Below are 40,683 nucleotides of genomic sequence, written 5' to 3'. Positions count from 1 at the left end.
TTCCACGGCGGCGGGGGCCGGCGCGGTGCCTTCGGCGGCCGGAGCCGGAGCGGCGGCCGCGGGGACCGGAGCTTCCTGCACGCCGGCCGGGGTCAGGCCGGGCTCACCCTCGGGCAGCGGGGTGCCCTGGCTGCCGGCCGGCACCGGGGCGGTCTCGGCGGTGCCCTCGGGCAGCGGGGTGCCCTGGCTGCCCGCCGGCACCGTGGTGGGTGCGGGCGTGGTCGCCTCGGCGTCCGCCGGCGCGGCCGGGGTCTGGGTGGTGGAGGTCTCGGTGCTTGACGTCGACGGCGCCGTCGCGGCCGGGGCCTGGTAGGTCCGGGTGCCGCTGGCCGCGGCGCCACCACCGGAACTGGCCGCCGGCGGCGGGGTGACCCAGACGATCAGGTCGGTGGCGTTGGTGGCGTAGACGACGCTGTCCGGCGCGGAACCGGTGACGTCGAAGTAGACCTTGCCGGAGGTCTGCTGGCCCTGCGCGATGGCTGACGGGTTGACACCCTGCGCGGTCGGGACGCCGAACAGCGCGCGGTAGGTCTGGCCGTCCCGGGCGCGGGCGTTGAAGTTGGACACGATGGGTTGGGCGCTGCCCTGGATGGCCTTGTCGGTGGCGGTGGCCTCCCACAGGGTGCCCTGCGGCTGATACGGGATGGTGTCGGTGCTGACCTTCAGGCCGGTGACCGTCCAGCCCTGCACGACATTGCCGTCGGTGAGCTCGGCCTGGCTGCCGAGATGGGTGGTGTTCACGGTGTTGAGGTCGTCGGCAATCGCGATCGGCGCACTGAACGCGGTGATCGCCCCTGCGGCTGCGATGGCCGCAGCCGCAAACGCGGCCGCGATGCTCGTGGTCTTCACGGTGTTTCACTCCTGAGTCGTCCGAATAACGGCGTTCCCCCCGGTGGGGTGCACACAATCAGCGAAGTTAGCAGGTGGCCAGGGCCGACGGAACCGTCGCGCGGCGGCAGGAGGTTACCGGCAGCGACTGAGACCGACCTCCCAGAAATCGCGGTGGCGCTTCCCAGCAACGTTCTGCCCAGTGTTCAAGATCTTTGCTGCGCCGGTCAGCGGCTTCCGCTTTGGCTCAGGTGCTAACTCCGCGGGATTTGCTCCATACAGCTGTATTGCCGAGGCGGCGGATATCGAAAAGCGATGCGGTAAAACGCCGGGTGTCGCGGTTCAGGCGGTGTCGTCGCGCGCGCCCAGGCGCAGATGCTCGATGTGATAAACCGCCTCATCGAGCAGCTGTGCGACGTGGTTGTCGAACAATCGGTAGACGATGTTGCGGCCTGCCCGATCGCCGGCCACCAGGCCCAGCGCGCGCAGTAGTCGCAGCTGATTGGAGACCGCGGATTGCTCCATGCCGACGGCGGCCGACAGGTCGGTCACCGTGCAGGGCGACTGGCGCAACCGGGTGAGGATCAGCAGCCGATTCGGGGAGGCGAGGGCCTGCAGGGTCTCGGCGACCTTGACCGCCGAGGCGGGGTCCAGTGACGTCACCGCAGGGGTGAGTCCATCGACGCCGTGTCCCATTCGTCAATTGAACCACGACACCGGTTTATCTTTAGACATGTAGAACTCTACATGTTTTGATGTCAACGTGATGACGGACGTTCGGGATGCAGAAGCGCGAACACGCCGGTCGACGCGAAGAGTGGCGTGGTCGCTGCCCTCGGTGCGCTGGGCGGCCCTGGCCCTGGTGTTCTTCGCGCTCGGACTGGCTGCTCAGTTGCTCGGCGCACCCGAGATCGTCTGGTGGGCCCTGTATCTCGCGTGCTACGCCGCCGGAGGTTGGCAGCCCGGGCTGGACGGACTGCGCGAGCTCGGGCAACGGCGCCTCGACGTCGACCTGCTGATGGTGCTCGCCGCGGTGGGCGCGGCCTCGATCGGCCAGGTCTTCGACGGCGCTCTGCTGATCGTCATCTTCGCGACCTCGGGCGCGCTCGAGGACCTTGCCACCACGYGGACCGCCGATTCCGTGCGCGCACTGCTGGATCTGGCGCCCGAGCGCGCCACCCTGATCGACGACGGTGTCGAGCGCGTGGTGGCGGCCACCGAGCTGCGGGTGGGCGACCGCATCCAGGTGCGGCCCGGGGAGCGCATTCCCGCCGATGCCTCGGTGCGCAGCGGCGCGTCGGATGTCGACCAGTCGTCGATTACCGGCGAGTCGCTACCGGTCGCGGTGGGTGTCGGCGACGAGATCTTCGCAGGCACCTTGAACGGCGCGGGCGCCTTGCAGGCCGCGGTGATCCGCGACCCGGCCGACAGTGTGGTGGCGCGCATCGTCACCCTGGTGGCCGAGGCGTCGGCCACCAAGGCCCGCACCCAGTTGTTCATCGAGAAGGTCGAGCAGCGTTACTCGGTGGTCATGGTGGCCGCGACGCTGGCCCTGTTCGTCGTGCCGCAGCTGTTCGGGGAGGACCTGCGTTCGGCGCTGCTGCGGGCGATGACGTTCATGATCGTGGCCTCCCCGTGCGCGCTCGTGCTGGCCACCATGCCCCCGCTACTGTCGGCGATCGCCACCGCGGGACGGCATGGCGTGCTGGTCAAATCGGCTGTCGCAATGGAACAACTGGCCACCGTGGACACCGTCGCCTTCGACAAGACGGGCACCCTCACCACGGGGACACCCCGGGTGGTGGCCGCCACGTCGAGCGAGGTGTTGCGGTCGGCCGCGGCGGCCGAGCAGTACAGCGAACATCCCCTCGGGCGTGCGATCGTGGCGCACGCCCGCGACCGTGGGCTCGACATCCCGCGGGCGCTGGACTTCCAGGCCGTCCCCGGGCGCGGCGTGCGGGCGACGGTGCAGACCCACCGCGTCGAGGTGGTCAATCCCGCCGGCGCACCGGGTCCGGCGATACCCGAGGCGGCCCAGATGGAGCGGTCCGGCGTCACCGCGGTCGTCGTCGTCATCGACGGGGCGGTGGCCGGGGTGATCGGGCTGCGCGACACCGCGCGCCCCGCCGCGGCGACCGCGGTGCGAGCCCTGTCGGGTCTCACCACGCAGCCACCCGTGCTGCTGACCGGCGACAATGCCGGGGCCGCAGCACATCTGGCGGACGAGGTGGGCATCGCCGCGGTGCGCGCCGAACTGCTGCCCGATCAGAAGGTGGCCACGGTGCGGGAACTGCCCGGCCGGGTGCTGGTGGTCGGAGACGGGGTCAACGACGCTCCGGCGATGGCGGCCGCCCACGCGTCGATCGCGATGGGGCGCTCCGGTGCCGACCTGACCCTGCAGACCGCGGACGCGGTCACCGTCCGCGACGACCTGGCCGCCATACCGGCGGTGCTGGCCTTGGCCCGGCGCGCACGCCGGATGGTGCTGGCGAATCTCGCCATCGCCGGAACCTTCATCGTGGTGCTGGTGATGTGGGACCTGTTCTGGTACCTGCCCCTACCGCTGGGTGTGGCCGGGCACGAGGGCTCGACCATCGTCGTGGCACTCAACGGGTTACGGCTGCTGCGCCGCCGCGCCTGGGCCGCCGACTGACGCGACGCGTACCTTGCGAGGCGATGACTTCGCATCCGGATCGCACCGTGGACTGGCGCCGTCTTCGTCGGCGCGGCGCGGGAACGGCCCTGATCGCGATGGCGATTGCCGCGACCCTGCAGGCCCTGGGCACCGTGATCATCGGGCGGGTGGCAGCGATGCCGGTGTGGACCACCCTCGCGGCACTGGCCGCGTGCCTGCTCGGCTATGCCGTGCTCGACACTCTCGGACGCACCCTCTGGGCGGGCGTCGTGGACCGCGCGGAGGGCGCACTGCGGGCCGACCTGCTCACCGCGGCGCTGAATCAGCCCCTGGACCGTCTTTCGGAGCAGGCGGTCGGGGAGGTGCTGGACCGCGTCGACGACGACACCCACGAGGTCGGGTCGCTGGCGCGCCAACAGCTCTGGGACGCCATGCGCACGCTCGTGTCCACCGTGCCGATGTGGATCGTCGCCGGCCTGACCTGGTGGCCCGCCTGGTTCATCTTTCCGGTGGTCGCGCCGCTGACAGTTCTRGTGATCCGGCCGCTGCTGCGTCAGCTCAGCGACCGCAAGGTGGTCGAGGAAATCGCCTGGACGGAACATGCCGCGATGATGGAAGAGGGCATCGCCGCACGAGATGATCTGCGTACCAGCCTCGGCCAGGCCTTCCTGCTCCGGCGGTGCGCGGAGCTCTCTGGCCACGTGCTGCAGCGTGTCCGCGCCGTGGTGGCGGTCGAATCGCGGATCACCCTGCGCGCCGGCGGGCTGCTGCACGCGCTGCTGGCCGGTGTCGTCGTGGCCGGCGTGGCGCTGGTATCCGGAGGCGGCCTCGAGATCGCCGAGCTGATCACCCTCTTCCTGGTCAGCGCCACCCTGGTCAACGAGATCGCCGAGCTCGCCCGTCAGCTACCCGAGTTGCAGGCGGGGATGGGCGCCGTCATCCGCATCCGCCAGCTCATGGACAGTGAATCGGAACCCGTTGGTGGCGAACCGATTCCCGCGGCCGCGGTCGACATCCGGTTCGCCGACCTGCACTTCTCCTACACCGAAGGCGCATTCGCGCTTGCCGACATCGACCTGTATGTCCCCGCGGGCACGACCTGCGCGCTGGTCGGCCGGACCGGTTCGGGAAAGTCCACGCTGGCATCGTTGGTGTCCCGGGCCGTCGATCCCGAACCCGGGTCGCTGTACATCGCCGGAGTCGACGCGCTGGATCTCGACCTGCAGCAGCTGCGGTCCTCGGTGGGGGTGGTCACCCAGCGCACCGAGATCCTGGCGGGGACGCTGGCCGACAACATCACGTTGTTCGCGGATCTGCCGCGGGAGCGGGTACTCAAGGCGGTTGCCGAACTCGACCTCACCTCGTGGATCGACAGCTTGCCCGACGGTATCGACACTCTGCTGGGTCCGGGTGGAACCACGTTGTCCGCGGGTGAGGAGCAGCTCGTGGCCTTCGTCCGGCTGCTGGTGCGTGACGTCCGGGTCGTCGTGCTCGACGAGGCCACCGCGCGCATGGATCCGCTCACCGAGGACCGGGTGGTCCGTGCCGCGGATCGCTTGCTGTCCGACCGCACCGGCATCCTGATCGCTCATCGGCTGAGCACGGTGCAGCGGGCCGATCACATCGCCGTGCTCGACGGTGGCCGGATCATCGACCAGGGGCCGCGCGCCGAACTGGAGTCACGTCCCGGGCCGTTCCGGCGGCTGCTCGATGCCTCCGGCGCGCGGCACGCGGACACCACGCCGCCCAGCAGCGTTGCGGCACACAGCGACACGATGGTCGGGGGTGTGCGGCGGCAGGGTGACCGGCCCGTAGGCACCGACCTGGGCACCGGGTCCAGCCTGACCCGCGGGATCGCCCGCATGGTCGCCGTCCTGCCGGCATGGGGACTGCTGGGCAGCGCACTGTTCCTGGTCACCGGGCTGGTGGGAGCGACCGGTGCCGTCAGCGGGTATGTGTGGGGCCGGCTGGTCGAGAGCCTGGAGCAGGGCCAGACCTCGGTGGCGCTCACCGCGGCCACGGTGGTCAGCATCGTCGCCGAACCGTTCTTCCTGGCCTGGGCGGTGCGTCGATTCGTCCCGTGGTGGGCCGCCTGTTCCCTGCGGATCCGGATGACCGTCCTGGACGCCCAGACCCGGCAGCACCGTCTGGAGCGGACCCCGCCGGGCGAAGTGGTGTCCCGGGTGCTGGATTCCGACCGCTTCCTGCGCTACGCCGATCGCTGCAACGACGTCGTCAGCGGACTGATCATCGTCGTGTTCGCCTCGTTCCTGAGCGGGACGGCGATCGCGGGCGCGATCCTGCTGGCGGTGATGGTCGCCTCGGCGGTCGCGTCGGTGGCGGGGCGCCCGATGGCAGGACGGTCGGCCGCGGCCGCGTCCACCACCCGCGCGCACTTCGGCCGCACGTTGGTCTCGGTGCTGGAGTGCGTGCGGACCGTGAAGCTCGCGGCGTCCACGGGCGATGTGCGCAAACACCTCGATGGTGTGGACGGGGGCCGTGTCCAGGCCGCGGTGCGTGAGCACCGGATCGAGTCGGTCCTGTTCGGTGTGCCGGTGGTGATGGTGCAGCTGGGTGTGGTCGCCGCGTGGATCGTCTACCTGCTCGACGGATGGAGTCTGGCTGCGGCACTAATGGTTTCCGGTGCGGTCGCCGGATTCGACTATTTCGGCAGCGTTGCCGGAGCCGTGGTCACCGGAGCGCCCGGAACCCGCGCCTGGCAGCTGGAGACCACCCGCTTCGCCGGCGGCGCCGACCTGATGGACATACCGGCCGGAGTCGACCTGCAGGCCGGAACGGCCCCGCTTCCCGGCCGGGCACCGCGTACCGCGTTGCACCGCTTGGAGCTTCGCCGGCTGACCGCGGTGCACGAGGACGGGACCCGCGGCGTCACCGGCGTCGATCTCACCGTCGAGGCAGGCGAACTGGTCCTGCTCCTCGGCCAGGTAGGGTCGGGCAAATCGTCTCTGCTGTCGGCGTTGTGCGGTCTGGTCGGCCACACCGGCACCATCCGGTGGAACGGGGTGGAAGTCGACGATGCCCAGACCTTCCTGCGGCCCGGACAGGCCGCGCACGTGGCGCAGGTGCCACGGGTGCTCTCGGGGACGTTCGCCGACAACATCCGTCTCGACCATGACCGCGACATCGGGCAGGCCGTCGCCGACGCGCAGCTGGGCCGCGACATCGAGGCGGCCGGTGGCGCCGATGCGCTGGTCGGCCACCGCGGAGTCCGGTTGTCCGGGGGTCAGGTGCAACGGCTGGCGCTGGCCAGGGCTTTGGCCGTGCAGCCGGAACTGCTGCTCGCCGATGATGTTTCGAGTGCACTCGACGCGGTGACCGAGGTTGCGCTGTGGGCCGGACTACGGGCCCGCGGCATCACCGTGCTCGGTGCGTCGTCGAAACGCGCGGCGCTGGCACAGGCCGACCGGGTGGTCGTGCTGGTCGACGGGACGATCGCGGCCATCGGTCCGTGGACGGAATTGAGCCCGATGTGGGGACACCTCGCGGCCTGAGTGTTTTGAGTTAGCGTGTATCCACATGAGCTTTTCGCATGCATCCGTCATCGAGGCGAAACTCCTGAACCAGCGGTTGCGCCGGATCACCCTGCGGGTCGAGGAACCCGAGGTCCTCGACGTCAAACAGGCCGGGGACTCGGCCGTCGGCATCTACTTCCCGGACTCGGGTGGCGAGGGCCGTAACTATTCGGTCCGCTACTCCGACGGCGACCGCATCGTGGTCGATGTCGTGCTGCACGCGCGCGGGGTCGCCACCACCTGGGCCGCCGGTGCCGCGCCGGGTGACCGCGTCGGGCTCGACCACGCCCGGTCCTGGTACCGCCCGGAACCGAGCACCGAATGGCAGCTGCTGGTGGCCGACCTCTCCGGGTTGCCGGCCACCGCCCGCATCATCGAGAGCCTGCCGGGCGGCATGCCGGTCATCGCGATCGTGGAGGTGGCCGACGAGGAGGACCTGGCCTACCTGCCCGCGCACCCGGACGTCGCCGTCATTGCGTCGGTGGGTACCGGCAACGGCCATGCGGCCAGCGAGCTCGCCCGGCTGGTCCGCGAGTACGACATGCCCGCCGGCCGCGGGTACTGCTGGTTCGCCGGCGAGGCCGCCGAATCACGTTCGGTGCGTAAGTATTTGCGTGGTGCCGGCTGGACCGTCGACCAGCTCGACGTCACGGGTTACTGGCGGTTCGACTCCGAGACCTGGGACGCCAAGTTCGCGCTGGTCTCCGACGAGGTCGTGGCCGTCTGGGAACGTGCGGTGGCCGCCGGTAAGAGTGAGCGGGTCGCCGATGAGGAGTACGAAGAAGCTCTCGAACGCGCCGGTCTCTAAGCCGGCCTGCCGGGCAGCTCGAACCGGTTCAGGTAGCCGTCGATGAAGGATTTCGCCTCGCGGTGACCGCGGGAGATCCCCAGTCCTTCTTCGAGCACCATGATGCGCGCCAGGCTGGCCACGATCATCGACATCACCACCGGCGGGAACGCCGCGGTGTCCACGCCGTGGGCGCGCAGCGCCGCGCTGAGCGTGGCCTCCTCCAGATCGCGGAATCGCTCGGCGTAGGCCGCGATCTCGCCGGCGATGGCCTTGCGGTGATTGGCCAGCGCCATGAACTCCATCCAGAGCTGGGCTCCGGTGGTGTTGTTCAGCTCCCACAACGCGTGCAGGGGAGCATCGGCGCTCAGGGTCTGGCGCTGCCGGTCCAGGTTGACCTCGGCACCGGCCTGCAGCACGGCCAGGTACAGCTCGTCCATGCTGGGGAAGTAGTAGTGCACCAGCGCCGGTTTCACCCCGGCCTGCGCGGCCACCCGCCGCGAGGTGGCCGCGGCATAGCCTTCGTCCAGCATGATCTGGGCGGTCGCCCGGATCAACGCGCGGCGTGTGGTTGAATCGCCGTCCCTTGACCGCTTTACCGCGGTGCTGCTAGACATGGCCACAGCCTAACTGTTGGGCGACTGCCCAAACTTTTCTTGAGGACGGTGTCATGGCTGGTCGGGTCGAAGGCAAGGTCGCATTCATCACCGGCGCGGCGCGCGGACAGGGCCGCAGCCACGCGGTCCGGTTGGCCGCCGAAGGCGCCGACATCATCGCCATCGACATCTGCCAGACCTTCGAGAACTCGCCGGCCCTCGGGGCCACCACCGAGGATCTCGCCGAAACCGCGGACCTGGTGAAGAACCTCGGACGCCGGATCGTCACCGCCGAGGTGGATGTCCGCGACGCCGCCGCCGTGCAGGCCGCCGTCGACAGCGGCGTGGAACAACTCGGGCGGCTCGACATCATCGCCGCCAACGCCGGGATCGGCACCACCGGAGTCAAACTCGACCGAATGTCCGAAGACCTCTGGCAGGAGATGATCGACGTCAACCTCAGCGGGGTGTGGAAATCGGTCAAAGCCGGCGTGCCGCACATGCTGGAGGGCGGACGCGGTGGATCCATCATCCTGACCGCCTCGGTGGCCGGCACCAAGGCCTATCCGCACACCGGACACTACGTGGCGGCCAAGCACGGGGTGGTCGGCCTCATGCGGTCCTTCGCCGTCGAGTTGGGCCACCACTCGATCCGGGTCAACTCGGTGCACCCCACCCACGTCAACAGCCCGATGCTGATGAACGAGAAGACCTACCGGATGTTCCGCCCGGACCTGGAGAACCCGGGGCAGGCGGACCTGGAGCCGATCTGCCGGACCTTCCACATGCTGCCCATCCCCTGGGTCGAGGTCGAGGACATCAGCAACGCCGTGCTGTTCCTGGCCTCCGATGAGGCGCGCTACATCACCGGGGTGACCCTGCCCGTGGACGCCGGGAGCTGCCTGAAGTGACGGTGTACTACGACCCGTATGACGTCGGGATCGTGCACGACCCGTACCCCACCTATGCCACCCTGCGGGACGAGGCGCCGCTCTACTACAACGAGAAGTACCGGTTCTGGGCGCTGTCCCGGCACAGCGACGTCGAGCAGGCGCTCTCGGACTGGGAGACGTTCTCCAACAGCCGAAGTGACATCCTGGAGCTGGTGCAGTCCGATTTCGACATGCCCGATGGTGTGATGATGTTCGAGGACCCACCGGTGCATTCGATGCTGCGGGCATTGATGTCGCGGGTGTTCACCCCGCGCCGGATGGCCGCGATCGAGGATCAGATCCGCGAGTTCTGCGTGCGCTGCCTGGACCCGCAGGTAGGCTCCGGCGGTTTCGACATCATCGCCGAGCTGGCCGCCATGATGCCGATGCGGGTCATCGGCATGCTGCTGGGCATACCGGAATCCGAGCAGATCGGGGTACGCGACGCCAACGACGCGAACCTGCGCACCAAACCGGGCGCTCCCATGAAGGTACGCGATGCCGACAAGATCGCCGATGGCCGCATCTACGCCGACTACGTCCAGTGGCGCTCGCAGAACCCCTCCGACGATCTGATGACCGCGCTGCTGAACGTCGAGTTCGAAGACGAGTCGGGGGTGACCCGAAAGCTGACCCGCAAGGAGGTGCTGCACTACACCCAGGTCGTCGCCGGCGCGGGCAATGAGACGACCGGCCGGCTCATCGGCTGGCTGGCCAAGGTGCTCGCCGAACACCCCGAGCAGCGCCGCGCGGTGCACCAGGACCGTTCACTGCTGAACAGGGTGGTGGATGAGACGCTGCGCTTCGAACCCACCGGTCCGCACGTCGCCCGCTGGGTGGCAAGGGATTTCGAGGCCTACGGCCAGACCGTGCCCGCGGGCAGCGCGATGCTGCTGCTGTTCGGCGCGGCCAACCGCGATCCGCGCCGCTACCGGCTACCGGACCGGTTCGACATCCGTCGCGACAACATCAGCCACCTGACCTTCGGCAAGGGGCTGCACTACTGCCTGGGGGCGAACCTGGCCCGCCTGGAGGGCCGGGTCGCGCTCGACGAACTGCTCAACCGGTTCCCCGATTGGGAGATCGACTATGACACCGCCCAGTTGGCGCCGACGTCGACGGTGCGCGGCTGGGAGAAGCTGCGCATCACCTTCTAGCCCCGGCGCCGAAACTGTATTCCAGAAGGTGTGCACTCGCACTTTGCCGTCTGGAATACAGTTTCGGCGACTTCAATCAGGACGGGTGCAGGGTCTCCTTGAGCGCCTCCAGCACCGAGGGATCCTCGATGGTGGACGGCACCGGTTCGTCACGGCCGTCGGCGATACCGCGCATGGTCTTGCGCAGGATCTTCCCGGACCGCGTCTTCGGCAGGGCGGCAACCACATCCACCAACTTGAAGCTCGCCACGGCGCCGATGTCGTTGCGCACCGCGTCGATCAGCTCAGCGGCCACCCCGTCGGGGGAGAAGCCGGACTTGAGCACCACCAGCCCGCGCGGCACCTGCCCCTTGAGTTCGTCGGCCACCCCGATGACCGCGCACTCGGCGACCGCCGGGTGGCCGGCCAGTACTGCCTCGATGGATCCGGTGGACATCCGGTGCCCGGCGACGTTGATGACATCGTCGGTGCGCCCGACCACGAAGAGGTAGCCGTCGTCATCGATGTGCCCGCCGTCCCCGGTCAGGTAGTAGCCCTTGAATGCCGTCAGGTATGACGACACGTAGCGATCGTCCTCGCCCCAGAGCGTGGGCAGCGTACCCGGGGGCAGCGGCAGCTTGATGCAGATCGAACCCTCTTCGCCCGGTTCGCATTCCGAGCCGTCGAGGCGCAGCACCCGGACGTCGTAGCCGGGCATCGGCACCGTCGCCGAGCCGGGTTTGACCGGCAGCTTCTCCACGCCCATCGGGTCGGCGGCGATGGCCCAGCCGGTCTCGGTCTGCCACCAGTGATCGATGATCGGGATGCCGAGCTTCTCCGAGGCCCATTCGTAGGTGCCCGGGTCCAGCCGCTCCCCGGCCTGGAACAGGTACTTCAGATTCGAGAGGTCGTAGTCGGCCAGCAGCTTGGCGTCGGGATCCTCTTTCTTGATGGCCCGGATCGCGGTCGGCGCGGTGAACAACGCCTTGACGTTGTGCTCGGCGGCGACCCGCCAGAACGCGCCGGCGTCCGGGGTGCCGACCGGCTTGCCCTCGTAGATGACGGTCGTCGCGCCCAGCAGCAGCGGCGCGTACACGATGTAGGAGTGCCCGACCACCCAGCCGACATCTGAAGCGGCCCAGAACACTTCGCCGGGCTCGATGTCATAGAGGTGGCGCATGGTCCACAGCAGCGCGACCGCATGCCCCCCGTTGTCGCGGACGATGCCCTTGGGTTTGCCGGTGGTGCCCGAGGTGTACAGCACGTAGAGCGGGTCGGTGGCGGCCACCGGCACCGGCTCGACCGGTTGCACGGCGGCCATCGCCTGCGCCCAGTCCACATCGCGGCCCTCGACCAGCTCGCACGGATGCTGCTCGCGCTGCAGGATCACGCACTTGGGCGTGGAGTGCTCGGCCAGCCGCAGCGCCGTATCGAGCATCGGCTTGTATTCGACGGTGCGGGTCGGTTCGATACCGCAGGACGCCGAGACCACCACCGTGGGGCGCGCGTCGTCGATGCGGGTGGCGAGCTCGTGGCCGGCGAACCCGCCGAACACCACCGAGTGCACCGCCCCGAGCCGTGCGCAGGCGAGCATGGCGATGACGGCTTCGGGCACCATCGGCATGTAGATGACGACGCGGTCGCCCTTGGCGACGCCGAGCCCCTGCAGCACGCCGGCGAACCGGGCGGTCTGGTCCAGCAGTTCGCGGTAGGTGTAGACGCGCTTGCTGCCGGTGACGGGGGAGTCGTAGATGAGCGCGGCCTGGTCACCACGCTCGGCAATGTGCCGGTCCAGCGCGTTGGCGCAGGTGTTGAGCTCGCCGTCGGGGAACCAGCGGTAGAACGGCGGGTTGCTGTCGTCGAGCACCCGCGTGGGTTCCTTGGTCCAGGTGACGCCCTTGGCGGCGTCGGCCCAGAACGCCGACGGGTCGGTGATACTGGCGTCGAAAAGTTCGCGATAGCCGGACATAGGGCAAACCGTAATCTGCGTCACGTTGCAACGCGGTTGCAACCACCGAGAAGTTTCAGCCGGTGCGCCCGAGGGCGGCCAGCACCCGGGTCTGCCGGTCGGTGCCGCTGTGGGTTTCGGCGCGTTTACAGATGCCCTCCATGTAGAGCGCCTCACCCCAGCCGGCGATGCTCTGCTCCAGGCTGTCGAGCTCGGGTTCGGTGAAGCGGTAGGGCGTCTCGGTGACCGCGGCGAGGTCCCATCGGTGCGCGATCAGGTCGAACCCGTAGAACTGCAGCAGTGCGTCGCCGATGGTGGTCGGCCCGAAATGACCGTCGAAGCTGCGCGCGGGGACCTCCGGGTCGGCGAGCAGTTCCCGCATGGCGCCGGCATGCGCGGACCAGGCCGCGCACGGATCATGTAGATCGGGCCGCGCCGGCAGCGCCAGGCCGTGCCCGGTCACATAGTCGCGTTCGGTGTCGATCAGGTGGGCGAGCACATCGCGCGCGGTCCAGCCTTCACACGGGCTGGGCTTGTCCCATTGTTCGGCGCGCAGGCTCGCGATCACCGCGGCCATGCCCTGGGCCAGTTCGTCATAGGTCTCTGCGACACTCGAATCGGTCATGAGCCGACGATAGGCAGCGAGACGGTGGGCGAATTGGACAAACCCGACAACTCCGTCGCGGCCGAGCCTGCCCACCTGCTCGACCCTGCGCACCGCGCCGCCATCCACATGTCGCGGCCGACCACGAGCGCCGAATTCGCCGGGCTGGTCCGGCGGTTCTGGATGCCGGTCTGGCAGGTGCCGGCCGGGGAGGTCTACACCCAGCGGGTGCTGCAGTACCCGGTGTGCCTGCTGGTGGTCACCGGCGATTACGCACGCTTCTACGGCCCGGCGTCGGGATTGGCCGGCACCCCGCTGAGCGGTGACGGATGGGCCGCCGGGGTCATGTCCGAGCCTGCCGCCGGGGCCCTGCTCACCGGCGGGCAGGTGTCGCAGTGGACCGACAGTCATATCGAGTTGGCAGATCTGTTCGGGCCGGCGGGCGAGTCCCTGGCCGCGCAGATCCGGGCGATCATGACGGTCGAACCCTCTGCGGCCCAGGCGCAATCCGCCGCGGTCGACCGCTACCACGACTTCCTGCGCGGCTATCTACCGGTCGATGAGCAGGGCCTGCTGATCAATGAGGTGGTGGCCTATGTGGAGGACAACCCGGACGTGACTCGCGTCGCCGATGTCTGCGCGCATTTCGCCATCGGGGAGAGGTCGCTGCAGCGGCTCACCCGGCACCGGGTGGGGCTGACCCCGAAGTGGCTGGTGCGCCGCCGCCGCATCCAGGACGCGACGTGGCGGCTGCGCAGCGGGACGACGACGATCGCGGCGGTGGCCGCCGACCTGGGCTACGCCGACGAGGCCCACCTGAGCCGCGACTTCCGGCGGGTCACCGGGATGACGCCGGGCGCCTTCGCCGCCAACTACGCCGACTGAGTCAATGACGCTGCTTGAGCATGGCCACCGCCTGTTCGGCGACGGCGCTGAGCACGCGGCGGTCCCGGGCCGTCAGCGTCCGGCCCGCCATCAACATCCAGAACTCGTGATCACCGACCTCGATGGCGGTGTCGGCGGCGTCGACGTCCGCGCACGGATCCGGGCCGACGGAGGCCATCAGATTGCCTTCGGCGGCCACAATGCTCACCGCGCGTTGGGTATACGTCTCCCGGAGCCGGTCGAGTAGCAGGATCAGATCGGCGTCACGTAACGCCGAGTCGGCGAACAGGGCCAGCAGTTCGGCTTCCTGCGAGGCGCGCCGTGCCTCGGCCGCGCGGCGGGCCGCCCGGTCCACCAGCGCTGCGACCGCCACCGCAACCAGCAGCAGTACCAGCACCGTGACGACGCTGTCGGAGTCGTAGACGGTGAAACTGTGCACGGGACTCACCAGGAAGTAGGTGAGCAGCAGGCCCGAGAGCATTGCGCACAGGGCGGCCGGGCCCATCCCGCCGAGCAGTGCCACCAGCAGCACGCCGGTGAAGAACAGCGCACTCTGACCGCCGATGCCCAGCGCGCCGGCCGGTAACCACGTCGTCACCGCACAGGTCACCCCCGGAATGACCAGTGCGACAAGCCATGACAGGACGCGCCGCCGCGCCGTCGACTGCCGGGACCACGAGACCCCGGTATGCGCCTCGGGGTGGGTGACCATATGAACGTCGACATTGCCGGACTGTGCGATGACCTGCGCGCCGATGCCTTCGTCGAACATCCGCGCCCACCGTGACCGGCGGGAGGTGCCCAGCACCACCTGGGTGGCGTTGTTGCTGCGCGCRAAATCGAGCAGGGTGGCGGCGACGTCCTCGCCGACGACGGTGTGCATCGTCGCGCCGAGACTGGCGGCGAGTTCGCGCACGACCTTCTTCTGTTGCGGAGAGATGGCGATCAACCCGTCGCCCGCAATGACGTGCACCACCTTCAGGTCCGCGCCGGACCGGGACGCGATCCGTGAGGCGCGCCGCACCAGGGTCTCGGACTCGGGTCCGCCGGACACCGCCACCACCACACGTTCGCGGGCCTCCCAGGTGTCGGTGATGTTCTTGTCGGTGCGGTACTTGGCCAGGGCGGTGTCGACCTGATCGGCCAGCCACAGCAGCGCCAGCTGTCGCAGCGCGGTCAGGTTGCCGGGCCGGAAGTAGTCCTCCATCGCCGCGGCGGCCTGCTCGGGCGGGTACACGTTGCCGTGAGCCATCCTGCGCCGCAACGCTTCCGGGGTGATGTCGACCAATTCGATCTGGTCGGCGGCGCGGACGAACTCGTCGGGCACGCGTTCGGCCTGTGCGGTGCCGGTGATATGGCTGACCACGTCGTTGAGGCTCTCCAGGTGCTGGACGTTGACGGTGGTGATCACCGTGATCCCCGCGTCGAGGAAGAGCTCCACGTCCTGCCAGCGATGGGCGTTGCGGCTGCCCGGCGTGTTGGCATGGGCGAGATCGTCGACGAGCACCACCTGTGGCCGCCGGGCCAGCACCGCGTCGACGTCGAGTTCGGGATACCGGGTGCCCTCGTGCTCGATGTACGTCGGCGGGATGACCTCGATGCCCGCGAGCTGCTGGGCGGTCTTGCGGCGGGCGTGCGTCTGGATCACCGCGGCGACGACATCGGTGCCGCGCTCCATCCTGCGGTGCGCCTCACCGAGCATCGAATAGGTCTTACCCACACCGGGCGCGGCACCCAGGTAGATGCGCAGGTCTGCGCGTTTTCGGCCGAGGATGCTCACCTGACCATCATCCCTCGTGCGGCTACTCCTGGAAGCGGTATCCCATCCCGGCCTCGGTGATCAGATGCTTGGGGTGCGACGGGTCGACCTCGAGCTTGCGCCGCAGCTGGGCCAGGTACACCCGCAGGTAATGGGTCTCCTTGGCGTAGGAGGGCCCCCACACCTCCTTGAGCAGTTCCTCGCGGCCGACAAGCTTGCCGCGGTGGCGCACCAGCATCTCCAGCATGCCCCACTCGGTGGGGGTCAGATGCACCTCGACGCCGCTCTTGGTGACCTTCTTGGCGGCCAGATCGACAGTGAACGAGGAAGTTTCGATGACGGGCAGGTCGTCCTCGGTGGTGCTGCTTGCGCGCCGCACCGCCGCCCGCAACCGGGCCAGGAACTCGTCCATGCCGAACGGTTTGGTGACGTAGTCGTCGGCGCCGGCGTCGAGTGCCTCCACCTTGTCCGAGGAATCCGTGCGCGCCGAGAGCACGATCACCGGCACCGTCAGCCAGCCGCGCAGCCCGGCGAGCACCTCGATGCCGGAGATGTCGGGCAGCCCGAGGTCCAGGATGACCACATCGGGGCGGTGGTCGGCGGCCGCCCGCAGCGCGTCGGCGCCGGTCGCCGCCGTGGTCACCTCATAGCCGCGCACGGACAGGTTGATCCGCAGTGCCCGCAGGATCTGCGGTTCGTCGTCGATCACCAGCACCCGCGTCACTGTGGTGCCGCCAGATCGATGACGACTGTCAGCCCGCCGCCGGGGGTGTCATTGGCCGCGATGGTCCCGCCCATGGCGGCGACGAAGCCTCCTGCCACCGACAGACCGAGCCCGACGCCGGTGGTGTTGTCCTGATCGCCGAGGCGCTGAAACGGCGCGAACAGCTGCTCTTCGGCGCCGCGCGGGATACCCGGGCCCTCGTCGGCGATGTTGATCAGCACCCGGTCGCCCACGCGTCCGGCATTGACCCGCACCAGACTGGCCGGCGCGTAGCGCAGCGCATTGTCGATGATGTTCACCAGCACCCGCTCCAGTAGCCCGGCATCGGCGAGCGCCACCGCGTCACCGACCTCGACCTTCACTCTGTCCACCAACTCGGTTGTCCGCCTGCTGATTCCCAGCAACGCCCGCTGAACCGCCTCCTCCAGATACACCCGGCGCAGCTCCGGGCGGACCACGCCGGCGGCCAACCGCGACGAGTCCAGCAGGTTGCCCACCAGCGCGGTCAACTGGTCGACCGATTCCTCCACGGTGGCCAGCAGTTCGGCGGTGTCCTCTGCCGAGAAGCCGACGTCCTCGCTGCGCAGGCTCGACACCGCGGCCTTGGCCGCGGCCAGCGGGGTACGCAGATCATGGCTGACCGCCGAGAGCAGCGAACGGCGCAGCTCGTCGGCGCGCGCGATCGCCTCGGCCCGGCCGGCCTCTTCGATCAGCTCGCGTTGCCGCACCAGCCCGGCGGCTTGTTTGGCGACGGCACCGAGCACCCGGCGATCGCGGGCGGCCAGCCGGCGCCCGGCCAGCAGCAGCCAGAACTCGTCATCGCCGACCTCGACGGCGGTGTCGGCGGTGTCGACATCGGTACACGGATCGGTGCCTGCACACGCCACGACGGTGGCGGTGCCGGCGCGCTCCCGCAGCAGGCTCACCGAGCGCTGCGAGTACACCTCGCGAACCCGGTCCAGCAGGGCGGCCGGGTCGGCGCCGCGCAGCACCGAACCTGCGAAATGTGCCAGCAGCTCTGCCTCCTGCGAGGCGCGCCTGGCTTCGCGCGCCCGTTTGGCCGCCCCGTCGACAAGGGCGGCGACCGCCACCGCGACCACCAGCAGCACCACGACGGTGATGGCGCTGTCGGGTTCGGAGATGGTGAAGGTGTAGCGGGGTTCGGCCAGGTAGTAGTTGATCAGCAGACCGGACAGCAAGGCCGACAGCGCCGCCGGCGCGACACCGCCCAGCAGTGCCACGGCGAGCACCCCGATGAAGAACAGTGCGGTTTCACCGCTGAGCCCCAGGAAGGGGTCGAGCACCAGGACGGCGACGGCGACCAGCACCGAGGGCACCACCACCGCGGCCAGCCAGGACAGTGCGTGGCGCTGCCACGTCCTTTTTCCGGTGCGCGCAGCGCCGCGGGCCTCGTCGTGGGTGACCATGTGCACGTCGATGGTCCCGGAGTTCTGCACCACCGTCGCGCCGATGCCCTCATCGAAGATGCGCGCCCAGCGCGACCGCCGGGACGTGCCGATGATCAGCTGGGTGGCGTTCATCTCGCGGGCGAAATCCAACAGCGCACTGGGCACATCGTCGCCGACGACGGTGTGCAGGGTGGCGCCGAGGCTGACGGCCACATCCCGCACGGTCCCCATCATCGGGGCGGACACCCCGGCCAGACCGTCGCCGCGCACCACGTGCACGACCATCAGCTCGGCGCTGGATTTCGAGGCGATCCGCGACGCCCGGCGCACCAGGGTCTCGGATTCCTTGTCCCCGGTGACCGCGACCACGACGCGCTCCCGGGCCTCCCAGGTCGCGGTGATCTTGTTGTCGGAGCGGTACTTTGCCAGTGCAGCGTCGACCTGGTCGGCCAGCCAGAGCAGCGCCAGCTCGCGTAGCGCGGTCAGGTTACCGCGCCGGAAGTAGTTCGACAGTGCCGCGTCGATCCGCTCCGGGGAGTACACGTTGCCGTGGGACAACCTGCGCCGCAGTGCTTCCGGGGTGATGTCGACCAGCTCGATCTGGTCGGCGGCGCGCACCACCTCGTCGGGCACCTTTTCCTGCTGCTCGATGCCGGTGATCTGGGTGACGACGTCGTTGAGGCTTTCCAGGTGCTGGACGTTGACGGTGGTGATGACCGTGATGCCGGCGGCGAGCAGCTCTTCGATGTCCTGCCAGCGTTTCGCATTCGCGCTGCCCGGGGTGTTGGTGTGGGCCAGTTCGTCGACCAGCACCACCTGTGGCCGGCGGGCCAGTACCGCCGCGACGTCGAGTTCGGGGAACCGGCTGCCGCGGTACTCGATGAAGCGTGGGGCGATGACCTCGATGCCGTCCAGGAGTTCTGCGGTCTTCGCGCGGCCGTGAGTTTCGACCACCGCGGCCACCACGTCGGTACCGCGTTCCAGCCGGCGGTGTGCCTCACCGAGCATGGCGAAGGTTTTGCCGACGCCGGGAGCTGCGCCCAGGTAGATGCGCAGCTCCCCGCGTTTAGGTCGGTCGGTCACCTGCCCATCATCCACCTAGGCCGTCGAGTGCGAGGTTGAGCTGCAACACGTTGACCCGCGGTTCGCCCATGAAGCCCAGTGCGCGGCCCTCGGTGTGCTCGGCGACCAGTGCACGCACCCGTTCGGGGCTGACCCCGCGGGCCGCCGCGACCCGGTTCACCTGCAGGGCCGCGTACTCGGGCGAGATGTGCGGGTCCAGACCGCTGCCGCTGGCGGTGACAGCATCGGCGGGCACCGCCGGCTCGGTCGTACCACCGTGGATCGGGACGATCTGGCCGATCGCGTAGTCGGCGCCGGGTTCGGCGCATTCCACGGCCACCCCTTCGTAGCCGGCGATGAACGGGGTCGCCGGGCAGAGCTGGTTGACGCTGATGACCCGGGACGGCTCGGCGACGGTGCCGCGGGCATCGCGGGCCCCGATGACCGAGAGCACCGCCCCGACACCGGTGTCGGTGCAGAACGGGCGGGCCCCGCTCACGCCCTCGCGGGCACCGATTTCTGCGCTGCGGGTGCACACCAGGGTGAGCAGGCTGGGCTTGTCGGGGGAGTCGACGATGCTCTCCGGGCCCAGGTTGCTCGCACCGGTGGACATCGGGTCATACCCGTCCCCGGCCGCGGACGGCCGGCCCTGGAAGTACTGCGGCATCGCGTTGCCGTCGGCATCGGTGTAGAGCTGTCCGATCAGGCTGCTGCCCACAGGCTTTCCGCCGGCCTCGATGATCGATCCGTCGGCCTTGTCCTTCAAGCCGGGTAGCTGGGCGAACAGCCAGATCATGACCGGGTAGCCGATGCCGAGGATCACGGTGAGCACCAGCAGCGCGCGCAGCGCCGCGGTGTGCTGGCGGAGGATATTGGCGAAGTTCATGTCACATTCCCGGGAAGAGTTGGACGATCAGGTCGATCAGTTTGATGCCGATGAACGGCGCGATGATCCCGCCAAGCCCGTAGACGTACAGGTTGCGGGACAACAACTTCGATGCACTGCTGGGGGTGTAACGGACACCCTTGAGGGCCAACGGGATCAACACCACGATGACGATCGCGTTGAAGATCACCGCGGACAGGATCGCCGACTGCGGGCTGTGCAGCCGCATGACGTTCAGCAGGTCCAGGCCCGGGAACAGGGCGACGAACAATGCCGGGATGATGGCGAAGTACTTCGCGATGTCGTTGGCGATCGAGAACGTGGTCAGCGCGCCGCGGGTGATCAGCAGTTGCTTGCCGATCTCCACGATCTCGATCAGCTTGGTGGGGTCGGAATCCAGATCCACCATGTTGCCGGCCTCTTTGGCCGCCGACGTCCCGGTGTTCATGGCCACCCCGACATCGGCCTGCGCCAGTGCGGGTGCGTCGTTGGTGCCGTCGCCGGTCATCGCGACGAGCTTGCCGCCGGCCTGCTCCTTCTTGATGAGCGCCATCTTGTCCTCGGGGGTGGCCTCGGCCAGGAAGTCGTCCACACCGGCCTCGTCGGCGATCGCCTTGGCGGTCATCGGGTTGTCGCCGGTGATCATCACGGTGCGAATCCCCATGCGGCGCATCTCGTCGAAGCGTTCCCGCATGCCCTGCTTGACCACGTCCTTGAGGTGGATGACGCCCAGCACGGCGGCGGTGCCGTCGCGCACCTCACCGACGGCCAGCGGGGTGCCGCCCGCCGCGGAAATGGACTCGACGATATCGCCGAGTTCTGCTGGCACGGTGCCGCCCTCGGCGCGGATCCACTCGGCCACCGAGCCGGATGCGCCCTTGCGCAGTTTGTGTCCGGTGATGTCGACACCGGACATCCTTGTGGTGGCGCTGAATTCGACCCAGTAGGCGTGGTCGAGCTCACCGGGGGTGCGGGCGCGCAATCCGAACTCCTGTTTGGCGAACACCACGATGGATCGGCCCTCGGGAGTCTCGTCGGCCAGGCTGGACAGCTGGGCGGCGTCGGCCAGCGCTTCGGGGGTGACGCCGGACAGCGGCACGAACGCCGCTGCCTGCCGGTTGCCCAGGGTGATGGTGCCGGTCTTGTCGAGCAGCAGGGTGTTCACGTCGCCGGCGGCCTCGACCGCGCGCCCGGACATGGCCAGCACGTTGCGCTGTACCAGCCGGTCCATACCCGCGATACCGATCGCGGAGAGCAGCGCGCCGATGGTGGTCGGGATCAGGCAGACCAGCAGGGCGACCATCACGATGCCGGTGATGCCGTCGCCGGTGAGCGACAACGAATCCGGGACGCCGGGGTTGTTGGCCTTGGAGAAAATGGCCAGCGGTTGCAGCGTCGCGACCGCGAAGACGAAGATGATGCTCAGCGAGGCCAGCAGGATGTTCAGCGCGATCTCGTTGGGTGTCTTCTGCCGGTTGGCGCCCTCGACGAGGCCGATCATCCGGTCGATGAAGCTCTCTCCGGGTTTCTGGGTGATCTTCACGACGATGCGGTCGCTGAGCACGGTGGTGCCGCCGGTGACCGCGGACCGGTCTCCGCCGGATTCGCGTACCACGGGGGCGGACTCGCCGGTGATGGCCGATTCGTCCACCGAGGCAATACCTTCCACCACATCGCCGTCGCCGGGGATGGTCTGTCCGGCCTCCACGATCACCCTGTCGCCCTGCTGCAGCAGCGGTGCGGCGACCTGCTCTTCACCGCCGGAGTCGGTGAGTCGCCGCGCCAGGGTGTCGGTCTTCGCCTTGCGCAGGCTGTCGGCCTGGGCCTTGCCGCGGCCCTCGGCGACCGCTTCGGCCAGGTTGGCAAAAACGACGGTCAGCCAGAGCCATCCGACGATCAGCCAGGCGAACCAGCTGGGCTCGGTCAGCGCCAGTACGGTGCTCCAGGCCGCGCCGATCTCGACGATGAACATGACCGGGTTGCGCCACAGCGTGCGTGGGTTGAGCTTGCGCAGCGCGTCGGGCAACGACTTCCACAGCATCTTCGGGTCCAGCAGACCGCCTTGGACGGTGTTTCTGGTGGTCTTGGTGTGCGGGCTTGCCGGTGAATCGACAGTGGCAGTGGACATCAGTGAATTCCTTCAGCGAGGGGCCCGAGCGCGAGCATGGGCAGGAAGGTCAGGGCGACCAGGATCAACGTGACTCCGACGACCAGCCCGACGAACTGTGGGCGGTGGGTGGGCAGCGTCCCGGCCGAATCGGGTGTCCGGGCCTGAGCGGCAAAGGATCCGGCCAAGGCCAGCACCAGGATGATGGGCAGGAATCGCCCGAACACCATGGCCAGGCCGAGAGCGGTGTTGTACCACTCGGTGTTGACGGACAGTCCGGCGAAGGCCGAACCGTTGTTGTTGGATGCCGAGGTGAAGGCGTACAGCACCTCCGAGAGCCCGTGCGGCCCGGTGTTCAGCATGCCCGCCTGTTGGCCCGGTGTGGCCATCGCCAGTGCGGTGCCGGTGAGCACCAGCAGCGGGGTGATCAGGAAATACGTTGCCGCGAACTTGATCTCACGCGGGGTGATCTTCTTGCCCAGGTACTCCGGGGTGCGCCCGACCATCAGGCCGGCGACGAACACCGTGATGATCGCCAGGATCAGCATGCCGTACAGCCCGGATCCAACGCCGCCGGGCGCGACCTCACCGAGCTGCATGTTGAACATCGTGACCAACCCGCCCAGGCTGGTGTACGAGTCGTGGAACGAGTCCACCGCACCGGTGGAGGTCAGCGTCGTCGTCGCGGCGAACACCGCGGAGTTCGCGACGCCGAAGCGCTGTTCGACGCCTTCCATGGCCGAGCCCACCGCGGTCGGCACCGTGCCGTGTGCCTGCAGCTGGAACAGCATCAGCAGGCTGACGCTCAGGGTGGCGATGGTTCCCATGGCCGCGACGATCGCGTAACCCTGCTTCTTACTGCCGACCATCCGCCCGAAGGTGCGCGGGAGCGCGAACGGGATCAGGCAGATCAGCAGGATCTCCAGCCAGTTGGTCCAGGTGGTCGGATTCTCGTACGGGTGCGCGGAGTTGGCGTTGTAGAAGCCGCCGCCGTTGGTGCCGAGTTCCTTGATGGCCTCCTGGCTGGCCACCGGGCCACCCGGGATGGTCTGCTGTGCACCGGCAATGGTGTCGATGACCGTGTCGTGCAGGGCGAAGTTCTGGATGGCGCCGCCGGCGATGAGGGCGAGCGCGCCGATCACCGACAGCGGCAGCAGGATCCGCAGGCTGCCGCGCACCAGATCCACCCAGAAGTTGCCGAGGTCACCGGTGCTGCGCCGGACCAGGCCCCGCACGAAAGCGATGGCCACCGCCATGCCGACGGCCGCGGACACGAAGTTCTGCACCGTCAGTCCGGCCATCTGCACCAGGTGCCCCTGCGTGGATTCGCCGGAGTAGGCCTGCCAGTTGGTGTTGGTCACGAAGCTGACGGCCGTGTTCCAGGCCAGCGCCGGTGTCATCTCGGTGCCGGGGTCGTTCAGGTGCAGCGGCAAGGTGCCCTGCAGGAGTTGGAGAATGAACAGGAACACGATGCTGACGGCGGAGAAGGCGAGCACGCTGCGGGCGTAGGCGCCCCAGGTCTGCTCGGCCGTGGGGTCGGCACCGATCAGGCGGTAGACGCCTCGTTCCACCCGAGAATGTTTGTCGCCGTTGTAGACCCGGTACATGTAGTCGCCGAGTGGTGCGTGCGTCACCGCCAGGGCGAGCACCAGTGCTGCGAGAAAGACGATTCCCGCGGTTGTCGTACTCACTAGAACCTCTCGGGGAAGAGCAGGGCGGCGACCAGGAACAGGGCAATGGCGATCGCCAGCACCAGGCCGATGGCATTGGCGTAGTTCACAGCCGTTCGACCAATCGCTGCACCAGGCCGAGCAGGGCGAAAATCGCCACCGTCAGCACGAGGTAGATGACGGTGGACAGGGCAGTTGTCACGATGGAATCAGCACTCCTGCGCTCGTTGACGCAGCCTCCGGAAGTGGGGGCTGCGGACGCCAACGTATGCCCGCGGATCGGGGTTTGACCTGGGCGTTGACGGTTCCTTTACGCGGGCGGCGGGCATCTTTACGGTGTCCATGCACCGGCGGTGTCTGTGCGGGGTATGCGCAACTGCACAGGGACTGCGCAGCAGGTGCGCGTAGACCGGTTTGATGACAGATATCGACATGCCCGCGACGCCGCAGCGGCACCGCCTGCCCGTGTCGATGCGGGCCATCAGGCGGCTGCTACCCCTGGCCGGATGTGGGTTGCCCGCCGCAGTGCTCAGCGATCCGTCGGTGGCGGCGTGGGTGCGGGCACACGGTGTGACGGTGTACGCCGGCGACGGTGACGAACTCGACCTGACGGGACAGTGCGGAGTGCGCCCCGCGCAGGTGGTGCTGCGCTGCGGCGGGACCGCTGAGCCCATCGTGGGTGCGCTGGATCGGGGTGTGAACCGGTTCGTGGTGTCGTGCGAACAGCACATCGACGTCCTGATGGCATGCGCACATCACGACACCTATGTACACGTCGACGGCGAATGCCCCGCTGTGCCGGGGCAGGGCTGTCTGGCCGTGATCGGATTGCACTGCGATGTCCAGGCTTCCGGGCCGCTGGACTGGGGTGCGGCCGCCGAGCGGCTGCTGGGCCGGATCGCAGAATTGCGCGCCGACGGATCGGCGCTGACCCGGATCAGCCTGACCGGCGGTCCGATGGCGGTCTGGATGGAGGGCGACAAGGCCGAGTTGAAGGCGATCGCGGCCGCGGTCGACGACGCCATCGACGAGGGTTGTGCGCGATGGCGGCTACCCCGGCCGTCGGTGACCTTCGCGCCGTCGGTGCCGGGGCGTTAGAGTTTGCGATAGCAAATACTCTCTGACGCGGAGGTGATCCGGTGCGACTGCACCAGGTGGCTGGGTACCTGGCGGTGGCGGTGGTGCTGTTCACCGGCTGCGCAAGCGAGCGTCAACTCGAAGGGTCGCCGGTCAGTGCCGCGAGCACCGGCGAGCCGGTGGATCCCGAGGTCGATATCGACGCTGTGCGCTCCACCTTCGAAAGCTATCGCGCCGAAGTGGCCGCCGAGAACGGAGCGGTGGTCCCGGCGCTGGTCAGTCCGTCCACCGTCGCGCACTACGACGAGGTGGTGCGGCTGGCGCGCACCGCCGGACCGGCGGAGATCTCGGCACTGGGGATGATGGACCGCCTGATGATCGCCCGGCTGCGGGTGCAGGAGCCGCCCGACTTCGCGGCCATGGACGGCGCCGGTCTGCTGGTGTACGGCGTGGACGAGGGGATGATCGACGCCGCCGCACTGGAAGGCAACACCCTCGGGGAGGTGCGCGTCGAGGGGGACCGTGCCTATGCGCAGATGCTGGTGGACGGTGAACCCACCGGGGTGGACTGGGAGTTCGTCCGTGACGGGTCGGATTGGACAYTCGACCTGGCCGCGGGATTCCCGCTGATCAACGAGGCGCTGACCCAGGTGGCGGACGAGAACGGGATGACCGAGGACGAGTTCATTTTCGCGGCAGTCGAAATGGTGACCGGTACGCCCGTCGACGTCTCGGTGTACGAAGCGCCGTGAGGTAGCGCCCGGTCGTGGTTGGGTCCGCGTCGTCTCGGGTACCTCATGGGGCGTGACCCAATTCGTGCCCTGGCCCTGGTCTGCAGCCTCGACCACCGCGGCCGCCGCGCGTAACGCGGTGCATCTCGCGCGGGCGCTCAAGCAGTCCCCATACCCGGCCTACAAGTAGCACGACAGGAAAGACTGATATGCCCGATCATTCCGGCGACCCCGTCGACCACGCCCGCACCACTCGTCAGCACGCTGGCGAGACGATGAAAGCGGGCAAGAATTCACCCGGATTGATAGCCGTCGGTCTCGGGGTACTGGCGCTCGTCATCGGTCTGTTCTCGTTCGCCAACAGCTCGGTGACCGCAGGCATTATCGGTGTGGTGGTAGCGGCTGTGTTGATGGCTGGAGGTTTGGCCTGGCTGGCCCGAACTCACCGTAAGGTGGCCGAGCAGCAACGAGATTGGGCTCGCGAGCACCCCGAGGTCCATTATGAGCCGCCGACGAGCTGAGCGCATTTCCGTCGCGCTCACGGCGGAACTGTCGCTGGATGGCGCAGCGGACGGCGAACAGGGCGGCGGCCGGTGCACCGAGCAGGATGAGGGCGGCCAGCAGGTCGATCATCTGATGACTCCGTAGCGTCCGACAGACGGCATGACGGTCTCGCGTTCGAGTTGGTCATAAGCCCGCCACCACATGGCTTCGTGATCGCTGGGGGACAGCTCCCCGTCACGGAGCTGGCTGTCGGCGTCGGTCATGGCGGTGCCGATGCTCTCAATCAGGCGTGCACGGACCAGTACGGTGATGTCCGAATTCGGGTACGGCAGCGTCACTTCCGCGGAGTGCACCTGCTTGCGGAGGGTTTTTGCCCGAGCGAACGAGGTAGCTMCGGCGGACAACGCCGCGGCTGTGGCGATCGCGGCGGCAGTGCCCGGGTCGGTGAGCCCGGACAGGGCGGCGGCCGCGGCCAACCACAGCAACGCACCCCATTCCGGAAAGCCGCGCCATATCCGCACCCGGCGGCGCTCCTCGACGCTCACACCGGGTGGGTAGATCACGATCCGGTATGAGGTGGCGCCCCAGCGTTGTGGGCGGACGGACATTGAGCCCCAAGCAGTATCGCCATCGAGGGCTCGGTGCCACAGCCGTCGCAGCACACTGTCGCCTTCAGAGGTGTGGGTCATCGTTCCACGGTGCGCCGCGATCGGGTGGACTGGGCCGCTCCCTACACAATCTTGACGGTTCCGGCCGCTTTTCTGACGTCTTCCGTCGGTCCTGAAGTTGTCGCGACTGTGGCCAGAACTTGTCGGACCTCTCTTCTAGAATCGTGATATGCCGCCTCCCACAACCCCTTACGCCGAACACGTACCTCCGGTGTGGCGTATCGAGGTGTTGTTCGAGGAGATGGGTGAGCTGATCGGGCAGCGCAATGCTCTCGATGGTCGGTTGGTGGAGATCATCGCCGAGATCGACGGCAGGGGCGCCGGCGACGGCAACAGTTTGTGGGGTGCCACGGGGTGTCGTTCCCTGGAAGCGTTGGTGGCCTGGAAAACCGGCGTCTCTCCGCGCAACGCCGAGACTATGGTCGCCATCGCGCATCGCATCGATGAACTTGAACGCTGCGTCGCGGGGTTGCAGGAAGGCCGGGTGTCGCTCGATCAGCTCGGGGTGATCGCCGAACATGGCGGCCAGGGCTGCGATGAGCACTATGCCGAGCTGGTGCAGTACGCCACGGTGAATCAGTTGCGCACCGCGGTCAAACAGGAACCACGCCCCGAACCCGAGGTCAAACCGGAACCCAAACGCTCCTTCAGCCGCATCGAGCAGGACGATTACACCACCTACCGGATCCGGCTCCCCAAGCTCGAGGCCGCGAAGTTCGACGCTGCCCACCAGTCCCATCGGGATGCGTTGGTCGCGGACTGGAAACGCGACCACGACACGGCCGACAGCATCGATCCCGAGGACGGCAGTAAACGCCAGTACGACGCCGAGAGCCGGGTGTCCGAGCAGGCGCCTCCGTTCCCGGACGGGGTCGATGCGTTCATGAGCCTCATCGAGGCCGGCTGGGACACCGCAGTGGAGCGGCGCCCGCACGGCCAGCACACCACCGTGGTCGTGCACGTCGATGTCGAGAAACCCGTCGCCGCCCTGCATTTGGGACCGACATTAACCGCGGATGATCGCCGCTACCTCACCTGTGATGCCACGTGTGAGGTGTGGTTCGAGCGCCACGGCCGGCCCATCGGGGTGGGCCGTGCCACCCGCACCATCAGCCGCCGGCTTCGCCGCGCCCTGGAACACCGCGACCACACCTGCGTCGTCCCCGGTTGCGGAGCCACCCGCGGCCTGCACGCCCATCACCTCGTGCACTGGGAGAACGGCGGGGCCACCGAGCTGTCCAACCTGGTCCTGCTCTGTCCGTTCCACCACCGGATGCATCACCGCGGCGGCATCACCCTCATCGGGCCCGCCGAGACACTACGAGTCACCGACAGCGAGGGTGAACCACTCACCCACGGATCACTGGCCCGACCACCCACCAAGCCGCCACCGGATGTGCCACCGTGCACAGGTCCGACCGGGGAACGCGCGCAGTGGTGGTGGTACACACCATATGAACCACCGCCACCAGCGCCGCCGAACTAGCTTCATGGCGCCGCGCCGTGCCGCGGTATCGGACGGCTGGCGCGGGCGCCTCGATGGCGGGCAACTAGTCTCTGATTCCGGAGCAGCCCCCATAGCCCAATTGGCAGAGGCAGCGGACTTAAAATCCGCACAGTGTCGGTTCGAGTCCGACTGGGGGCACCGGAACCGCTGGCAATAGCGCTGTTTGCGTGCTCTGCGGAGATGGCGAATCGCGAGGCACGCCGCATCAGCACCCCGCGTGAGTACGGGCTATGGGCGCTCTACCAGGTCTTTTCAGATGAGTGCATTTCAGCCAGTGCTCGGAATCTTTCCGGCATTTGCCTACCCGACGATGTCTGCCAGTGGCCGGCGATCACTCGCAGGCCACACCGTCGCTGTCGCGGTCCAAGGCGCTTCGATAACCGGGTTGGCCCGCGTATAGGGGCGCCGCCCCGGCGCTGCGGGCGGCACTGCAGTTCGAGAAGTACAAGGCCGAGGGTGCGGGCGCGTATATCGGCAGGGGAGCCTGAACCACGGGTGGCGGCGCTGCTGCGATGGGTGCCGCCGCCGGTGCGCCACCTGAGCAGTAGCTCGCGACGGCAGCGTCGGCAAAGAACTGGCTCTGCGCGATCGTCCAGTTGGCTGGGCCGCCGATCTCGACCACGACAGATTCGACAGTCCGTCCTGCAGCCAACTGGTCACACACCGTATGGCCGAGCTCGATCGCATTCCCGGTTGTCGAGTACGGGACCGGATAGCCGTCGATGCTGGAGATGAAAGCCTCGTCCACTGTGTTTGCCGATGCAAAGCCAGCTGTTGCTACCGCGACGCTCACGGCGGCGACCGACCATGCCAATTGATTGCCGAACATCAAACCCCCAAGGACTGTCCACCTGACTGAGTAACACTACGACACAAACTGACGGATGCGATAATTTTTCGAAATACTCTCAAGGGTGGTGTTGAGCGGTCAGGTCGCGATCTCCTCAGCGAATTGGTATCCGTGCGTATCGCATTGACTCGCATGGTGTTTGGCGCCGAGAACGGTCTAAGGGCACTGCCTGCAGGCACTTGATCATCTGAACAATCACGCTGGTGGCCCCTTTCTGCCCGCCCCCGCTACCCTCGCGGGCATGGCATCACCACGCGTAGCGGTCATCGGGGCGGGTCTGTCCGGCGCGGCATGTGCGCAGGCGTTGCGAGAGCGCGGCATCTCGGTCGAGATGTTCGAGCGTGGCCGTGCCCCGGGTGGCCGCATGGCATCACCCACCCTGCACGGACGGCGCGTCGACATGGGTGCCGCATACTTCACCGCCAAGGACCCGGACTTCTCCGCCATCGCCGACGGATGGGTCTCCCGCGGACTCGCGCGCCCCTGGACGGACACGTTCGACGTGATCTCCGCGAGTGGGCACGACGTCACCGCAGGACCGATCCGCTTCGCGGCGCCGGCCGGGTTGCGGTCACTGGTGCGCGATCTACTACCCGAAGACGTCGTCCGCTTGGCGTCGACAGTTGATTCCCTGGATGATTTCAGCCACGACGCCGTGGCGCTGGCGATGCCCGACCCGCAGGCCGCGCGCCTGGCGCCCGACGCGTGCGAGTGGGTGGACTACGAACCGGTCATCTCCGTGGCGATCGGCTGGGCCGAGCGCATCTGGTCGTTCGCCGACGCCGTATTCGTCAACGACCACCCGGACCTATCCTTCGTCGCCGACGACGGAGCCCGACGCGGGGACGGCGCGGCAGTGCTCGTCGCGCACACCACGGCGGCGCGGGCGCGGATGCACCTGGACCACCCGGATGACGCTGTGGCGCCCGTGCTTTCGGCACTGCGTCGCGTCACGGGCATGACCGAAGAACCGGCGTGGACACACGCGCACCGCTGGACCTTCGCCAAGCCCGCAGGCATCCATGGGGACGCCGAGTTCGGCTTGGTGACTTCGGGCCGGCCGCTGGGGATCTGCGGGGACGCATGGTGCCCGTCGGGCGCACCGAGGGTGGAATCGGCATGGTTGTCCGGCCGGCGGCTCGGCGCTGCTCTTGCGGCCGCGCTGATCTAGGAAGTCGTCGCGCGCTCGTCGTCGTGAGCGGCCGCCAGCACCCACCGAATGCCGCCGACCATCACCCGCCCGGACATCCTCGCCACGGTGGCGTCGAGCGATGGAAAGTACGGCAACCACAGCGGCTTTCGCGCCCATTGCGGCAGCGTCGCCACGGACGTGGCGGCCAGCGCACCGTAGGGAGCGCGGGCCGGCAGGGGCAACGGCGGCGTCAACAACAAGAAGCGGGCGGCGTCGCGTGCCGCGGCCGTGCTACGCAGCTCCGGTCTGTACGCCTCGATGCGCTCCCGTAGCTCGAGCTCGGTGCGGGGCGGGTGCTGCACACCGAGCGCTTCGGCGACGCGGGCGGTATCGGCCACGTATTCGTCACGGCCGGTCTGGTCCAGAGGTTGCGCGCCGTAGAGCTGATGTGCCGTCAGGAAGCTGTCGATCTCGGCGATGTGCACCCATTCGAGCAGGTGCGGATCCGACGCGTCGTACGGTGTTCCGTCGGACGCCACCCCGTTGACGCGGCGGTGGATGCCTCGCACCTTGTCGACGGCGCGCTGCGCGTCGGCCGCTGGTCCGAACGTCGTCACAGCGAGGAATGTGCTGGTGCGTTGGAGGCGCCCCCACGGATCGCCCCGGTAGTCGGAGTGCTCCGCCACCCCGGCCATCGCCAGCGGATGCAGCGACTGCAGGAGCAGTGCCCGCAACCCGCCGACGAACATCGAGGCGTCGCCATGAACACGGCGGATCGGGCGGTCCTCGGCGAACCACCGCGGTCCCGGCGTCCCGTGGATACGGGCCCGGTTGTCCGGTCCTTCGGGGCCGGCGACCAACCCGAACAGCGCGCGCCCCAGGCCGTTCCTGATCGCACCCAGTTCCCGTGCAAACACCATGACTACGACGGTACGTGCCGGCGGAACGGTTCTGTCAGTGCGCCGTCCGACGCGGCATGATCAGCGTGGGCACCGGCGCGTGCCGGAGGATCTTCGCCGCGGCCGAGCCCAGGAACACCTGCGCCACCGGGCCGGCCGCACCCGATCCGAGCACCAGGATGTCGCCCGCGCCCCACTCGATGGCCTCCACCGCATCACGCCACGTGGCCCCGGCCCCGATCACCACGTCGACATCGCCGAGACCCGACCGCACCGTCTCCAACTGGGCGGCGATGCCCTCCTGGGTGCTTCGTGCCCACTGCTTGACCACGAGGTCCTCGGCCCCCGCTTCGATGGAACCGCTGAACATGGTCACCGGCCGCACGGTGAAGGACGCGATCCGCAGCCGCGCCGACCACCGCTCGGCGAGCTCCGCGCTGGTCGCGACCAATCCCACATTGTCTGCCCGTCCGCCGTAGGCCACGGTCAGGCGTTCGATGCGTCCCGGCTGGGCGGGATATCCCCGCGGCGCGATAGCCACCGGAACGGCCGCGGTGTGGACCAGCCGATCGGTGACGCTGCCCAGCGCAATCCTCCCGAGYGCGCCGGCCGACGACGAGCCGACGACGACGAGGTCGGCGCTCACCTCAGCCGCGAGTTCCACCAGGCCGGCGGGCACCGAAGACGCCCGGTGCACGATCTGCTGCACATCGAGGTCATCGGGAAGCTGCTTGACCATTGCCTGCAGCGACTGGTGTGCTTGTTTGCCCACATGGTTGAGGTACTCCACCTCGAACATCTCCGGCTTGCGCGGCGACGGACTCTCGACGATTGCCGCCGCGACTATGCGCTCTCCGGTGGCCTGCGCAATCTGGGCCGCCAAGTGCAGCGGTGCCGGTCCGTGGCCGCTGGCACTGAACGCCGCGATGATCGTCATTGTGGAACCTGCCCGGCCACAACGGACTTCGCGACGACGTGGGTCACCGGAACCTTGAACTGGGCGCGGGCGCGGTCCACCACGTCGAAGCGCTGCCAGACCGAGAATTCCGGCGGCAGCGTCGCGATCACGATCTGGTCGGGGTGGAACTGTGCCACGGCGTGCTCCAGCGCGCGCAGCGGTCGCTCGTCGCCCAATTCTCCTTGCGCCTGCAGGCTTTGGCTCTGCAACGAAGACAGTGTGGTGTCGAGTCTGGCTTGCGCTGCCTCCCTTGTGGCTTCGGTGACGTCACGCGGCCCGTGGGTCGCCGCGGCTCCGGTGTCGACGGGACTGACCGGTACCACCACCATGTACTCGGCGTCCCGGTCCGCGCCGATACGACCCAGTTCCCCGAGCAGTTCGTCGGAGTCGACGGTCTGATTGGCCAGCACAAGCACGCGGTGCGGCGGGCCGGTGGACACCTCGGCGGGTGCGGACGGACGCTTTTTCACGAACCACTTGTTCGCCGCGAAGAGCACGATGACCACCGCCCAGGACAGCAGGCTGAGCACCAATTGGGACCGCAGGGCGGTATCGACGAACATCTGCACCAGGATCGCGACGATCCCCAGTGCGGTGAGAATGGAAAGTACTGGGAACAGCCACATCTTGACCTTGAGCTCGGAGTCCGGGGTGCGGTAACGCAGCACGATCTGCGAGATGGTGATCAACAGGTAGACGAACAGGATGATCGCGCCGCTGGAGTTGAGCAGGAACGCGAAAATGGTGTCGGGGGAGACGGCCGCGGCGATGACGCACAGGAATCCGATGATCGAGGACGCCAGGATCGCATTGGCCGGGACTCCGCGTCGGGTGACCTTCACCAGTGCCGGTGGCGCCTCCCGGCGCGCGGCGAGCACGAAGAGCATCCGGGACGCGGTGTAGAGGCCCGAGTTCAGACAGCTCAGAACGGCGGTCAGCACGACGGCGTTCATCACGTGGTCGGCGTAGGGGATGCCCATCTCGGTGAACGCCGCGACGAACGGAGACGCGGCCACGTTCTCGTCGTTCCACGGCACGATGGTCACGAGCACGAACACCGCGCCCACGTAGAACACCAGGATGCGCAGGATCACCGAGTTGGCAGCCTTGGCCACCGCCCGTTCCGGATCCGCAGACTCCGCCGCCGCGATCGTCGCGATCTCCGCACCGACCATGGAGAAGATGACGGTCACGATGCYGACCGTGATCACGCCGAAGCCCAACGGCATGAATCCGCCGTGACTCGTCAGGTTGGAGAAGTCGGCGGATTTGTCCGGCCACAACCCGAAGATGAACGCCAGGCCGAGCCCGATGAACGCGATGATCGCGGCCACCTTGATGCCGGCGAACCAGAACTCGAACTCCCCGTAGGACGCCACCGAGAACAGGTTGGTCGCCGTCATCAACACCATGAAGATCAGTGCGGACAACCACAGCGGGACGTCCATCCAGTACTGGATGATCTTGGCGCCCGCGATTGCCTCGAACCCGACGACGATGACCCAGAAGTACCAGTACAGCCACCCGACCGAGAACCCGGCCCAATGCCCCAACGCGTTGCGTGCGTAGTCCGCGAAGGACCCGGTGGACGGATTCGCCACGGCCATCTCGGCCAGCATCCTCATCACCATGATGATCAGCACCCCGGCCATCCCGTAGGTGATGAAGACGCCTGGCCCGGTATCGCCGATCACCACACCGGATCCGACGAACAGCCCGGCGCCGATGACACCGCCGATCGCGATCATCGTCAGCTGACGCTGACTGAGCGCCTTCTTGAGAGTGGGTGCTTCGCTCATGTGAACCTCCGACGCCGTCAGGGTGAAGCCAACCGGGCTTGAGTACCCAGGAGTGATCCAAATCACGCACCGGTTTCGCGGGGTGGCTCCTGATCGGGCGCCGGCGGCGCTACTCGTCGCCCTGCTGAGCCGAGTCCTGCGGGGCCGGGTCGCTGTCGGAACCTGCGGCATCGGCATCGGTATCGATGTCGGCGTCGTTGTCGGTAGCCGAGTCGCTGTCGTCGTCTGAAAGGCCGAGACCCGGCACATCGTCGGGCTGGTCGTCCTCGTTGTCCGACGTCTCTTGATCGAAGGGGTCGCTGCCGCCGAGCTTCCCGTGGCGGCCCCTGGGCGCCGAATCGATGCCCGGTGTCTGGTTGCTCTGCCGGGCCGCCAGCCCGGTGGCCGCCGGAATGCGCGCGGCACGGTGCTCATCTTCGGCCGCCGGTCCGGGTGTCGGCGAACCCGCGGGTCCGGCACTCGGCGCGGCGGCGTTCATCAGCGGTTCCTGGGTCTCCTGCTCCTGCGTGGCACCTCGTTGCCGCGCAGCCAGGTTGGTGACCATATTGCGAAACCCGAGACCGAGTGCGGCGCCGATATCGCGCGCGACCTTGAGCGGGTTCACTTTGGGAAACGCACCGAACGACTGCTGCTGGTCGGGCGAAACGGTGCGGTCGTACCCGAGTTCGACGATCACCCGCAGCACCGGCTCGAGCAGATCGGCCAAGGGCGTCAGCAACGCGCTGGTGCCGGTGGTGTAGCCGACACCGCGGAGCGCCTGCGCCAGGGGCAGCACCTTGGTGGGAATGGTGATGTACGTGGTGTCGCCCACGATGACCCGATTCTTCAGGTTGTCGATCTCGGCGCGCAGCTCCTCTTCGGTGTAGCCGTTCGGGTTCACCTTGTCGTCGTACGCGCCGTGCACGGCCAGACCGGCGAAGACATTGAGCACCGCCAGCAGATTGCCCGGGTATCGCGGAAAGTCGGCGGCGATGTCGTACTGGAAGGAGATGTCGGTGGTGGCTATCCCGGTGTTGCTGACCGGTGTGCCCGTCGGCTTGTATTCGAAGATCGGCACGACAGCCGGGAAGAAGCGCTGCATGAACCCGCCGTTGGGCCGGTTCGGGTTCCCGATCACGACGAAGTGCAGTCGGTCGGTATCGATGTCCGGGTCCGCGGCCAGTGCCCGCTTCACCTCGATGGCGACCGTTGCGCTCTGTGAGTTACCGAAAACGATGATCTGTTCATCGGTCTGGTCCAGCACCGTGCGCACGGCGGTGTCGAGCAGACCGGTGCCGACCGCCACCGAGGGGCCGAACGCCATGCCCGAGGTGAAGAGCGGGGAGGCCTCGTTGGGAATGTAGGTGGGCAGCCGATTGCAGGCGTCGATCGTGCAGTCCGACACGGCGTCGAGGTAACGACGGGCCGTGGAGTCCATGTATCCGTTCACCCGGTCCGGGTACGGCTGAGACGTTCCGCCCATCATCAATGCCGTCACGGCCCCTGCGCCCGCGGGTCCGGCGAGTGCCGTCGTTCCCAGCACCAGCGAGATGGCCAGGGTCAGGACGCCCAGTCGGCTGAAACGCGCCACGATGTTCTCCTCGGTCGGCGAAGCCCGTCGCTGATGTCGAGGACCGGCAGAGCCCGTCGACAGTCGGATTGTGCGGGTAGCCGGCCGCAGAGGGGTGAGTATTCGCCTACTTGCTTTGGGGTGCACGCTGAGAGAGCTCTTCGGCGTCCGTTGGCGCCCGCAGGCCCGCGGGTGCGACGATGACCCCGATGGCCGAGAACGACACAGACGAATCCGCGAACATCGCGCAGGCCCGGCTGCTGCTCGGGGCGCTGTGGGAACAGGTCGAAGACACCTCGCGCAAGATCGAGGACGAAGAGGCCCGGGTCGCTCGCAGGCCCGTCGGATCGCCGGCCCGCCCCCACCGCGTCAACACCGCGCAATTGCGCAAGGAGCTCTACCAGCTGCACGGCATGATCGACGGGATCAACCGCAGATTCCCGCAGATCGCCACGGGCGTGTAACCATTGCCGTCGGGAGGCCCGGGCGCAAGAGGGGGATCGACTGTGCGGACGTTTCCGGCGGCTCTGGTGGGTTCGCTGATCCTGTTGTCCACGGCCGGCTGCGCCGAGGAGAACTTCACCCGTGGCGTGGAAGCCCGATGGTGTGAACTGGTCGGCACCGACTGTGCGCCGCCACCGCCGTTGCAGCCGCCCTTACTCAACCAGCCGGATGACGGCTACCGCCCGGCCGGCCCCGTTTATGTGATCCCGCCGACCTACCCGGCCTCACCCGCGCCGGGTGTAGACGGTCGATAGTACTCAATAGGACTGTGGCCGAACGTATTTCGTTCCGTTATCGAATGCACAGCGGGCGCCTAACGTCACCACAGTGGCGACCCAATCGGCGGCCATAGCGTCTTTCTCGTGTGGCGGTGAGGTGCCGCGTGAACACACACGAATGAATGGAGTCGCCCATGTTGCTCACTCGTCGGACCGCCGCCCCGATCCTCGCCGGCGGTATCGCCCTGGCGGGTCTGCTCGGCGTGGGCCTCGGCACTGCGAGCGCCGATCCCGGCCGTCCCTGCGGGCAGCCGAACGCGCAGGCCTGCGCTCCCGCACCGCAGAACAACAACAACGCGCCGCAGAACAACAACTGGCAGGGACGCAATATCGACCAGGCCCGCAACGACCACCAGCCGTTCATGCACAACGGTCAGCGGGTGGAACCGATGCGCGCGGGCAATGGCGACGGCTGGGGATTCTGGTTCCTCGGCCAGTGGATTCGTCTCTGAGACGGCGCGCCACGGGCTGATCGAGCGCCCGTCGGGGGATGATACGGGTGTGGTTGCTGATGCAAATGTGATCAATGTGAACTCGTCCGCCGAGGCTGCCAACCCGCAGCCCGGTGCCCCGACCGCTGCTGAGGCCGCGGCTCCTGCTCCCGAGCAGCCCGCGGCGCAGCAGCGCGCGTGGTCGATGCCGAAGGCTCCGATGAGCCGCAAACAGGTCGACGACTTCGGGCGCACCGTCGCCACGGCAACGGCCACGACCGCATCGGCGGTCGGCAAGGCGGTCGCCGGTGTCGCACGATTCTCCGCGCACCTCGTCGCCCGGATCTGGCGCGCCATCGAAGCGGTACCGGCTGCCCTCCAGGTGCTGGCCGTCGTCGCCATCGGCATGCTGCTCGGCGTCGTGGGCTCCATCGCCGCGACCGGCACGCTGGGCTTGATGTGCAGCGTCGTCGTGGTTCCGGTCTGCTCGATCGCCCTCGGCGCGCTCGGGCACCGCTGGTTCAACAGGAGTCCTGCCGAGCCGGCGGCTACCGAGTCCGACCTGTCCCGCTCGGTCGTCTACGTCGACAAGAAGCTGACGCTGGCGCTCAACTCGTTGGGATCCGAACGGCATCAGCAGGCGGTCATCGCGCTCTTCCAGGCGAAGACGGCCGTCGAACTCGCGTTGGGCACCGAACAGGACGAAGCCGACCGTGACAACGCGCCCGTCCAGGTCGACGCGTACCGCCTGCGACCCCGCATCCAGGCCGGGTCGGCCGCCAAAATGGCCATGTCAGAGAGCAATTCCCTGGCGGCTTCGTGAATGCGCAGCCGATCACCGGCAAGGTCGCGCTGATCGAGGACGACTACACGCTCGTCATCAACCGCGGGGCAGAGTGCGGCCTCGCGGTCGGCATGATCTTCGCGGTGCAGTCCGGCACCGGCCAGGTGATCACCGATCCCGAATCCGGCAGGGAACTCGGCAGACTCAGCCATGAGAAGCTGCGGGTCCGGGTGTTCGACGTGCAACCGTTGTTCGCCCGCGCCCACACCTTCGTCGACACCGGCGATTTCCACGGCCTGCTGGAGCTGCCCTTCTTCGAGCAGCCCCAGGAGGACGTCGTGACCGTGGATGTCGGGGACAGCGTTGAGCTCGTGGCCGGGTATCAGAACACGGGCCGGGATACCGGCACCGGCGGCTGACCTATCGAGCGGTGTTGTGCCGCAGGGGATATCCACCGATGCCGAGGCGCTGCACCACGAGCCGGGTCAGCGTGTAGTGCATGATGCCGGCGACGACGAACGCCGGTATCGACGCGGTGGTGTAGCGGAACAGCGCGCTGGGTTCATAGGTGACCGGATTGAGCAGCAGTGAATACGTGACCGCACCCGCTGCGACCGCGGCGAAGGCCACGTAGTTGACTCCCTTCCAGTACCCGTAGGCCGACTGGTCGGCGGGCAGGAACAGGTCGCGCACGCTGAGCTGACGGTGCCGCAGGATGAAGTAGTCGACGATCTGCACCGCACACAGCGGGGCCAGCACGATCGCACCCCAGGACAGGAAGCGTCCGTAGTTCTCGTACACCGCGGTCGGGAAGAACACCAGGATCGCGGCCGGGCCGAGGATCGCGGCGACCAGCCACGGCCAGGCCGCGGCGCGGAACAGCCGCCCGCCACCGCCTTTGAGCGCCACCATCGAGGCGTAGCCCTGGGACAGGATCGCGGTGATGTTCGCAAAGCACACGATGACCAGCGCCACCATGCCGATGACGACACCGGCCAGCGGGATGAACCACTGCGTGGGTTCCTCGATCTGCAGTGACAGCGCGGCGATCGAGCCGACCACGGCCGCCACCACCGAGGCGCCGAAGACACCGACCCAGTTCGGCCAGAACGCCGCGCGTGAACTCCGGGTGAGGCGGGCGAGGTTGCCCAGGTTGGGCCACCACGCGAAACCGCCGGCGATGCTGAGCTCCACGGCGAGCACGAAGCTCAGATGGTTGTCCTCGCTGACGCCACCCAAGGGGGCCAAGGCCATGAGTTCCGACCAGGTGTTGTCGGTGAAGACGATGATGATGATGCCGACCAGGACGGCCATCAGCATGGGCGCCAGTATGCGGCAGACGGTTTCGACCGAGACAGGTCCGCGGACCAGGATGAGCGCCGAGACCGCGATGGCGACCAGCGCCAGCAGGCTTGCCGCTGCACCTGTCTGGGACAGTTCGATGCCGAACAACTGATTGACGACGATGACGATGCCGTGGCCGAACATGATGGCCAGCACGGCCGACCAGGCCGCGGCGAGCACGGTGGACACCGCCACCATCACCACCCGGGCGCCGATCTCGCCGAAGGTGCTGCGCAGCCCGACGAACTGCTCGATGCCGTACTTCACCGACGGCATGCACGGCGCCAGCGCCACCGCCAGCACGCTGAGGCCGTACCCGATGACGATGGTGGCGATGGCCTGGGCCAGCCCCACGTAGTAGGCGACGGCGGCGCCTTGCAGGAAGGCCCAGGTGGCGATCGCGAGGCCCACATTGACCGACGAGTGCTGCCAGAAACCCCAGATCCGTTCGCGGGGGAGCAGCGGCAGATCGGTGAGGGTGGGGTCCGGTTCGGTGGCGGTGTTGCTTGCCGGCAGTCCCCGGCGTGCGGTCTCGGTCATCAGTACGCCCACCACATCAGTGCGGCGATCGACACGGCCAGGATGATGACCGCCAACAGAAAATCGCGAAGGGGCAGGTCAGCCAGCGTGGTATCCGTCTGGTCTCCGGTATCGATCAGGGTCAGCCGCTCCTGGAGCTGTTGATCCAGCGGGGTAGTTTGCACAGCGACTCATTTCTGATTGGCGGGCCAGTTTAGAAAGAGTGTGTGGCGGCCGCCACTACTTGTCAACCGCTTGGCGCACATCACGAAAATACTTGACTGGTGAGCCAGTTAATAATTAAGCTCGCCGCCATGACCCCGAGTTCTCCCCCCAGTTCGCCTGCCGGCCCGCTGCCCGCCGCGGCGACCGTGGCCGTCATCGGGGCCGGCTACGCCGGGCTCTCGGCCGCACTGGACCTGCACGATGCCGGTATCGACGTCGTCGTGCTGGAAGGCTCCGACCGTGTCGGCGGGCGGACGCTCTCCGAGCGCCTCGACGACGGGCTGGTACTCGACCACGGCGGTCAGTGGGTGGGGCCGACCCAGACCCGATTGCTGGCGACCGCCGAGCGGTTCGGGTGCGCCACATTCCCGACCTACAACGCCGGCGATCACCTGGAGCTGTGGACCGACGGTGTCTGCCGGCCGTTCCGGGGAGCCGGACCCGTCGACGCCCCCGGCGTCGCCGAGTACGTCGCCGCCACCGAGGCCATCGACGCGCTGGCGGCCACCATCGATCTCGAGAATCCCACTGCGACACCGGAGATCTCGGAATGGGACAGCCAGACCGTGCAGTCCTATCTGGACCACGCGGTGCCCGATGGCGACGCCCGCATCCGGTTGGCGCTGGCCGTCCAGGGCGTGTGGACCGTCGAACCCCGCGATATCTCGTTGTTCCACTTCCTGTTCTACATCGCGTCCGCCGGTGGCTTCGACCAGCTGATGGAGACCGAGGGGTGCGCTCAGGAGCGCCGCTTCACCGCGGGCGCCCAGTCGGTGGCCGCGGCCATCGCCGCGCACCTCGGAGATGCCGTGCACCTCGACGCCGAGGTCCGGCACATCCACACCCTCGACGACGGGACGGTGCAGCTCGACACCGCGCGCGGTCAGGTCCGCGCGCAGCGCATCGTGGTCGCGACCTCACCCGGCGCCTCGGTGCGCATCCCGTTCACCCCGCCGCTGCCGCAAGCCCGCAACCGCTGGATGGAACGCAGCCCGATGGGCGATGTCGCCAAGATCCACACCGTCTATTCCACGCCGTTCTGGCGCGAGGCCGGGTACTCGGGTGAGGCCACCGTGTACGGAAACCATTCCGTGGGAGTCGTTTTCGACAACTCGCCGGAGGACRGGCACTGCGGGGTGCTGGTGTCCTTCGTCTATGCCGACCGCCAGCATCGATGGTCGCAGCTGTCGCAGGACGACCGCCGTGACGACGTGCTCGCGACGCTCACGGCACTGTTCGGTGCCGCCGCGGCTGCACCGTCGCTGTACACCGAGAAGAACTGGCCGCAGGACGCCTGGGCGCGCGGTGGCTACGCCGCCAATCCGGCGCCGGGGGTCTGGTCCGAGCACGGCGAGACGGGCTGGCGCACCGCCTGCGGGCCCATCCACTGGGCCGGCTCGGAGACCTCGAGCGTGTGGAACGG

At 68.1% G+C, this 40,683-nt stretch carries 37 protein-coding genes, 1 tRNA gene and 1 pseudogene; 18 read left to right on the top strand and 21 right to left on the bottom strand.

The window, feature by feature from the left end; all coding sequences use genetic code 11:
- Together AC1DTF_RS21220 and AC1DTF_RS21215 are read right to left on the bottom strand one after the other, a co-directional pair.
- On the bottom strand, nt 1-849 hold an 849-nt coding region (locus tag AC1DTF_RS21220), incomplete at its 3' end, for an MPT63 family protein (protein WP_477475499.1).
- A 321-nt stretch (nt 850-1,170) separates the two neighbouring features.
- On the bottom strand, nt 1,171-1,524 hold the full coding sequence (locus AC1DTF_RS21215) for an ArsR/SmtB family transcription factor (protein ID WP_477475498.1): 354 nt from the start codon (nt 1,522-1,524) through the stop codon (nt 1,171-1,173).
- A gap of 70 nt (nt 1,525-1,594) precedes the next feature.
- On the opposite strand from AC1DTF_RS21215, the gene AC1DTF_RS21210 reads away from it, so the two are divergent.
- Genes AC1DTF_RS21210 through AC1DTF_RS21200 form a run of 3 tightly spaced genes read left to right on the top strand, consistent with a single transcriptional unit; the run spans nt 1,595 to nt 7,804 of the window.
- Nucleotides 1,595-3,481 carry a heavy metal translocating P-type ATPase gene (locus tag AC1DTF_RS21210; RefSeq protein ID WP_477475497.1) on the top strand — a complete coding sequence of 629 codons (1,887 nt, stop codon included), beginning with the start codon at nt 1,595-1,597 and terminating at the stop codon, nt 3,479-3,481.
- A gap of 23 nt (nt 3,482-3,504) precedes the next feature.
- Nucleotides 3,505-6,975, top strand: coding sequence for an ATP-binding cassette domain-containing protein (locus tag AC1DTF_RS21205; RefSeq protein WP_477475496.1), 3,471 nt, complete (start codon nt 3,505-3,507; stop codon nt 6,973-6,975).
- Nucleotides 6,976-7,000: 25 nt separating this feature from the next.
- A complete protein-coding gene (locus AC1DTF_RS21200) occupies nt 7,001-7,804 on the top strand; it encodes a siderophore-interacting protein (RefSeq protein WP_477475495.1) in 804 nt (267 codons plus the stop codon).
- Here AC1DTF_RS21200 and AC1DTF_RS21195 read toward each other — a convergent pair.
- Complete coding sequence (locus AC1DTF_RS21195; RefSeq protein ID WP_477475494.1) at nt 7,801-8,400, bottom strand: TetR/AcrR family transcriptional regulator; 600 nt, start codon at nt 8,398-8,400, stop codon at nt 7,801-7,803. The genes AC1DTF_RS21200 and AC1DTF_RS21195 overlap by 4 nt on opposite strands.
- A 53-nt stretch (nt 8,401-8,453) precedes the next feature.
- Here AC1DTF_RS21195 and AC1DTF_RS21190 point away from each other — a divergent pair, with 53 nt between their 5' ends.
- Together AC1DTF_RS21190 and AC1DTF_RS21185 are read left to right on the top strand one after the other, a co-directional pair.
- The gene (locus AC1DTF_RS21190; RefSeq protein WP_477475493.1) at nt 8,454-9,290 is read left to right on the top strand and encodes a mycofactocin-coupled SDR family oxidoreductase; all 837 of its coding nucleotides are present in this window, start codon (nt 8,454-8,456) and stop codon (nt 9,288-9,290) included.
- Entirely contained in the window at nt 9,278-10,468 is a 1,191-nt protein-coding gene (locus AC1DTF_RS21185; protein WP_477475500.1) for a cytochrome P450, read from the top strand. The genes AC1DTF_RS21190 and AC1DTF_RS21185 overlap by 13 nt, the downstream gene beginning before the upstream one ends.
- Nucleotides 10,469-10,544: 76 nt before the next feature.
- On the opposite strand, the gene AC1DTF_RS21180 is transcribed toward AC1DTF_RS21185, so the two are convergent.
- Nucleotides 10,545-12,458: a propionyl-CoA synthetase gene (locus AC1DTF_RS21180; protein ID WP_477475492.1), complete on the bottom strand. Its 1,914-nt coding sequence runs from the start codon at nt 12,456-12,458 to the stop codon at nt 10,545-10,547.
- Nucleotides 12,459-12,471: 13 nt separating this feature from the next.
- Complete coding sequence (locus AC1DTF_RS21175) at nt 12,472-13,020, bottom strand: maleylpyruvate isomerase family mycothiol-dependent enzyme (RefSeq protein ID WP_477475491.1); 549 nt, start codon at nt 13,018-13,020, stop codon at nt 12,472-12,474.
- 24 nt (nt 13,021-13,044) lie between these two features.
- Between AC1DTF_RS21175 and AC1DTF_RS21170 the strand changes: the two genes are divergently transcribed.
- The gene (locus AC1DTF_RS21170) at nt 13,045-13,884 is read left to right on the top strand and encodes a helix-turn-helix domain-containing protein (protein WP_477475490.1); all 840 of its coding nucleotides are present in this window, start codon (nt 13,045-13,047) and stop codon (nt 13,882-13,884) included.
- Between the two features lie 7 nt (nt 13,885-13,891).
- On the opposite strand, the pseudogene AC1DTF_RS21165 reads toward AC1DTF_RS21170, so the two are convergent.
- The 8 genes and pseudogenes from AC1DTF_RS21165 to AC1DTF_RS21130 form a co-directional block, all read right to left on the bottom strand.
- Nucleotides 13,892-15,664 (bottom strand): annotated as a pseudogene (locus AC1DTF_RS21165) (sensor histidine kinase); the annotation flags it as partial.
- A 22-nt stretch (nt 15,665-15,686) separates the two neighbouring features.
- A complete protein-coding gene (locus tag AC1DTF_RS21160; protein WP_477475489.1) occupies nt 15,687-16,367 on the bottom strand; it encodes a response regulator in 681 nt (226 codons plus the stop codon).
- Nucleotides 16,364-18,874, bottom strand: coding sequence for a sensor histidine kinase (locus AC1DTF_RS21155; protein WP_477475488.1), 2,511 nt, complete (start codon nt 18,872-18,874; stop codon nt 16,364-16,366). Before AC1DTF_RS21155 ends, AC1DTF_RS21160 begins: the two co-directional genes overlap by 4 nt.
- On the bottom strand, nt 18,867-19,724 hold the full coding sequence (locus AC1DTF_RS21150) for a potassium-transporting ATPase subunit C (protein ID WP_477475487.1): 858 nt from the start codon (nt 19,722-19,724) through the stop codon (nt 18,867-18,869). Before AC1DTF_RS21150 ends, AC1DTF_RS21155 begins: the two co-directional genes overlap by 8 nt.
- Nucleotide 19,725: 1 nt before the next feature.
- Nucleotides 19,726-21,852, bottom strand: a complete 2,127-nt coding sequence (gene kdpB / locus AC1DTF_RS21145) for a potassium-transporting ATPase subunit KdpB (RefSeq protein ID WP_477475486.1) — start codon at nt 21,850-21,852, stop codon at nt 19,726-19,728.
- Nucleotides 21,852-23,522, bottom strand: a complete 1,671-nt coding sequence (kdpA, locus tag AC1DTF_RS21140; protein ID WP_477475485.1) for a potassium-transporting ATPase subunit KdpA — start codon at nt 23,520-23,522, stop codon at nt 21,852-21,854. The genes kdpB and kdpA overlap by 1 nt, the downstream gene beginning before the upstream one ends.
- Nucleotides 23,522-23,611 (bottom strand): potassium-transporting ATPase subunit F, encoded by a 90-nt coding sequence (locus tag AC1DTF_RS21135; protein WP_149447175.1) that lies wholly within the window; start codon nt 23,609-23,611, stop codon nt 23,522-23,524. The genes kdpA and AC1DTF_RS21135 overlap by 1 nt, the downstream gene beginning before the upstream one ends.
- Nucleotides 23,608-23,703, bottom strand: coding sequence for a potassium-transporting ATPase (locus AC1DTF_RS21130; RefSeq protein ID WP_477475484.1), 96 nt, complete (start codon nt 23,701-23,703; stop codon nt 23,608-23,610). The genes AC1DTF_RS21135 and AC1DTF_RS21130 overlap by 4 nt, the downstream gene beginning before the upstream one ends.
- 215 nt (nt 23,704-23,918) lie before the next feature.
- On the opposite strand from AC1DTF_RS21130, the gene AC1DTF_RS21125 reads away from it, so the two are divergent.
- The 3 genes from AC1DTF_RS21125 to AC1DTF_RS21115 all read left to right on the top strand — a co-directional run bounded on the left by AC1DTF_RS21125 (nt 23,919) and on the right by AC1DTF_RS21115 (nt 25,830).
- Nucleotides 23,919-24,599 (top strand): hypothetical protein, encoded by a 681-nt coding sequence (locus tag AC1DTF_RS21125; RefSeq protein WP_477475483.1) that lies wholly within the window; start codon nt 23,919-23,921, stop codon nt 24,597-24,599.
- 41 nt (nt 24,600-24,640) lie between these two features.
- A complete protein-coding gene (locus AC1DTF_RS21120; RefSeq protein ID WP_477475482.1) occupies nt 24,641-25,330 on the top strand; it encodes a hypothetical protein in 690 nt (229 codons plus the stop codon).
- Between the two features lie 188 nt (nt 25,331-25,518).
- Entirely contained in the window at nt 25,519-25,830 is a 312-nt protein-coding gene (locus AC1DTF_RS21115; RefSeq protein WP_477475481.1) for a hypothetical protein, read from the top strand.
- Between the two features lie 108 nt (nt 25,831-25,938).
- On the opposite strand, the gene AC1DTF_RS21110 is transcribed toward AC1DTF_RS21115, so the two are convergent.
- Nucleotides 25,939-26,502, bottom strand: coding sequence for a DUF6611 family protein (locus tag AC1DTF_RS21110; protein WP_477475480.1), 564 nt, complete (start codon nt 26,500-26,502; stop codon nt 25,939-25,941).
- Nucleotides 26,503-26,650: 148 nt separating this feature from the next.
- On the opposite strand from AC1DTF_RS21110, the gene AC1DTF_RS21105 reads away from it, so the two are divergent.
- Together AC1DTF_RS21105 and AC1DTF_RS21100 are read left to right on the top strand one after the other, a co-directional pair.
- Nucleotides 26,651-27,967, top strand: a complete 1,317-nt coding sequence (locus AC1DTF_RS21105; protein WP_477475479.1) for an HNH endonuclease signature motif containing protein — start codon at nt 26,651-26,653, stop codon at nt 27,965-27,967.
- Between the two features lie 85 nt (nt 27,968-28,052).
- Nucleotides 28,053-28,126, top strand: a tRNA-Leu gene (locus AC1DTF_RS21100).
- Between the two features lie 193 nt (nt 28,127-28,319).
- Here the strand turns inward: AC1DTF_RS21100 and AC1DTF_RS21095 are convergent.
- On the bottom strand, nt 28,320-28,817 hold the full coding sequence (locus AC1DTF_RS21095; RefSeq protein WP_477475478.1) for an excalibur calcium-binding domain-containing protein: 498 nt from the start codon (nt 28,815-28,817) through the stop codon (nt 28,320-28,322).
- A gap of 262 nt (nt 28,818-29,079) precedes the next feature.
- Here AC1DTF_RS21095 and AC1DTF_RS21090 point away from each other — a divergent pair, with 262 nt between their 5' ends.
- Nucleotides 29,080-30,009 carry an NAD(P)/FAD-dependent oxidoreductase gene (locus AC1DTF_RS21090; RefSeq protein ID WP_477475477.1) on the top strand — a complete coding sequence of 310 codons (930 nt, stop codon included), beginning with the start codon at nt 29,080-29,082 and terminating at the stop codon, nt 30,007-30,009.
- Here AC1DTF_RS21090 and AC1DTF_RS21085 read toward each other — a convergent pair.
- The 4 genes from AC1DTF_RS21085 to AC1DTF_RS21070 all read right to left on the bottom strand — a co-directional run bounded on the left by AC1DTF_RS21085 (nt 30,006) and on the right by AC1DTF_RS21070 (nt 35,196).
- Nucleotides 30,006-30,890: an oxygenase MpaB family protein gene (locus AC1DTF_RS21085; RefSeq protein WP_477475476.1), complete on the bottom strand. Its 885-nt coding sequence runs from the start codon at nt 30,888-30,890 to the stop codon at nt 30,006-30,008. The two genes, AC1DTF_RS21090 and AC1DTF_RS21085, sit on opposite strands and share 4 nt — an antisense overlap.
- Before the next feature lie 34 nt (nt 30,891-30,924).
- Entirely contained in the window at nt 30,925-31,806 is an 882-nt protein-coding gene (locus AC1DTF_RS21080; RefSeq protein ID WP_477475475.1) for a universal stress protein, read from the bottom strand.
- Nucleotides 31,803-33,626 carry an amino acid permease gene (locus AC1DTF_RS21075; protein ID WP_477475474.1) on the bottom strand — a complete coding sequence of 608 codons (1,824 nt, stop codon included), beginning with the start codon at nt 33,624-33,626 and terminating at the stop codon, nt 31,803-31,805. Before AC1DTF_RS21075 ends, AC1DTF_RS21080 begins: the two co-directional genes overlap by 4 nt.
- Before the next feature lie 109 nt (nt 33,627-33,735).
- Nucleotides 33,736-35,196, bottom strand: coding sequence for a PE-PPE domain-containing protein (locus tag AC1DTF_RS21070; RefSeq protein ID WP_477475473.1), 1,461 nt, complete (start codon nt 35,194-35,196; stop codon nt 33,736-33,738).
- A 188-nt stretch (nt 35,197-35,384) separates the two neighbouring features.
- Here AC1DTF_RS21070 and AC1DTF_RS21065 point away from each other — a divergent pair, with 188 nt between their 5' ends.
- The 5 genes from AC1DTF_RS21065 (at nt 35,385) to AC1DTF_RS21045 (ending at nt 37,591) form a co-directional block, all read left to right on the top strand.
- Nucleotides 35,385-35,639 (top strand): hypothetical protein, encoded by a 255-nt coding sequence (locus AC1DTF_RS21065; RefSeq protein WP_156409243.1) that lies wholly within the window; start codon nt 35,385-35,387, stop codon nt 35,637-35,639.
- A 42-nt stretch (nt 35,640-35,681) separates the two neighbouring features.
- Nucleotides 35,682-35,933 (top strand): hypothetical protein, encoded by a 252-nt coding sequence (locus AC1DTF_RS21060; RefSeq protein WP_477475472.1) that lies wholly within the window; start codon nt 35,682-35,684, stop codon nt 35,931-35,933.
- A 158-nt stretch (nt 35,934-36,091) separates the two neighbouring features.
- Complete coding sequence (locus tag AC1DTF_RS21055) at nt 36,092-36,409, top strand: hypothetical protein (protein ID WP_057168213.1); 318 nt, start codon at nt 36,092-36,094, stop codon at nt 36,407-36,409.
- A 49-nt stretch (nt 36,410-36,458) separates the two neighbouring features.
- On the top strand, nt 36,459-37,211 hold the full coding sequence (locus AC1DTF_RS21050) for a hypothetical protein (protein ID WP_477475471.1): 753 nt from the start codon (nt 36,459-36,461) through the stop codon (nt 37,209-37,211).
- Nucleotides 37,208-37,591 carry a hypothetical protein gene (locus AC1DTF_RS21045; RefSeq protein WP_156409241.1) on the top strand — a complete coding sequence of 128 codons (384 nt, stop codon included), beginning with the start codon at nt 37,208-37,210 and terminating at the stop codon, nt 37,589-37,591. Before AC1DTF_RS21050 ends, AC1DTF_RS21045 begins: the two co-directional genes overlap by 4 nt.
- 1 nt (nt 37,592) lies before the next feature.
- Here the strand turns inward: AC1DTF_RS21045 and AC1DTF_RS21040 are convergent, their stop codons facing one another.
- Together AC1DTF_RS21040 and AC1DTF_RS21035 are read right to left on the bottom strand one after the other, a co-directional pair.
- Entirely contained in the window at nt 37,593-39,056 is a 1,464-nt protein-coding gene (locus AC1DTF_RS21040; protein WP_477475470.1) for a cytosine permease, read from the bottom strand.
- The gene (locus AC1DTF_RS21035; RefSeq protein WP_477475469.1) at nt 39,056-39,220 is read right to left on the bottom strand and encodes a hypothetical protein; all 165 of its coding nucleotides are present in this window, start codon (nt 39,218-39,220) and stop codon (nt 39,056-39,058) included. The genes AC1DTF_RS21040 and AC1DTF_RS21035 overlap by 1 nt, the downstream gene beginning before the upstream one ends.
- Before the next feature lie 129 nt (nt 39,221-39,349).
- Here AC1DTF_RS21035 and AC1DTF_RS21030 point away from each other — a divergent pair.
- On the top strand, nt 39,350-40,683 hold a 1,334-nt coding region (locus tag AC1DTF_RS21030), incomplete at its 3' end, for a flavin monoamine oxidase family protein (RefSeq protein WP_477475468.1).

It is taken from the genome of Mycobacterium sp. P4_H6 (assembly GCF_056400845.1).
The sequence above is the reverse complement of the archived record's forward strand: the minus strand, read 5'-3'. Positions and strand labels throughout refer to the sequence as shown.

What these genes read in the sequence shown, in the direction of transcription:
- AC1DTF_RS21215 (WP_477475498.1), bottom strand. Translation starts at nt 1,524, where the DNA reads ATGGGACACGGCGTCGATGGACTCACCCCTGCGGTGACGTCACTGGAC.
- AC1DTF_RS21200 (WP_477475495.1), top strand. Translation starts at nt 7,001, where the DNA reads ATGAGCTTTTCGCATGCATCCGTCATCGAGGCGAAACTCCTGAACCAG.
- AC1DTF_RS21195 (WP_477475494.1), bottom strand. Translation starts at nt 8,400, where the DNA reads ATGTCTAGCAGCACCGCGGTAAAGCGGTCAAGGGACGGCGATTCAACC.
- AC1DTF_RS21190 (WP_477475493.1), top strand. Translation starts at nt 8,454, where the DNA reads ATGGCTGGTCGGGTCGAAGGCAAGGTCGCATTCATCACCGGCGCGGCG.
- AC1DTF_RS21175 (WP_477475491.1), bottom strand. Translation starts at nt 13,020, where the DNA reads ATGACCGATTCGAGTGTCGCAGAGACCTATGACGAACTGGCCCAGGGC.
- AC1DTF_RS21150 (WP_477475487.1), bottom strand. Translation starts at nt 19,724, where the DNA reads ATGAACTTCGCCAATATCCTCCGCCAGCACACCGCGGCGCTGCGCGCG.
- kdpB (WP_477475486.1), bottom strand. Translation starts at nt 21,852, where the DNA reads ATGTCCACTGCCACTGTCGATTCACCGGCAAGCCCGCACACCAAGACC.
- AC1DTF_RS21125 (WP_477475483.1), top strand. Translation starts at nt 23,919, where the DNA reads ATGACAGATATCGACATGCCCGCGACGCCGCAGCGGCACCGCCTGCCC.
- AC1DTF_RS21115 (WP_477475481.1), top strand. Translation starts at nt 25,519, where the DNA reads ATGCCCGATCATTCCGGCGACCCCGTCGACCACGCCCGCACCACTCGT.
- AC1DTF_RS21105 (WP_477475479.1), top strand. Translation starts at nt 26,651, where the DNA reads ATGCCGCCTCCCACAACCCCTTACGCCGAACACGTACCTCCGGTGTGG.
- AC1DTF_RS21095 (WP_477475478.1), bottom strand. Translation starts at nt 28,817, where the DNA reads ATGTTCGGCAATCAATTGGCATGGTCGGTCGCCGCCGTGAGCGTCGCG.
- AC1DTF_RS21090 (WP_477475477.1), top strand. Translation starts at nt 29,080, where the DNA reads ATGGCATCACCACGCGTAGCGGTCATCGGGGCGGGTCTGTCCGGCGCG.
- AC1DTF_RS21085 (WP_477475476.1), bottom strand. Translation starts at nt 30,890, where the DNA reads ATGGTGTTTGCACGGGAACTGGGTGCGATCAGGAACGGCCTGGGGCGC.
- AC1DTF_RS21065 (WP_156409243.1), top strand. Translation starts at nt 35,385, where the DNA reads ATGGCCGAGAACGACACAGACGAATCCGCGAACATCGCGCAGGCCCGG.
- AC1DTF_RS21055 (WP_057168213.1), top strand. Translation starts at nt 36,092, where the DNA reads ATGTTGCTCACTCGTCGGACCGCCGCCCCGATCCTCGCCGGCGGTATC.
- AC1DTF_RS21040 (WP_477475470.1), bottom strand. Translation starts at nt 39,056, where the DNA reads ATGACCGAGACCGCACGCCGGGGACTGCCGGCAAGCAACACCGCCACC.